General features: G+C 76.5%; 15 protein-coding genes and 1 pseudogene. 6 read left to right on the forward strand and 10 right to left on the reverse strand.

Going from position 1 to position 51,433, the window contains the following annotated elements; all coding sequences use genetic code 11:
- Positions 1–332: 332 nt before the first annotated feature.
- Positions 333–1,019 carry an alpha/beta fold hydrolase gene (locus ACFYUY_RS38190; RefSeq protein WP_387907813.1) on the reverse strand — a complete coding sequence of 229 codons (687 nt, stop codon included), beginning with the start codon at positions 1,017–1,019 and terminating at the stop codon, positions 333–335.
- A 127-nt stretch (positions 1,020–1,146) separates the two neighbouring features.
- Between ACFYUY_RS38190 and ACFYUY_RS38195 the strand changes: the two genes are divergently transcribed.
- Positions 1,147–2,091 carry a DUF5996 family protein gene (locus ACFYUY_RS38195; RefSeq protein WP_387907815.1) on the forward strand — a complete coding sequence of 315 codons (945 nt, stop codon included), beginning with the start codon at positions 1,147–1,149 and terminating at the stop codon, positions 2,089–2,091.
- 66 nt (positions 2,092–2,157) lie between these two features.
- Here the strand turns inward: ACFYUY_RS38195 and ACFYUY_RS38200 are convergent, their stop codons facing one another.
- Complete coding sequence (locus ACFYUY_RS38200; RefSeq protein WP_360217462.1) at positions 2,158–2,517, reverse strand: UBP-type zinc finger domain-containing protein; 360 nt, start codon at positions 2,515–2,517, stop codon at positions 2,158–2,160.
- Between the two features lie 198 nt (positions 2,518–2,715).
- Here ACFYUY_RS38200 and ACFYUY_RS38205 point away from each other — a divergent pair, with 198 nt between their 5' ends.
- Positions 2,716–3,639, forward strand: coding sequence for an NAD(+)/NADH kinase (locus tag ACFYUY_RS38205; protein ID WP_360217459.1), 924 nt, complete (start codon positions 2,716–2,718; stop codon positions 3,637–3,639).
- A gap of 118 nt (positions 3,640–3,757) precedes the next feature.
- On the opposite strand, the gene ACFYUY_RS38210 is transcribed toward ACFYUY_RS38205, so the two are convergent.
- The 6 genes and pseudogenes from ACFYUY_RS38210 to ACFYUY_RS38235 form a co-directional block, all read right to left on the reverse strand.
- Complete coding sequence (locus tag ACFYUY_RS38210) at positions 3,758–4,807, reverse strand: transglycosylase family protein (RefSeq protein ID WP_387907820.1); 1,050 nt, start codon at positions 4,805–4,807, stop codon at positions 3,758–3,760.
- Between the two features lie 41 nt (positions 4,808–4,848).
- Positions 4,849–6,078 carry a VCBS repeat-containing protein gene (locus ACFYUY_RS38215; RefSeq protein ID WP_387907823.1) on the reverse strand — a complete coding sequence of 410 codons (1,230 nt, stop codon included), beginning with the start codon at positions 6,076–6,078 and terminating at the stop codon, positions 4,849–4,851.
- A gap of 505 nt (positions 6,079–6,583) precedes the next feature.
- Complete coding sequence (locus tag ACFYUY_RS38220) at positions 6,584–7,093, reverse strand: dihydrofolate reductase (RefSeq protein ID WP_387907825.1); 510 nt, start codon at positions 7,091–7,093, stop codon at positions 6,584–6,586.
- Positions 7,090–7,887, reverse strand: coding sequence for a thymidylate synthase (locus ACFYUY_RS38225; RefSeq protein ID WP_360217447.1), 798 nt, complete (start codon positions 7,885–7,887; stop codon positions 7,090–7,092). Before ACFYUY_RS38225 ends, ACFYUY_RS38220 begins: the two co-directional genes overlap by 4 nt.
- A gap of 101 nt (positions 7,888–7,988) precedes the next feature.
- Positions 7,989–9,521, reverse strand: a pseudogene (locus tag ACFYUY_RS38230) (long-chain fatty acid--CoA ligase); the annotation flags it as partial.
- Between the two features lie 6 nt (positions 9,522–9,527).
- Positions 9,528–11,075, reverse strand: a complete 1,548-nt coding sequence (locus ACFYUY_RS38235) for an AMP-binding protein (protein ID WP_360217444.1) — start codon at positions 11,073–11,075, stop codon at positions 9,528–9,530.
- A 365-nt stretch (positions 11,076–11,440) separates the two neighbouring features.
- On the opposite strand from ACFYUY_RS38235, the gene hemA reads away from it, so the two are divergent.
- Positions 11,441–12,673, forward strand: coding sequence for a 5-aminolevulinate synthase (gene hemA / locus ACFYUY_RS38240; RefSeq protein WP_360217441.1), 1,233 nt, complete (start codon positions 11,441–11,443; stop codon positions 12,671–12,673).
- A 157-nt stretch (positions 12,674–12,830) separates the two neighbouring features.
- Here hemA and ACFYUY_RS38245 read toward each other — a convergent pair whose 3' ends face one another.
- Positions 12,831–13,880, reverse strand: a complete 1,050-nt coding sequence (locus ACFYUY_RS38245) for an arylcarboxylate reductase (protein WP_360217471.1) — start codon at positions 13,878–13,880, stop codon at positions 12,831–12,833.
- Positions 13,881–13,948: 68 nt separating this feature from the next.
- On the reverse strand, positions 13,949–14,917 hold the full coding sequence (locus tag ACFYUY_RS38250; protein WP_387907828.1) for an ACP S-malonyltransferase: 969 nt from the start codon (positions 14,915–14,917) through the stop codon (positions 13,949–13,951).
- Between the two features lie 645 nt (positions 14,918–15,562).
- Between ACFYUY_RS38250 and ACFYUY_RS38255 the strand changes: the two genes are divergently transcribed.
- The 3 genes from ACFYUY_RS38255 to ACFYUY_RS38265 form a co-directional block, all read left to right on the forward strand.
- On the forward strand, positions 15,563–29,623 hold the full coding sequence (locus tag ACFYUY_RS38255) for a type I polyketide synthase (protein WP_387907830.1): 14,061 nt from the start codon (positions 15,563–15,565) through the stop codon (positions 29,621–29,623).
- Between the two features lie 16 nt (positions 29,624–29,639).
- On the forward strand, positions 29,640–44,444 hold the full coding sequence (locus ACFYUY_RS38260; RefSeq protein ID WP_387907833.1) for a type I polyketide synthase: 14,805 nt from the start codon (positions 29,640–29,642) through the stop codon (positions 44,442–44,444).
- A gap of 54 nt (positions 44,445–44,498) precedes the next feature.
- The coding region (locus ACFYUY_RS38265; RefSeq protein WP_387907836.1) for an SDR family NAD(P)-dependent oxidoreductase at positions 44,499–51,433 on the forward strand (6,935 nt) is incomplete at its 3' end.

Raw genomic sequence — 51,433 nt, forward strand, 5'->3', positions numbered from 1 at the left:
TTGGGCACGTCAGGGTGCTGTTACCGGTCGTAAGGATCAAGGAATTGGGATGATTTGAAGCTAAATGCCCCATTTTTCAAGATCGAATCGGGCCGAAAAGTGGCCCCGGTCACCCCGGAGGCCGTGTGAGGCCGCGCACATCGTCGACAGCGCGTGACCACCCGCCCCACACCCGGTGCGGAAGCCGCCGCCCGCTCCCGCCGCCCGGGTGGCCCGCACCACAACCCTCACCCGGACAACGCCACTTGGTCACGCACCGTGCTGAGTTCACCCCCTGAACGCCCTGGACGCCGGGCGGCCCGAGGAGTGCGGCGGGCCGCCCGGCGGCGGCACTACCCCTCGAGGGACTTCGCCGCGTCCCGGATGACGTCGAGGACGAAGTCGGGGTGCGACAGCATCGGGACGTGGCTGCTGTCGACGGCGTAGGTCTTCGCGCCCATGCGCTCGGCCGCGGCCCGCTCCAGGTCCGGGTTCACCGTGCGGTCGTCGTTCGCGACGATGTACCAGCTCGGCTTGGACCGCCAGGCCGTCCCCGGAACCTGCTGGGTGAACAGGTCCGGGACGGGCACGGCACCCGTCGCGAGGACGAGTTGCTGCTCGGCGACGGGCAGGTCGCCGCAGAAGTCGCCGATACCCGACTCGAGGAGCCAGATCCGGCCGTCGGCGACGTCGATGTGCTTGAAGACCGGAGTGCCCGGGAACTGCTCCTGCTGGCCCTGGGAGGTCTCGTCCTCGTCCGGGGCGAGCGCGGCGATGTAGACCAGTGCACCCACGCGGTCGTGGACACCGGCCTTGGTGATCAGCGTCCCGCCGTAGGAGTGGCCGACGAGCACCACCGGGCCGGGCACGTGGTCGATGGCGCGGGTGACGCAGGCGACGTCCCCTTCGAGCGAGTCCAGGCCGTGCTGCGAACTGAGCACCTGGTGCCCTTCGGCCAGGAGCGCGGGGATGAGCTTGTTGAAGCACGAGCCGTCGGCCCAGAGCCCGTGGGCGAAGACGATGCTGGCCTTGCTGGCCATGATTTCCCCTTTCGTGGGACATCGGGAGATGGGAGTGGAACTACGCCGAGTGTGCAGGCTGTGACTTTCCGCTCCGGGCTGCGACGCGCATGATGGAACTGCCGCCGACGGACGGGAGGCAGGCGCCATGGAGCTGTTCCCACCGATGCCGCTCACCGAGTGGCAGGACACCAAGGAGACGCTGCACCGCTTCACGCAGGTGGTGGGAAAGATCCGCCTCGCGGCGAGCGTGCGGCGCAACCACTGGTGGAACGTCCCGTTCCACCTCACCGGGCGCGGCCTCACCACCCGGCCCATGGGACAGGTCGACGGCAACCCGGTCTTCACCATCGACTTCGACTTCGTCGACCACCGGCTCGTCGTCACGACGGCGGACGGCAGGACGGCGTCCTTCCCCCTGGTCGGCCGGTCCGTCGCGTCCTTCCACCGGCGGACCCTGGAGGCGCTGGCGGCCCTGGACATCCGGGTGGAGCTCGCGAACCCCCGGCCCTACCGGCTACCCGACACCGACCGGCCGTTCGCCGAGGACGTCGAACACGCGGCCTACGACCCCGTCTGGGCGAACCGCGCCTGGCAGGTCCTCAACCAGGTCGGACTGGTGCTGGAGGAGTTCGCGGCCCGGTTCTCGGGCAAGGTCAGCCCCGTCCACCTGTTCTGGCACTCGTTCGACCTCGCCCACACCAGGTTCTCCGGACAGCACCTCGACCAGCCTGCACAGGTCGACCCGGTGACCCGCGAGGCGTACTCCCGCGAGCTGGTCAGCTTCGGGTTCTGGTTCGGGGACGCCGCCCTCGGCGAAGCGGCCTTCTACTCCTACACGGCCCCCGAACCGGCACACCTCGCCGACGACCCGCTCGAACCGGCGACCGCCCGGTGGACCGAGCTCGGCGACGGCCACCTCGCGGTCCTGCGCTACGAGGCGGCCCGTGCCGAGCCGGACCCCAGGGCGGCCGTGCTCGCCTTCTACGAGAGCGCCTACCGGGCCGGGGCCGGGCGCGCGGGCTGGGACGTCGACCGTCTCGCCTGCCCGGGCGGGATCACCGACCCGCGGTGGCCGGCTCCGCCCCGCTGATCGGTCGGGACGGGGTCGGCTGGGGCGGGGGCCGGGTCGGACAGGGGCCGGGTGGCGCGGCCCTGGTCAGTGCAGGTGCGACTGCCAGTCGGCGGGGACCCTGCCCAGCGGGCCCGGGGTCGGCTGGGCCTCCGGGTGCGCGGCGGGCGCCGCCAGCTCCGGCCCCTCGTAGTACTGCTCGGTCTCGACGTTCCAGAACCACGCCTCACCGGGCTCGAAACTGGCCAGGAACGGGTGCCCGGCCTCCCGGGCGTGTCGCGTGCCGTGCTGGGAGGGCGAGGAGTCGCAGCACCCGATGTGCCCGCACTGGGCACACCGCCGCAGGTGGAACCACCACCCCGGCCCGTCCCCCGTCAGACACTCCACGCACCCGTCCCCGCTCGGCGGCACGGCGGGGTCGATCCCCCGGATCGGGCTGTCAGTCATCGGACACGCCTCCCGACGTCGGTTCGGCCGGGCGCCGGTTCAGGACGGCGGCGCCGGGGCCTTCGGACCGTCTCTCCGAATCCCAACCGGCCGGCGCGCACACAGATTCCGGGAGGGGCTGCGGGACCAGCCCCGGGCCGACGGCAGGGGCGGCGGGACCGGGCCCCGGGCGACCTGCCTTGAAGGAGACGGGCGGCTGTGCGTGACTGGAGGGAGCAGCAGTGCTCCGGCCGACGTCGAGCCGACATCGAGGTGCTCCGGATGGGATTCATCGGCACTGTGGGGCTGGTGCTCCACCCCGAGCGCACCTGTGCGCCCTCCGTGGAGACCGTGGTCGGCTGGAGCCGGGCCCGGGGCACCAAGGTCCTGGGGCTGGCCGCGGAGGTGGCGCGGATCGGTTGCGAGGCCATCCCGGTCGGGGACGAGGAGATGGCCGCCGGCGCCGACCTGCTGATCAGCCTCGGCGGGGACGGCACCATGCTGCGCACCATGCGGCTCGCCACCCGGGGCCACGCTCCGGTCCTCGGCGTCAACGTCGGGCGGCTGGGCTTCCTCGCCGAGGTCGACATCCCGGACCTGCGCGGCGCGCTGGACGCCGTCGACGCCCACCGGTTCACCGTGGAGGCCCGTTCCGGCGTCCACGCCCGGTTCGGGGACGTCCGGGAGACGGCGCTCAACGACGTGGTGCTGCTGCGCAGCCCCGGGCACAGGTCCGCGGTGGTCGCCGTACGGGTCCAGGGCGAGCCCTTCGTGTCCTACACCGCGGACGCGGTCGTCTGTGCCACGCCGACCGGCTCCACCGCGTACAGCTTCTCCGCGGGCGGCCCGATCGTCTCCCCCAACGCGGAGGGGCTGCTGGTCACCCCGGTGGCCCCGCACGCCGTGTTCAACCGCTCGGTGTTCCTCTCCAGCGGCGAGCGTCTCGACCTGGAGGTGCTGCCGCCCAGCGGCGACCTCGCCGTCGAGGCCGACGGCCTGCTGGTCGGCCACGTCTCGCCGGGCGACGGCGTCGAGGTGACCATGGTGCCCGCGGCCGCGCGCGTCGTGCGGCTCGGGCACACCACCTTCTACCAGCGGGCCCAGCGCAAGCTCCGGCTCACCGGCTCGGCGGAACACGGCTGACCGGGGCGGGCCGGCAACGTGGCTGCGCGCCCGGTGCCCCGCCGGACCGTGGTGGTCGGTGGGGCACCGGGCGCGCGGGGCGGGCCACCGGAGGTGAGCCCTGCGGTGGACTCCCCCGTTACCAGCTGCCCTTGAGGGGGATCCAGCCCGGGTTGCCCAGCTTGGCGGTCACCGCGGCGCTGCTGTCGTCGTTGCTCAGGTAGAACGTGCCGGACGCCGGGTCGTAGGCGCCGACGGTGGTGACGCCGTCGCCGTTCCAGTCGCCGACCAGCGGCGTCCAGCCCGGGTTGCCGAAGGTTGCGGTCACCGCGGCGCTGCTGTTGTCGTTGCTGAGGTAGAAGGTGCCGGTCGCCGGGTCGTAGGCGCCGATGCTGGTGACGCCGTCGCCGTTCCAGTCACCCGCCAGCGGCGTCCAGCCCGCGTTGCCGAACTTCGCCGAGCCCGCGACGGTGCTGTTGTCGTTGCTCTCGTAGAAGGTCTGGGTGCTCGGGTCGTACGCGCCGATGGTGTCCCGGCCGTCGCCGTTCCAGTCCCCCACCAGCGGGATCCAGTTCGGGTTGCCGAACTTCGCCGTCACCGCGGCCGTGCTGTTGTCGTTGCTCAGGTAGAACGTGGCCGTCGCCGGGTCGTACGCACCGACGGTGTCCACGCCGTCGCCGTTCCAGTCCCCGACCAGCGGCGTCCACCCCGGGTTGCCGAACTTCGCCGAGCCCGCGACGGTGCCGTTGTCCCTGCTCTCGTAGAAGGTCTGGGTGCCCGGGTCGTACGCGCCGATGCCGTCCGGGGAGGAGGGCTTGGCGTGGTCCGCGCCGAGGCCGGCCTTCGGCCCGCAGACCGGCCAGGCGCCCTGGCCCTGTCCGGCGAGGACCTTCTCGCCTATCTGGATCTGCTGCGCCTTGGTCGCCTGGTGCGGGTAGGCCGCGTACTGGGTGCCGCCGTACGCCTTCCAGGTGCTCAGCGAGAACTGCAGGCCGCCGTAGTAGGAGTTGCCGGTGTTGATCGCCCAGTTGCCGCCGCTCTCGCACTGGGCGACCTTGTCCCAGGTGCTCACCGAGGCGGCCTGCGCCGGGCCCTGGGCGGAGACGGACAGGAGGGCCACCCCGACGGCCACGGCGGCCGGCGTGCGGCCGCGACGGGAGGTCTGCTTGCTCTCGGTGTTCCTGCGCATGGCGGATCGACGTCCTTTCGGCACGGATCGGAGGGGGTGGACTACCAGCGGCCGGCGATCGGGACGTCACCCGGGCTTCCGTAGACGAAGCTGGTGGCGGAGCTGTTGTCGTTGCTCAGGTAGAAGGTGGCGGTCGCCGGGTCGAAGGCGCCGATGCTGGTGACGCCGTCGTTGTTCCAGTCGCCGACCACCGGCGTCCACCCCGGGTTGCCGAACTTCACCGAGCCCGCGACGGTGCTGTTGTCGTTGCTCTCGTAGAAGGTCTGGGTGCTCGGGTCGTACGCGCCGATGCTGTCCCGGCCGTCGTTGTTCCAGTCACCGACCAGCGGGATCCAGTTCGGGTTGCCGAACTTCGCCGTCACCGCGGCGCTGCCGTTGTCGTTGCTCAGGTAGAAGGTGGCGGTCGCCGGGTCGTACGCGCCGATGCTGGTGACGCCGTCGCCGTCCCAGTCGCCGACCAGCGGCGTCCACCCCGGGTTGCCGAACTTCGCCGAACCGGCGGTGGTGGAGTTGTCGTTGCTCAGGTAGAAGGTGGAGGTCTCCGGGTCGTACGCGCCGATGCTGGCCACGCCGTCCTTGTTCCAGTCGCCGACCAGCGGCGTCCAGTTCGGGTTGCCGAACTTCGCCGAGCCCAGGGTGGAGCCCGCGTTGTCGCCCTCGTAGAAGGTCTGGGTGGACGGGTGGTACACACCGACCCTGGTGGCCCGCCGCTGCGCGTCGTCGACGATGTTCTTGTACCGCAGCGCCTTGTACTCGCTGTTGGGGTGGGAGTCGAGGGTGCCGTTGATGGAGGCACCGGTGACGTGCTTCACCGGGGTGGAGCCGAAGGAGTAGTAGGAGAAGGTGGTGTGGCCCGGGTCGTCCCACTTCTCGAAGAGCAGGACGTGGTTGTAGTAGCTGTTGAGGACGTCGCCGGCCTTCAGCTCGCTGCGCGGGATCTCGTAGGTGTAGGAGTCCGCGATGCCCTGGGTGTTGGGGCTGGCGCCGAGGTGCCAGGCCATGGAGACGTAACCCGAGCAGTCGGTGCGGTAGTTGCGGCCGCTGGAGTCCGGGTAGGAGCCGCCCTGGTTGTAGGTGAGGGACTTGCCGAGCCAGTACTGCGCCCGCTGGATGACCTCGCCGCGGGTGATCCTGCCGTCCACCGCGGAGGAGGCGGTGGTCGCCGCGTGGGCGGCGGTGGCGGTGACGGCCGTCGCGGCGATCGCACCGGAGGCGGCGATCGAGGCGGCGAGGGCGACGTGGGCGAGCCTGGACAGCTTGGAAGAGCGCATGGCTGAGGAAGTCCTGACGGCGTGGAGGGTCGTGGAGTGTTCGCGCGGACACCGGTGGTCGGCGCGGAAGTCTTCGGGACGTGCACGCCCGGCGGCGGGACGGCTGCCCTGCAGGAACAGCGGTCGGTCGGCGGCGGAACGGTCGAGCGGCGGGACACCGGGCCCCGCAGCGCGGTCACCGGCGCCTTCCGGGCGGTGTGCCCGGCTGGCGAGTACTACTCTCGCCGCGGCTCAGGACCGGTGGAAGGGCCCCCGGCTGGACGGATCCGGCCCTGACCGGATGCGTCCAGCGGCGCCGAGTCGGGCTCGCAAGACCCCGGGAGGCGCCCTTCCCGCATCAAACTGGCGGTGGCGCCTCGAACCGTCAACAGCTCTTCCCTCAAGGCAGTATGACGATTCATCAGATCAATGGACCTGCTGCGCTGCTCAGCGCAGAACGGCCGCCGGCCAGGTCGGTACCCCAGGAGGGGCAGCGACCTGGCCGGCGGATCGTGTTCGGCGGACCCTAGGCCCGGCGGGTGTGGGTGCGGATGCGGTAGCGGAGGCCGGTGGTGGAGGTCTGCCAGCCGCCGTCGCGGGTGACGGTCCAGGCGGGGCCGACGGGCGGGGCGTGGGTGTCGCCGTCGACCGCGAGGTCGATCTCGGTGACCGAGAGGGTGGTGGCGTGGTCGATGGCGGTGCGGTAGAGCTGCCCGCCGCCGATGATCCAGGTCTCGGCGGGGGTTCCCGGGTCGGCTGCCGCGGCCGCGAGGCGCAGGGCCTCGGCGAGGGAGCCGGCGCGCTCGGCGCCGTCGGCGGCCCACTGCGGGTTGCGGGTGACCACGATGTTGCGGCGGCCGGGGAGCGGGCGGAAGCGCGGCGGGATCGACTCCCAGGTGCGGCGGCCCATCACCACGGGGTGGCCGAGGGTGGTCCGCTTGAAGTGTTCGAGGTCCTCGGGCAGGTGCCACGGCATCGTGTTGTCGGCGCCGATCACGCCGCCGCGGGCCTGGGCCCAGATCAGTCCGATCCTCATACCGCCACCGGGGCCTTGATCGCCGGGTGGTGCCGGTAGCCGACGACGTCCACGTCGGAGTAGGCGTAGTCGAAGAGCGAGTCGGCCTTCCGCAGGTTCAGCGTGGGGAAGTCGTACGGCGTGCGCGAGAGCTGTTCGGTGACCTGGTCCACGTGGTTGTCGTAGATGTGGCAGTCACCGCCGGTCCAGATGAAGTCCCCCGGGGCGAGGCCGACCTGCTGCGCGACCAGGTGGGTGAGCAGGGCGTAGCTCGCGATGTTGAACGGGACGCCGAGGAAGAGGTCGGCGCTGCGCTGGTAGAGCTGGCAGGAGAGCCTGCCGTCGGCGACGTGGAACTGGAAGAAGGCGTGGCAGGGGGCGAGCGCCATGGCGTCCAGTTCGGCGACGTTCCAGGCGGAGACGACCATCCGGCGGGAGTCCGGGTCGGTGCGCAGGGTGTCGAGGACCTGGCTGATCTGGTCGACGTGCCCGCCATCGGGGGTCGGCCAGCTGCGCCACTGCACGCCGTAGACGGGGCCGAGGTCGCCGTTGCCGTCGGCCCACTCGTCCCAGATGGTGACGCCGTGCTCGTTCAGCCAGCCGACGTTGGAGTCGCCGCGCAGGAACCACAGGAGCTCGTACACCACGGACTTGAGGTGCACCTTCTTGGTGGTGACCAGCGGGAAGCCCCGGGAGAGGTCGTACCGCAGCTGGTGTCCGAAGACGCTCCGGGTGCCGGTGCCCGTCCGGTCGGCCTTGGCCGTTCCGGTGGTGAGCACGTGCTTCAACAGGTCTTCGTACTGGGTGTCCGCCACGAGCGGCAAGTGTACGTGCCCGTCCGGTCCGCCCGGTTCACCCCGGTCCGTCGGGGCTGCGGTCCCCGCACGTCGGGAGGGGGGCTGGCGGCTCCCGGTCACCCGGTGAGCCGGGCCACCAGCTCCCGTTTGAGGACCTTGCCGCCTGCGCCGAGCGGGAAGGCCTCGGTGAACTCCACCCGGCGCGGGTACTTGTAGGCGGCCATCCGCTCCCGGCTCCAGGCGGTGATCCCCGCGGCGAGCTCGCGGTCCGGGCGGATCCCCGGCCGGGGCACCACCACCGCGCACACCTCCTGGCCGTGGACCTCGTCCGGCAGGCCCACCACGGCGACCTGGGCGACGGCCGGGTGGCGGGCCAGCACCTCCTCGACCTCGCGCGGGTAGACGTTGTAGCCGCCGCGCAGCACCAGGTCCTTCTTGCGGTCGACGATGGTCAGGTACCCGTCGGCGTCCAGCGTCCCGAGGTCCCCGGAGCGGAACCACCCGTCGACGACCGCCTCGGCGCTCGCGCCCGGGAGGTTCAGGTAGCCGGCCATCACGTTGTGCCCGCGGATCACCACCTCGCCGATCTCGCCGGCCGGCAGCGGCTCGATCCGGCCCTCCACCTCGGCCCTGGCGACGGCGACCTCGACGCCCCAGATGGGTCGGCCCACCGTGCCGGGCCGCAGGGGCCAGGCCCGCTGGTTGTAGGCGACGACCGGGGAGGTCTCGGTCAGGCCGTAGCCCTCGTAGACGGGGCAGCCGAAGGTCTCCCGGAAGTCCTCCAGGACCGGCACCGGCAGGGCCGCCCCGCCGCAGAACGCCCGGTCGAGCGGTGGGCGGCGCGGATCGGTGCGGGCGGCGGCGAGCAGGGCGTGGTACATGGTGGGCACGCCCATGACGAGCGTGCACCGTTCGCGGACCATCAGGTCCAGCGCCTGCGGCCCGTCGAAGCGCGGCATCAGCACCAGGGTGGCGCCGGCCCGGAAGCAGGTGGCCATGCCGCAGATCTGGCCGAAGGTGTGGAACAGCGGCAGGCAGCCCAGCAGCACGTCCTCGGGCCGGTAGTCGAACGGGGAGAGCATCGTGGTGGCGGTGTTCATCTCCAGGTTGAGGTGGGTGAGCATGGCCCCCTTGGGGCGGCCCGTGGTACCGGAGGTGTAGAGCACCACGGCGAGGTCGCCGGGTTCGCGCGGGACGGCGCCGGCGATCGGGGTGGCGGGCCCGGCCAGCGCGTCCAGGCGCGGGCGGCCCGCGTCCCGCGCCTGGTCCACCGTCAGGACGGGGGTGCCGGCGGCCTCCGCGGCCCGGGCGCCCTCGGCCAGCAGGGCTTCGGCGCAGACCAGGGCCGCGGCCCCGGCGTCGCGCAGCACGTGGGCGATCTCCTCGGCCCGCAGCAGGGCGTTCACCGGGACGGCGACGGCGCCGAGGGCGAGCACCCCGAAGTACGCGAGCGGGAAGTGGCGGCTGTTGGGGAGCAGCAGGGCGACCCGGTCGCCGGGGCCGATGCCCTGGTCGCGCAGCACCGCCGCGTAGCGCCGTGCGCCGTCCCACAGCTCGCGGTAGGTGGTGCGTTCGGTGCCGAGGACGAGGGCGGGGTGGTCGGGCCGGCGCAGCGCGGACTCGGCGAGCACCGCGGCCAGGGAGAGCGTCATCGGCGGCTACCTCCGGGTGTCCGCGACCAGCCGGGCCCGGTCCGGCTTGCCGGTGGGGGTGAGCGGCAGGTCGGGGCGGACGGCGAGCACGGCCGGGACGTGCTGCGGGGAGAGCGCGGTGGCGAGGTGCTCGCGCAGGTCCGCCTCGGTGGTGGCGGCGCCGTCGCGCAGGACCACGGCGGCGTGCAGGTGCTCGACGAGGTCGCCGTCGGGGACGCCGAAGGCGGCGGCCTGGAGCACGCCGGGGTGGGCGGTCAGGGCGTTCTCGACGGTGGTCGGGTGGATCTTGATGCCGTTGGTCTTGACCACGTCGGCCAGGCGGCCGCTGAGGTGGATGTAGCCGCGTTCGTCGAGGCGGCCGAGGTCGCCGGTGTGGACCCAGCCGTCCCGGACGGTGCGGGCGGTGAGCTCCGGGTCGCCGAGGTACTCGCGCATCGCGAACGGGGAGCGGACGCAGATCTCGCCGAGCTCGCCGGTCGGCAGGTCGCGGTGGTCGTGCGGGTCGCGGACCCGGACCTCGCCGGCGAGGACCCGCCCGACGGTGCCGCGCAGGTCGGGCTCGCGGTGCTCGGCCGGGGTGAGCATGCCGATCGCGCCGGCTTCGCTGGTGCCGTAGATCTGGATGAGGACGTCCCCGAAGCGCTCGACGGCCTCGGCGAGGCGGGCGGGCGAGGCGGGGGAACCGGTGTAGCAGAGCATCACGAGGCTGGAGAGGTCGGTGGCGGCGGACTCCGGGTGGTCCATCAGCCGGTACAGCTGCGGCGGAGTGATCAGCAGCCGGGTGACCCGGTGTTCGGCGACGGTGCGCAGCACCCGGCCGGCGTCGAAGCCCTGGTGCAGGATCACCGAGCCGCCGGAGGCGAGCGAGTCGTCGGCGGTGGCGCCGCTGGAGTGGCTCATCGGCAGGGTGGCCAGGTAGACGGCGCGCCAGGCCATCTGGAGTCCGGCGGTGATGAAGCCGTTGCGGGTGCGGAAGTCGACGGCGATCCCCTTGGGCCGGCCGGTGGTGCCGCTGGTGTAGGTGATCACGGCGGCCCGGTCGAGCGGGATCGGGGTCTCGGGCGGGTCGGTGTCGGCGCCGGTGCTCAGGTCGAGGACGTCGGGGCCGAGGTCGGCGAGGGCGGCCAGGGCGGGTGCCTTCGGCAGGCGGGCGGCCAGGTCGCGGGCGAGCGGGAGGTGCTCGGCGTCGACGGCGAGGACGGTGGCCCCGGTCTCGGTGAGGATGGCGAGTTCGGCGTCCCGGGTGAGCCGGTCGCCCGGGTCGACGGCGTTGGTGGTGTGCAGGTGGACGGCGGTGGCGCCGATCAGGTTGGCGGCGTAACGCAGGATCAGCGTCGCCGGGGAGTTGGTGGTGGTGAGGATGGCCACCACGGCGCCGGTGCCCCCGTCTGCGGCCTCGCCGCCGTGCCGGAGCAGGGTCTGCGCGGCGGTGCGCACGGCGGTGGTGAAGGCGCCGGCGGTGAGGGCCCCGTCCTGCCAGGTGAGGACGGTGCGGTCCGGGTCGGCGGCGAGCACCCGGAGGATCCGGCCGACATAGGTGTCGTTCGCTGGCATGGCGATTCCCATCGGCTGACTGCTGGATTTCGGCGAGCATAGCAGCGCTCCGCCGGAATTCGGCGGGGATTTCGCGAACATTGCCGCGTCCGGTGTTGTCGCGGATGGCGCTATCGAAATGATACGGCGCCCTGAGACGATGTCGTCACGTCGAATATCCGGGCTCGTCGACGGCCCGGAACGGGCCGGCCGTACGCCACGGACATCCGTGTTCCCGATGGATATCCGGATGACCGACGGATATCCGGGTGACCGGACGGATGCCGGCCGGCACCTCGCGGACCGCCGGGAAAGTCCGGGTGCGCCGCCGGCCCGTGGGGCCGAGGCCCCGTACCGTGACGGTCTCCTGAGAGCGAGTGGACGCCATGAGCCATTACCGCACATTCTTCCCGCCCCGGGACCGGGAATCCGCGAACACGGCGGGACATCGGGAATTCCTCGAGATCGGGCGGCGGGCCGGGAGTTTCCCGGCGGCCCGGAACTCGCGGAACGGCGTCGTCAGCGACATCCGGGTCTGGTGCAGCAACGACTACCTCGGCATGGGCCAGCACCCGCTGGTGCTGGCCGCGATGCGTGAGGCCCTGGACGACTTCGGGGCCGGGGCGGGCGGGTCGCGGAACATCGCCGGGACCAACCACTACCACGTGCTGCTGGAGCAGGAGCTGGCCGACCTGCACGGCAAGGAGGACGCGCTGCTCTTCACCTCCGGCTACACGGCGAACGACGGCGCGCTGTCCGTGCTGCCGGCCCACCTGACGGACTGCGTGGTCTTCTCGGACCGGCTGAACCACGCCTCGATCATCGACGGGCTGCGCCACAGCGGCGCGGAGAAGCGCATCTTCCGGCACAACGACACCACGCACCTGGAGGAGCTGATCGCGGCCGCCCCGGCGGCACGGCCCAAGCTGATCGTGATGGAGTCCGTGTACTCGATGGCGGGTGACCTCGCGCCGCTGGCGGAGATCGCCGACATCGCCAAGCGGTACGGGGCGATGACCTTCCTCGACGAGGTGCACGCGGTCGGGATGTACGGGCCGCAGGGTGCGGGCATCGCCGCGAGCCTCGGCCTGGCGGACGAGTTCACCGTGATCATGGGCACGCTGGCGAAGGGGTTCGGGACGATCGGCGGGTACATCGCGGGCCCGACCGCGGTGATCGACGTGGTGCGCAGGCTCTCCCGGCCCTTCATCTTCACCACCGCGCTGCCGCCGGCGGTCGCCGCGGGCGGCCTCGCCGCCGTCCGGCACCTCCGGGGCTCGGACCTGGAGCGCAACCGGCTGCGGGAGAACGCGCAGCTGATGCACGGGCTGCTGCGGGAGCGCGGGATCCCCTTCCTGTCGGACCGGTCGCACATCGTGTCCGTGCTGGTCGGCGACGAGACGGTGTGCAAGCGGATCTCCGACCTCCTGCTGGAGCGCGACGGCTGCTACGTGCAGGCGATCAACGCGCCCAGCGTCCGGGTCGGCGAGGAGATCCTGCGGGTGGCGCCGGGGGCGGTGCACGGCACCGACGAGGTGCGGGAGTTCGTCGCGGCACTGGCGCGGATCTGGGACGAGCTGGGCCTGCCGCTCGTGCCGGGCGGGGCCGCCGCGCGGTAGACCGGCCCGGGGCCCGGCCGTTCCCGGCCGGGCCCCGGCGCGTGCGCGGGTCGGTGGAAGCCCTCCGGGGCGTCGGTGACGCCGCCGCACGGGTCGGTGACGCCGTTGCGCGGGTCGGTGACGCCGTCGCGCGGGTCGGTGACGCCGTTGCGGCGCGTCAGTAGAGCCCTTCCGGGGCGGTCGCGGTCACCTGCAGGGGCCGCACGTTGGCCACCCCGTCGCTCGGCCAGAGCCCGGTGCAGTCGTACCGGATGGCCTGGTCGCGCTCCAGGACGTTGGGCAGCAGCAGGTCCTCGTGCAGCACGGTGAGCCGGACCTGGCCGGTGGCCCCGTACTCGACCGGGGTCGTCCAGTCGTCCCGGCGCACCACCGCCATCGTCACCTGCGGGTGGTTGGGCACGTACGGCAACAGGTCGGCGTCCTGACGGGCGACGAGGCCGGCGGCGTTGCCGAAGGTGTTGCCGTAGCTGAGCCCGCAGAGGCCGCCGTCCAGGGCCGCCAGGAACTCCCGGTGCGTGCCGGGGCTGATCTGGGTGCCGCTGAGGCGCACGCCGTCGAGGGCCGCGACCAGGCCGGGGTGGCTGCGGCACAGCGCCTGGAGGAGGGCGGGCGTCGTGTTCAGGTAGTCGACGGTGCCGCGGGAGAGCACGTCGGCGATCTGCTCCAGCAGGTGGTCGGTGTACTCGCGGGCGTCGGCGAGCCGGCCGGCCCGGATCAGCCGCTTCACCCAGCGCGGGTCCATGTCGACCGCGTACACCTGCCCGGCGTGCAGCTCGGACGCCTCCCAGACGCCGTTGCCGATCAGGTGCGGCCCGGTGGGGGTGGCCTGGAGCCAGGCCCGTTCGGGCCGGAAGCCCTCCTGGACGAAGGACCAGCGCCGCCACACGCCGCGGTGCAGCAGCATGGCGGGGGTGTAGAAGACCCGGCAGGGCGCGCCGGTGGTGCCGCCGGTGTCCCAGATCCGGCCGCTGAGCGGGCGCGGCACGGCCAGCGGGACCAGGTCGGCCGGGTCGCCGGTGCGCAGGTCGTCGAGCGGGAACGGGCCGAGCGCGGTCAGCTGCCCGTAGCGGGTGAGGTCGCGGGGGTCGAAGTCCAGCTCCTTGGCCCGGCGGAGCCAGTACGGGCTCCCGGTCACCGGGTCGAAGTGCCGGCGGACGACGCGCCTGGTCCAGCCGTCGAGGTCGGTGGCGAGCCAGCCCTCGGTCAGCGCGTCCCACTCGGCGGCCCGGCGCGCCCGGTCCCGGGTGACCTCCCCCGGGACCGGGCCGCCGCCGGTCACCGCTCGGCCCGCGGGTCGGCCGCGGGGACGTCGATGCCCAGCTCGTAGACGCTGGTGAGGACCTGCTCGACGTGCTCGGGCCGGTCCACGTGGACCACCGGGAACGGGAAGCGCAGGATGCCGTCCGGGATCGAGCCGCCGATGACCAGCCCGAGCCGGACGCCCTGCTCCGCCATCCCGGTGTAGACGTCCACCAGGCTGATCGGGTCGGTGGCGTTGCGGTGGAAGAGGTCGCGGACCCCGGCCCCGGTGGTCAGCGTCCGGCGGTCGAGGCAGGAGACCAGCGGGAGCCGGGGGTCGGCGAACTCCATGGCGTCCAGGTACGGGGCCAGGAAGGCGCGGAACGGGGCGCGCAGCGGCGAGTGCACGGCGATCGTCCGGTCGGGCAGCGGCACCAGCGTGCCCTGCGGCACCTCGGCGGCCAGCGCGTCGAGGGCGGACCGCTCGCCGGACAGCATCAGGATCCGGGCCGCGCCGTCGGCGGTGGGGCCGAAGTCCCCGGCCCGGTGCACGCCCGGGCGGCCGTCGCCGCCGTACGGGGCGGTGTCCAGCCCGGCCGGAACGAAGGCCAGCGCCATGCCCTCCTCCGGGTCGCCGGCGGACGGCTCGGGGGCGTGCCGGGTGTGCGCGAGCATCTCGAACAGGGCCCGCCGGTCCACCGCGCCGGCGAGGCTGCCCGCCGTCATCGCGCCGAGGCTGAGCCCGCCGAGCACCGCGGGCCGCAGGCCGTGCCCGGCCAGGATGTCGTGCACCGCGACGGCCAGGGCGGTCTCCCGGACGGTGCCCGCGCTCTGCCGCTCCTCCCGGCCCTTCGGCAGCTCCTCGTCGAGCAGCTGCCCGGGAGTGAGGCCGGTCCAGCCCGCTATCTCGGCGTACAGCTCCCGCATCGCCGGATAGGCCTGGTACAGCTCCAGGCCGTGCGGCTCGGTGCCGACACCGCCGCCGAAAAGGTAACCGAGTGCCATGGTGCTCCTCCTTCGGGAATTCCACGGAAAGGGAACGGGCGGCGCGCGCGCCGGGCTTTCGGCCGCCGTCGGCGCCGGTGCGCGTGGCATCCGGAGCGCCGCGCCGCCACCGTAGCAGGGCCCGTGCGCGGAAATGCCGGAACGGCCGAAAAGGCCGGGACCGTGCGCTGTCGCGGTTCGCGCTATCGAGACGATATCGGCGGCTGACAAGATCTGTCTGGTCGATTCCGCCCGGCCCGGCCCGCGTGAATTCCGGCGCGGTGCGGGTGCCGGCGGCGGGTGGAAGGCGGTCGGCGGCGGATCCGCGCGGCGGCACCGGAATGCCCGGTGCCGCCGGATTACGGTCGCACGGCCTTTCGCCGGGCCGTCCGGATATCAGGCCCGGGGGAAATCGGTGCCGGATATCGGGGCCGGACGTCGGGCTCGCGGAAAACCGGGCTCACGGAAAACCGGGCCCGGGGGAAATCGGCTCCCCGCGAACAGGGCACGGGAGACCGGGCCCGACGGAACGGGGCCCGCGGAAGAACAGGGCCCGGGGGAACAGGCCGACCACGGTCGGGCGCCGGACACCGGCCGAGCACCACGCCGCCGGGCGCCACGCCCGCCGGTCCGGCGCGTCGCGAAGAAGGAGTGGGGACGCACACCATGGCTCACGGATCACGCCCTGCCACGCCGTTGCTGTGGGCCCTCTCCGGCGGCACCCCGGCCGCGCTCGCGGCGGACGCGGCGCACCTGCACCGCCACCTGACGGCCCACCCCGGGACCACCCCCGAGGACGTGGCGCACGCACTCGGCGCCCGCGCCGCCGGCCCGCACCGCGCGGCCCTCGTCGGCACCGACCGGGCGGGGCTGCTGGAGCGGCTGGCCGCGCTCGCCGCGGGCCGGCCCGCGCCGGGCCTGGTGACCGGCACCGCCGCGGACGGCACCGCCGCCTTCGTCTTCCCCGGCCAGGGCTCCCAGTGGCCGGGCATGGCCGTCGAGCTGCTCGCCGCCTCCCCCGCCTTCCGCAGCCGCCTGGACGACTGCACGCAGGCCCTGGAGCCGTTCACCGGCTGGTCGGTCCCGGACGTGCTGCGCGCCGCTCCCGGCGCGCCCGCGCTGGAACGCGCCGACGTCGTGCAGCCGGTGCTGTTCGCGGTGACGCTGGCCCTGGTGGCGCTCTGGGAGTCGTACGGCGTCCGGCCGGCGGCGGTGCTCGGGCACAGCATGGGCGAGATCAGCTCCGCGGTCGTCGCCGGGGCGCTCGACCTGGACGACGCCGCCCGGGTCGCCGCGCACTGGAGCCGGCTGCAGGCGACCCTCGCCGGCCGGGGCGAGATGGTCTCCGTGATGGCCTCCGCCGAGCGGGTGCGCCCGCTCCTGGCCCGCTGGGGCGGGCGGCTCACCGTCGCCGCCGTGAACGGCCCCGGCTCGACGGTCGTGTCGGGGGACGCGGACGCCGCCGCCGAGCTGGTCGGGCACTTCGACCGGCTCGGTCTGCACGCCCGGACCGTCGCCGTCGGCCTGGCCGCCCACTCCCCGCACATCGACGCGATCCTGCCCGAGCTGCGCGACGCCCTGGCCCCGCTGCGCCCGCGGCCCGCCCGGCTGCCGTTCTACTCCGGCCTGACCGGCGGCCTGCTGGCCGACCCGGTGCTGGACGCCGACCACTGGTGCCGCAACCTGCGGGGCACCGTCCTCTTCGCCCGGGCGGCCGAGGCCCTGCTGACCGACGGCCACCGGCTGCTGCTGGAGGTCAGCCCGCACCCGGTACTCACCTCCGCGCTGCAGGAGACGGCCCGCGAGTGCGGCGCCGACGCCCGCGTCCGGGGCTCCCTCCGGCGCGAACAGGGCGGCCCGGACCGGGCCCTGACCACCCTCGGCGAGCTGTTCGTGGACGGCCACCGGCCCGACCTCACCGCGCTCGCCGCCGAGGCCGGCGGGCGCGACGTGGCCCTGCCGGACCCTGCGGAGGACCAGGCCGCCACCCCCGGGGCGGGCGAACCCCCGGCGACGGAGGGGCTGGTGGAGCAGCTCACCGGCCGGTCCGAGCGGGAGCAGCACGCCCTGCTCCTCGACCTCGTCCAGCGGACCGTGAACGACGCGCTGGCCCGCACCGGGCCCGTCCCCGCCGACCGCGCCTTCCTGGACCTCGGCCTGGACTCCGTCACCGCGCTGGAGATCCGCAACCGGCTGGGCGCCGCCGCCTCGCTGCGGCTGCCCGCCACCGCCGTCTTCGACCACCCCACCCCGCGGGCGCTGGCGGCCCACCTGCGCGCCGAGCTGCTCGGCGGACCGCCCGGTGACGGGTCCGCCAGCGCGGCCGCACCCGCGGTCCGGTCCGCCGGCGAGGACCCGGTGGTGATCGTCTCGATGGGGTGCCGCTACCCGGGCGGCGCCGACACCCCGGAACGGCTCTGGCAGCTCGTCGCCGAGGGCGCCGACGCCGTCACCCCCTTCCCGACGGACCGCGGGTGGGGCCTCCCCGCGGAGGACGGGCCGGCCGGACGCCGACCGGGCCGCTACTACCAGCGGGCGGCGGGCTTCCTGCACGGGGCCGACCGGTTCGACCCGGCGTTCTTCGACATCTCGCCGCGCGAGGCGCTCGCCATGGACCCGCAGCAGCGGCTGTTGCTGGAGATCGCCTGGGAGGCGTTCGAGCGGGCCGGGATCGACTCGACCACCCTGCGCGGAAGTCGGTCCGGGGTCTTCGTCGGCGCGATGACCATGGACTACGGCCCGGGCCTGACCGCCGCGTCCGACCTCTCCGGCCACCTGCTGACCGGGACCACCGGCAGCGTGGCCTCGGGCCGGCTGGCCTACGTGTTCGGGCTGGAGGGCCCGGCCGTCACCGTCGACACCGCCTGCTCCTCCTCCCTCGTCGCCCTCCACCTGGCGGCCCGGGCGCTGCGGGACGGCGAGTGCGACCTCGCCCTCGCCGGCGGCGTCACCGTGATGTCCACGCTCGGGATGTTCATGGAGTTCAGCCGCCAGGGCGGGCTGGCTCCGGACGGCCGGTGCAAGGCCTTCGCGGCGTCCGCGGACGGCTTCGGACTCGCCGAGGGCGCGGGCATGCTGGTGCTGGAGCGGCTGTCCGACGCCCGGCGCAACGGGCACCCGGTGCTGGCGGTGCTGCGCGGCTCCGCCGTCAACCAGGACGGCGCCAGCAACGGGCTCACCGCGCCCAACGGGCCCTCGCAGCAGCGCGTGATCCGGGCCGCGCTCGCGAACGCCGGGCTCACCGCCGCCGAGGTCGACGCCGTCGAGGCGCACGGCACCGGGACGACGCTGGGCGACCCGATCGAGGCGCAGGCGATCCTCGCCGCCTACGGGCAGGACCGGCCGGAGGGCCGGCCGCTGTGGCTCGGCTCGCTCAAGTCCAACCTCGGCCACGCGCAGGCGGCGGCCGGGGTCGGCGGGGTGATCAAGATGGTGCAGGCCATGCGCAACGGGGTCCTGCCGCAGACCCTGCACGTGGACGAGCCGTCCCCGCACATCGACTGGTCGGCGGGCGCGGTCGAACTGCTCACCGAGGCCCGGAGCTGGGACACCGACGGACGGCCGCGACGGGCGGGCGTCTCCTCCTTCGGCGTCAGCGGCACCAACGCCCACGTCGTCCTGGAGGAAGCCCCCGTGGAACGGGGCTCCGACGCGGGCGAAACCGGCGCCGGCGTGCTGCCGTGGGTGCTCTCCGCGCGCACACCGGAGGCCCTGCGTGAGCAGGCGGCTCAGCTGGCCGACGTGGAGCGTGACCCGAGCGACGTGGCCCACACCCTCGCCCGCGGCCGCAGGGCGTTCGAGCACCGTGCGGTGGTCGTCGGCGACCACGACACCCGCACCGCCGCCCTGCACGCCCTCGCCACCGGCGAACCCCACCCCGCCCTCATCCAGGCCACCACCACCGGCACCGCCGCACGGACGGTGTTCGTCTTCCCCGGCCAAGGCTCCCAATGGGCCGGCATGGCCGCCGAACTCCTCGACACCGAACCCGTCTTCGCCCAACGCATCACCGACTGCGAGACCGCCCTCACCCCCCACGTCGACTGGTCCCTCACCGAACTCCTCCGCACCCAGGCCGCGCTGGACCGGGTCGACGTCATCCAACCCGCCCTCTTCGCCGTCATGGTCTCCCTCGCCGCACTCTGGCAACACCACGGCATCCACCCCGACGCCGTCATCGGCCACTCCCAAGGCGAAATCGCCGCCGCCGTCGTCGCCGGCGCCCTCACCCTCGAAGACGGCGCCCGCATCGCCGCCCTGCGCAGCCAAGCCCTGCGCAGCCTCGAAGGCCAGGGCGGCATGACCAGCATCAACCTCCCCCAGACCGACACCGAACAACTCATCGCCCCCTGGGCACCCGACCTCACCATCGCCGCCCTCAACTCCCCCCACACCACCGTGGTCTCCGGCACCGTGCAAGCCCTCGCCGCCCTCCACACCCACTGCACCACCCACGACATCCGCCACCGCCCCATCGACGTCGACTACGCCTCCCACTCCCCCCAAGTCGACCAACTCCAGCAGCAGTTGAACCAACTCCTCACCGTCGACGCCACCACCCCCCGCATCCCCATGCTCTCCACCGTCACCGGCACCTGGCTCACCACCCCACCCGACACCGCCTACTGGTACACCAACCTCCGCCAACCCGTCCTCCTCGCACCAGCCCTGGAGAAACTCCACCAAGCCGGCCACACCACCTACATCGAAACCACCCCCCACCCCGTCCTCACCATCACCATCGAGGAAACCCTCGACACCGCCACCGCCATCCCCACCCTCCGCCGCCACGAAGGCCACCACACCCGATACCTCACCTCCCTCGCCCACGCCTGGACCCACGGACTCCCCGTCCACTGGCACCTCACCGGACACCACACCGACCTCCCCACCTACCCCTTCCAACGCGCGAGGTACTGGCTGGAGCCGGAGCCGGCCGAGGCCACCGCCCCGACCGATGACGGGCTCTGGGCGGAGCTGGCGCAGCAGGACGTGACGGAGCTGTCGGCCGCGCTGCGGGTCAGCGCCGACAGCCTCGACGAGGTGCTTCCCGCGCTGTCGCGGTGGCGCGGCGGGCGGGCCGTCGAGGCCCGGGCGGACGGCTGGCGCTACCGGATCGGCTGGCGGTCACTGGCGCTGCGGCCGGTGGCGGCGCCGGCCGGCCGGTGGCTGGCGGTGCTGCCGGAGGCGGGCGAGGGCGCCGAGCTGGTCAACGCGCTGGCCGCCGCCGGGCTGGACGTGGTGGTGGTACGGGCGGCCGGTGGGCCCGGGGAGGGGCGGAAGTCGCTGACGGCCCGGCTGCTGGAGGCGGTGGACGGCGCTCCGGTGGCCGGGGTGCTGTCGCTGCTGGCCCGGGAGGGCCGGGCGCATCCGGGGTTCGCCGAGCTGCCGGGGGCGGTGGCGCTGACCCTGGCCCTCGTCCAGGCGCTGGGCGAGGCCGGGATCGGTGCCCCGCTGTGGTGCCTGGTGACCGGGACGGCGGTGCTGGGTGGGGGCGAGCGGCCGGGCGATCCCGTCCAGGGCGCGGTGGCGGGGCTGGCCAGGACCGTGGCGTCGGAGCACCCGGAGCGCTGGGGCGGTCTGGTCGACGTTCCGGAGGTGCTGGACGGGCGGGCGGCCGGGCGGCTGTTCGCGGTGCTGGCGGCGGGCGGCGACGAGGACCAGGTGGCCGTGCGCTCGACCGGTGTGCACGGGCGGCGGCTGCTGCCCGCCCCGGTGGCGACGGGCGCAGGCGCGGCGAGCTGGCGGCCGGACGGCCCGGTACTGGTGACCGGCGGGACGGGCGCGGTGGGCGCCCGGGTGGCGCGGTGGCTGGTCGCGCAGGGCGCCGAGCGGGTGGTGCTGGTGAGCCGCCGCGGTGCGCAGGCGCCGGGTGCGGCGCAGCTGCGGGCCGAGCTGGGCCCTGCGGTGGTGGTGGCGGGTTGTGATCTGGCGGACCGGGAGGCGCTGGCGGCCGTGGTCGCGGAGCACCGGCCGCGGGCGGTGGTGCACGCGGCCGGGGTGCTGGACGACGGGATGCTGGACGCGCTGACGCCGGAGCGGATGGCGGCCTCGCTGCGGGCGAAGCTGACCGGCGCCCGGCACCTGGAGGAGGCGACGGCGGGGCTGGAGCTGTCGGCGTTCGTGGTGTTCACCTCGCTGATGGGTGTGGTCGGCAACGCGGGGCAGGGGAACTACGCGGCGGCCAACGCGGCGCTGGACGCGCTGGTGGCGCGGCGCCGGGCGGCCGGCCTGCCGGGCACCTCGATCGCCTGGGGTGCCTGGGGCGGTGCCGGGGACGACGGGGCCGGCGCCGGCATGTTGAGCGCCGAGGTCGCCGGGCGGCTGCGGGAGCGCGGGCTGCCGGCGATGGCGCCCGACGCGGCGGTCACCGCGGTGGGGCGGGCGCTGCGCGAGGGTGACGAGCTGGTGGTGGTGGCCGAGGTGGACTGGCGCCGGTTCGCCGCGGCGGGCGGGCTGCGGCCGGCCCTGCTGGAGTCGCTGCCCGCCCCGGCCGGCCGTCCGGACGCGACGCCCGGGGCTCGGGGCGCGACGGCCGGACGGCCTGCGGACGGCCCGGAGCGGGCCGGGGGCCTGGCGGGTCGGCTGGCGCAGCTGCCGGCCGGTGAGCGGCTGCACGTGCTGACCGACCTGGTGCGGTCCCACGCGGCGGCGGTGCTGCGCCACGGCGACACCGCGGCGCTGGCCCCGGGCCGGGCGTTCGCCGAGCTCGGTTTCGATTCGCTGACCGCGGTGGAGCTGCGCAACCGGATCGGCGCGGCCAGCGGGTTGCGGCTGCCCGCGACGGCGCTGTTCGACCATCCGACGCCGCTGGCGCTGGCCGGCCGGCTGCTGGCGGAGCTGGGCGATCTCGGGACACCCGACAGTTCGAGCGGCAGCGCCCGCGGTAGTGCGGACGACCGGGGCGCGACCGGGCCGGATGCCGCAGGCACCGCCCGCGAGCCGCTCGCGGTGGTCGGCATGGCCTGCCGCTTCCCCGGCGGGGTGGCCGACCCGGCCGCGTTCTGGCAGCTGCTGGCGGAGGGCCGGGACGCGGTGGGTGACTGGCCGTCGGACCGGGGCTGGGACCTGGCGGGCCTGTACGACCCGGATCCGGACCGGCCGGGCACCACGTACAGCCGTCAGGGCGGGTTCCTGCACGACGCCGCCGGGTTCGACGCCGAGTTCTTCGGGATCTCGCCGCGCGAGGCGCTCGCGATGGACCCGCAGCAGCGCCTGCTGCTGGAGTCCGCCTGGGAGGCGCTGGAGGACTCGGGGCTGGACCCGGCCGGGCTGCGGGGCAGCCGGACGGGCGTCTTCGTCGGCACCAACGGGCAGGACTACCTGTCCGTCCTGGAGGGCGCGCCGGGAGCGTCCGAGGGTCACTTCCTGACCGGGAACACCGCCAGCGTGCTGTCCGGCCGGATCTCCTACGCGCTCGGCCTGGAGGGGCCCGCGCTGACCGTGGACACCGCCTGTTCCTCCTCCCTGGTGGCGATCCACCTGGCGGCCCAGGCGCTGCGCCGCGGCGAGTGCGACCGGGCGCTGGCGGCCGGGGTGACGGTGATGAGCACGCCGAAGCTCTTCGTGGAGTTCAGCCGGCAGCGCGGGCTGGCGCCGGACGGGCGCTGCAAGGCGTTCTCGGCGGCCGCCGACGGCACCGGCTGGGGCGAGGGCGTCGGGGTGCTGGTGCTGGAACGGCTGGCGGACGCCCGCCGCGCCGGGCACCGGGTGCTCGCCGTGATCCGCGGCTCGGCCGTCAACCAGGACGGCGCCAGCAACGGGCTCACCGCCCCCAACGGGCCGTCCCAGCAGCGCGTCATCCGGGCCGCCCTCGCCGACGCCGGACTCACCGCCGCCGACGTCGACGCCGTCGAGGCGCACGGCACCGGCACCCGCCTCGGCGACCCGATCGAGGCCCAGGCCCTGCAGGCGGTGTACGGGCGGGGCCGTCCGGACGGCCGCCCGCTGCTGCTCGGGTCGGTCAAGTCCAACCTGGGGCACACCCAGGCCGCCGCCGGCGTGGCCGGGGTGATGAAGACGGTGCTGGCGCTGCGGCACGGCGTGCTGCCGCGCACCCTGCACGTGGACGCGCCGAACCCGCACGTGGACTGGTCGGCGGGCGGGGTCGAGCTGCTCACCGAGGCCCGGCCGTGGGAGACCGGCGGGCGGCCGCGGCGGGCCGGCGTCTCCTCCTTCGGGATCAGCGGCACCAACGCGCACGTGATCGTCGAGCAGGCCCCCGAGCCGGAACCGGCCCCGGCTCCGACCGCGGAGCCGGCGCCCGCCGGGCGGGCGGGCCTGCCGCTGCTGCTGTCGGCCCGCGGTGACGCCGCCCTGCGGATCCAGGCGGAGCGGCTGGCGGGCCTGCTGGCGGAGCGTCCGGAGCTGGACCCTGCGGAGCTGGGCCGGGCCCTGGCCGCCGGGCGGGCCGGGCTGGAGCGGCGCGCGGCGGTGCTCGGCACCGGCCGGGAGGAGCTCGGCGAGGGCCTGCGGGCGCTGGCCTCGGGCACCCGGTCGGCCCGGGTCGTCACCGGCGCCGTCACCGCGGCGGGCCGGACGGCCTTCCTGTTCCCCGGTCAGGGCAGCCAGCGGGCCGGTGCCGGGGCCGGGCTCTACCGCGACGAGCCGGTGTTCGCGGACGCGCTGGACGAGGTGCTGGCCGCGCTCGCACCGCACCTGGACCTGCCGCTGGCCGGGGTGATGTTCGCGGAGCCGGGCAGCGCGCGGGCGGCGCTGCTGGAGCGCACCCGCTACACCCAGCCGGCCCTGTTCGCCCTCCAGACCGCGCTGCTGGCACTGCTGCGCCACCACGGGGTGGAGCCCGACCTGCTGCTCGGGCACTCCGTCGGCGAGCTCTCCGCGGCGCACGCCGCCGGGGTGCTGGACCTCGCGGACGCCTGTGCACTGGTCGCCGCGCGCGGCCGGCTGATGGACGCGCTCCCGGGCGACGGCGCGATGGTGGCCGTGGAGGCCGAGGAGGCCGAGCTGGCGGCGGCCCTGGCCGACCCCGCGGTCTCGCTGGCGGCGGTGAACGGGCCGCGCTCCTGCGTGCTGTCCGGCGAGCGGGAGGCCGTGCTGCGGGCCTCCGAGGGGTTCCGGGCCGCCGGCCGGCGGGTGAAGCGGCTGGCCGTCAGCCACGCCTTCCACTCCGCGCTGCTGGACCCGATGCTGGCGGAGTTCCGGGCGGTGGCGGAGGGTCTGACGTACCGTCCTCCCGTCCTGTCGGTGGTCTCGAACGTGACCGGCGGGCCGGCCGGGGCGGAGCTGCTGTGCTCGCCCGGGTACTGGGTGCGGCACGTGCGCGACACGGTGCGCTTCCTGGACGGGGTGCGCGGGCTGCGCGCCGAGGGGGCCGGCACCTTCCTGGAACTGGGCACCGGCGGACTGCTCTCGGCGCTCGTCCAGGAGTGCCTCCCGGACGCGCCCGGGGGCGCCGTGCTGCCGCTGCTGCGCGAGGACCGGCCCGAGCCGGAGGCGCTGACCGGCGCGCTGGCCCGGCTGTACGTGCGGGGCGTGCCGGTGGACTGGCGGCACGGCGGACCGGGCGCGGAGCGGGTCGAGCTGCCGACGTACCCGTTCCGGCGCCGCCGGTTCTGGCCGGAGCGCCCGGCCGCGGCGGCGGACCCGGCGGCCCCGGAGCGGTACCAGGTCGGGTGGCAGCCGCTGGCCGACCCGGCGGCGGCCCGGCTGACGGGCGAGTGGCTGCTGCTGGTCCCGGAGGACGGCGACGCCGGGGACGGCTGCGCGCGGGTGCTCGCGGCGGCCGGGGCCGGGGTGCGGACGGTGCGGGTGCCCGCCGGGGCGGGGCGGGCCGAGCTGGGCGGGCTGCTGGCCGGGCCCGCCGACGAGGCCGGGAGCGAGGGGCTGCCGGCGGGCGGGGTGGTGTCGCTGCTCGGCGGCACCGGCCGGCTGCTGGAGCTGATGCAGGCACTCGGTGACGCAGGGCTGCGGGCGCCGTTGTGGTGCGTGACCCGGGGTGCGGTCACCGTGGGGCAGGACGAGGGCGCCCGGCCGGAGCAGGCCCGGCTCTGGGGCCTGGGGCGGGTCGCCGCGCTGGAGCACCCGGAGCGGTGGGGCGGGCTGGTCGACCTGCCGGCCGGGCCCGGCGAGCCGGACACCGCCGCCTGGCGCGGGCTCTGCGCGGTGCTGGCGGCCGCCGACGGCGAGGACCAGGTGGCGGTGCGCGCGGGCGGCCTGTTCGGCCGGCGGCTGCACCGGGCCCCGGCCCCCGCCCCGGCGGAGCGGGCCACCACCGGCCGGCCGTCCGGGACCTGGCTGATCACCGGGGGCACCGGAGGCCTGGGCGCGCAGCTGGCCCGGCGGCTGGCCGGCTCCGGCGTCGGGCACCTGGTGCTGGCCGGCCGGCGCGGGCCGCAGGCACCCGGGGCGGCCGAGCTCGCGGCGGAGCTGACCGCCCACGGCGTCCGGGTCACCCTGGCGGCCTGCGACGTCACGGACCGGGACTCGCTCCGGGCGGTGCTGGACGGGCTCGGCGGGGAGCGGGTGAACGCGGTGGTGCACGCCGCGGGCCTGACCTCGGGGACCCGGCTCGCGGACTGCACACCGGACGCCCTGGCCGCCGAGTCGGCGGCGAAGGTGGCGGGGGCGGACCACCTGGACGCGCTGTTCGACGGGCCGGACGGGCAGCAGCTCGATGCCTTCGTGCTGTTCTCCTCGGTGTCGGCGGCCTGGGGCAGCGGCGGACAGGGCGCCTACGCGGCGGCCAACGCCCACCTGGACGCGCTGGCCGCGGACCGCCGCGCCCGCGGGCTGGTGGCGACCTCGGTGGCCTGGGGGCCGTGGGCGGGTGACGGCATGGCGGCCGGCGCGGTCGGCGAACGGCTGCGGGCGCACGGGCTGATGCCGATGGACCCGGAGGCGGCGCTGGACGCGCTGCGGCTGGCCCTGGACCTGGACGAGACGCACGTCGTGGTGGCGGCCGTGGACTGGCCGCGGTTCGGGCGGGCCTTCGAGTCGGCCCGGCGCAGCCCGCTGCTCGCCGGACTGGTCCCCGCCGCTCCGCCGGCGCCGGAGAACGACGCCGGCGCCGAGGCCGGCGAGGAGTCCGCGGGCGTGCGGCTGAGCCGCCGGCTGGACCCGCTGACCGGGCCGGCCCGGCTGCGGATGCTGGTGGAGCTGGTCCGGGCGGAGGCTGCGGACGTCCTCGGCCACGCCGGCGCGCAGCAGCTGGAGGCCGAACGGCCCTTCCGGGAGGCCGGCTTCGACTCGCTGACGGCCGTGGAGCTGCGGAACCGGCTGGTGGCCGCCTGCGGCCGGGAGCTGGGGGTGACGGTGGTCTTCGACCACCCGACCGCGGCCGCGCTGGCCGGGCACCTGCACGCCGAGCTGTACGGCGCCACGCCGGACGGCGCCGAGCCGGCCACGGCCGGGTCGGCCGCCGCCGGGCGTCACGTCGCCGGGCTTCACGTCGCCGGGTCGGCCGGTACGGACCCGACGGCCGACGCGCCGCCGGCCGGGGAGCCGCTCGCGGTGGTCTCGATGGCCTGCCGCTTCCCGGGCGGGGTGGACTCCCCCGAGGAGCTGTGGCGGCTGGTCTCCGAGGGCCGGGACGCGGTCGGCGCCCTGCCCACCGACCGCGGTTGGCCGCTGGAGTCGCTGGTCAGCGAGGACCGGGACGCGCCCGGCACGTTCTACGCCCGGGCGGGCGGGTTCCTGACGGATCCGGGCGCCTTCGACGCCGGGTTCTTCGGGATCTCGCCGCGCGAGGCGCTGGCGATGGACCCGCAGCAGCGGCTGCTGCTGGAGACGGCCTGGGAGGCGGTGGAGCGGGCGGGCATCGACCCGGCGTCGCTGCGCGGCAGCACGGGCGGGGTGTTCCTGGGCCTGGCCTCGCAGGGCTACGGCACCGGCCCGCAGGACCCTGCGGCGGACGTCGAGGGGCACCTGCTCGCCGGGAACGTCACCAGCGTGGCGTCCGGCCGGATCGCGTACACGCTGGGCCTGCAGGGCCCGGCGGTGACGGTGGAGACGGCCTGCTCGTCCTCGCTGGTGGCGCTGCACCTGGCGGGCCAGTCGCTGCGGGCCGGGGAGTGCTCCTTCGCCCTGGTCGGCGGCGCCGCGGTGATGGCGAGCCCGGACGTGTTCGTGGAGTTCAGCCGGCAGGGCGGGCTCTCCGCAGACGGCCGCTGCCGGTCGTTCGGGGACGGCGCCGACGGCACCGGCTGGGGGGAGGGCGCCGGCGTCCTGCTGGTGGAGACGCTGGCCGAGGCGCGGCGGCTCGGGCACCCGGTGCTCGCCGTGGTCCGCGGCAGCGCCGTCAACCAGGACGGCGCCAGCAACGGGCTGACGGCGCCGAACGGGCAGGCGCAGCAGCGGGTGATCCGCCGGGCGCTGGCCAACGCGGGCCTGACGGCGGCGGAGGTGGACGCGGTCGAGGCGCACGGCACCGGCACCACCCTGGGCGACCCGATCGAGGCCGAGGCGCTGCTCGCCACCTACGGCCGGGACCGCGCCGCCGACCGGCCGCTCTGGCTGGGCTCCCTCAAGTCGAACATCGGCCACACCCAGGCCGCCGCGGGCGTCGCCGGGGTGATCAAGTCGGTGCTGGCGCTGCAGCACGGCGTGCTGCCGCGCACCCTGCACGCCGAGGAGCCCACCCGGAAGGTCGACTGGTCCGCCGGGGCGGTCCGCCTGCTGACGCAGGCGCAGGAGTGGCCGCGCACCGGGCGGCCGCGGCGGGTCGGGGTGTCCTCCTTCGGGATGAGCGGCACCAACGCGCACGCGATCGTGGAGGAGGCACCGGCGCTCACCGGGGGCGTTCCGGAAGCCACCGGGGGCACGCCGGAGGCGGCCGGGGAGGCGTCGCCCGCGGACCGGGCGCTGCCGTGGCTGCTGTCGGCCCGCAGCCCGGCGGCGCTGCGCAGCCAGGCCGGGCGGCTGCTGGCCCGGCTCGACGCCGACCCGGGGCTCGACGCCGGCGAGGTGGCCCGCACGCTGGCCGGCGGCCGGGCGGTGTTCCCCCACCGGGCGGCGCTGCTCGGCGGCGGCCGGGAGCAGCTGCGGGAGGAGCTGGCCGCGCTGGCCGACGGGCTGCCGTCGGCGGGGGTGGCGGAGGGCCGGGCCCGCGGCGGGACGGTGCTGGTGTTCCCCGGGCAGGGGGCGCAGTGGGCCGGCATGGCCGTCGAACTCCTGGACTCCAGCGAGGTGTTCGCCGCCTCGATGGCCGACTGCGAGGCCGCCCTCGCCCCGCACGTCGACTGGTCCCTCACCGACGTCCTACGCACCCACGACCCCCTCGACCGCGTCGACGTCGTCCAACCCGCCCTCTTCGCCGTCATGGTCTCCCTCGCCACCCTCTGGGGATCCTGGGGCATCACCCCCGACGCCGTCCTCGGCCACTCCCAAGGCGAGATCGCCGCCGCCGTCGTCGCCGGCGCCCTCACCCTCGAAGACGGCGCCCGCGTCGTCGCCCTGCGCAGCAAAGCCCTGCGCCGCATCGAAGGACAGGGCGGCATGGTCTCGGTGTCGGCGGGGCCGGAGCGGACCGCCGAGCTGCTGCGCGGCTACGGGGACGCGCTGTGCGTGGCCGCGGTGAACAGCCCGGAGGCGGTGGTGGTGGCCGGGGCGCCGGAGCCGCTGGCGGCGCTGCTGGCGGACTGCGAGCGGGCCGGGGTGCGGGCGCGGCTGATCCCGGTCGGGTACGCGGCGCACTCGCCGCGGGTGGCGGAGGTGCGGGAGCGGCTGCTGGCCGACCTGGCGCCGGTGCGGCCGCGGGCCGCGAGGGTGCCGCTGTACTCGACCGTGACGGGCGGGGCGCTGGACGGCGCGGAGCTGGACGCCGACTACTGGTACCGCAACCTGCGCGAGCCGGTGGCCTTCGCGGCCGCGACGCGGGCGCTGCTGGAGGCCGGGCACGGCCTGTTCGTCGAGGTGAGCCCGCACCCGGTGCTGGTCGCGGCGGTGGACAGCTCGGCGCAGGCCGCCGGGCGACCGGCGGCGGCCGTCGGCACCCTGCGGCGGGACGACGGCGGGCCGGAGCGGCTGCTGCGCGCGCTGGCCGAGGCCTGGGTCTGCGGGGCGGGCGTCGACTGGCCCGCCGGCCGGGCGGCCCGGCCGGACCTGCTGCCGACCTACCCGTTCGAGCGGGACCGCTACTGGCTGGCGACGCCGGGCCGCGGCGGCTGGGCGACCGGCCCCGACCGGGGGCCCGCCGGCGTGCCGGACCCGGCGCCGCAGGACGGCCCGCCGACCGATCCGGGGGCGGAGCTGGCGGCCCGGCTGGCGCCGCTGGACGAGGGCGACCGGCGGCGGGTGCTGCTGGAGCTGGTGTGCGCGCACGCGGCCGCCGCGCTCGGGTACGGCCGGGCGGCGGACGTGCCCCCGGAGCGGGCCTTCGCCGAGCTGGGCTTCGACTCGATGCTCGCGGTGCGGTTCCGCAACCGGCTGTGCACGGCCACCGGTCTCGCGCTGCCGCCCACGGCCGTCTTCGACCATCCGAGCCCGGCCGCGCTGGCCGCCTTCCTCCACGGGGAGCTGTGCCCGGAGCCCCGGGGGCCCGCCGAGGCCGAACTCGACCGGCTGGCCGCGGCGTTGGCCGCCCTGGACCCGGGCGATCCGGGCGCCTCGGCGGTCGACGGCCGGCTGCGGGAGCTGCTGCGCGCCTGGGGCGAGCGGGCCGGTGCCGGTCCGGACCGGGGGGCCGGGCTCGGCGCCGCGGCGGAGCTCGGCACCGCGACCGCCGACGAACTGTTCGACCTGCTCGACAACGACTTCGGAATGGCCTGAGGGAGAACTGGGACCGATGCAGGACAACGAGAAGCTCCTCGAGTACCTCAGGCGCGCCACGGCCGAACTCGGCACGGCCCGGCAGGAGTTGCGGGCCGCCGAGAACGCCCGGCACGAGCCGGTGGCGATCGTCGCGATGGGCTGCCGCTACCCGGGCGGGGCCGACACCCCGGAGCTGCTCTGGGAGCTGGTCGAGCGCGGCGGCGACGCGATCGGCGACTGGCCGGACGACCGCGGCTGGGACGTCGGCCGGCTCTACCACCCGGACCCGGAGCGCACCGGTACCTCGTACACCCGCAGCGGCGGGTTCCTGTACGCGGCGGGCGAGTTCGACGCGGGCTTCTTCGGGATCAGTCCGCGCGAGGCGCTCGCCATGGACCCGCAGCAGCGGCTGCTGCTGGAGACCTGCTGGGAGACGGTGGAACGGGCCGGGATCGACCCGACGACGCTGCGCGGCAGCCGGACCGGGGTGTTCGCCGGGGCGATCGGCAACGGCTACGGCTCCGGTCCGCGGCAGCCCGCCGAGGTGGAGGGACTGCTGGACACCGGCACGGCCGGCAGCGTGGTCTCCGGCCGGGTCTCGTACACCCTCGGGCTGGAGGGCCCGGCCGTCACCGTGGACACGGCCTGCTCCTCCTCGCTGGTGGCGCTGCACCTGGCGGTGCGCTCGCTGCGGTCCGGGGAGTGCGCGCTGGCGCTGGCCGGCGGGGTGTCGGTGATGGCGACCCCGGACGCCTTCGTCGCGTTCAGCCGGCAGCGGGCGCTGTCCGCGGACGGCCGCTGCAAGGCCTTCGCCGCGGCCGCCGACGGCACCGGCTGGGCCGAGGGCGTCGGCGTGCTCCTGCTGGAGCGGCTCTCGGACGCCCGGGCCAACGGGCACCGGGTACTGGCCGTGATCCGCGGCACCGCGGTGAACCAGGACGGCGCCAGCAACGGGCTGACCGCCCCCAACGGGCCCTCCCAGCAGCGGGTGATCGCCGAGGCGCTGGCCGACGCCCGGCTCTCCCCCGCCGAGGTGGACGCCGTCGACGCGCACGGCACCGGCACCCGGCTCGGCGACCCGATCGAGGCGCAGGCCCTGCTGGCCGCCTACGGCCGCGGCCGCCCCGCGGGCCGGCCGCTGTGGCTGGGCTCGCTGAAGTCCAACCTCGGGCACACCTCGGCGGCCGCCGGTGTCGGCGGGATCATCAAGATGGTGCAGGCGATGCGGCACGGCGTGCTGCCGCGCACCCTGCACGTGGACGAGCCGTCCCCGTTCGTGGACTGGTCGGCGGGCGCGGTCGAACTGCTCACCGAGGCCCGGCCGTGGGAGACCGACGGCCGACCGCGCCGGGCCGGGGTCTCCGGCTTCGGCGTGAGCGGCACCAACGCGCACGTGATCGTCGAACAGGCCGAGGCGGAGCAGCAGGCCGAGGAGGACCCGCAGGCCGAGGCGGACCGGCAGACCGGGGCGGACCGGCAGGAGCGCCCGGACGGTGCCGGGGACGGCCCGGACGGCCCGCTGCCGTGGGTGCTGTCGGCCCGCGACCCGCAGGCGCTGCGCGCCCAGGCCGCCGGCCTGGCCGGCTTCCTCACCTCGGAACCCGCCGGCGGCCCCGCCGTCGCCCCGGCCGCCGTCGGCCGGGCGCTGGCCACCGCCCGGTCCGCCTTCGAGCACCGCGCCGCCCTGGTCGCCGCCGACCGCGCGGGCTTCGCCGCCGGCCTGGACGCGCTGTCCCGCGGCGAGACGGCGCCCGGCCTGGTGCTCGGCACCGCGGGCCCGGCCGGCAGGACCACCTTCGTCTTCCCCGGGCAGGGCTCCCAGTGGGCCGGGATGGCCGTCGAACTCCTGGACTCCGACGAGGTGTTCGCCGCCTCCATGGCCGACTGCGAACACGCCCTCGCCCCGCACGTCGACTGGTCCCTCACCGGGGTGCTGCGCTCCGGCGAGCTCCTGGAGCGCGTGGACGTCGTCCAGCCCGCCCTGTTCGCCGTGATGGTCTCCCTCGCCGCCCTCTGGCAGCACCACGGCGTCACCCCCGACGCCGTCCTCGGCCACTCCCAGGGCGAGATCGCCGCCGCCGTCGTCGCGGGCGCCCTCACCCTGGAGGACGGCGCCCGCGTCGTCGCCCTGCGCAGCAAGGCCCTGCGCCGCATCGAAGGACAGGGCGGCATGGTCTCGGTGCCGCTGCCCGCCGAGCGGCTGGCCGGTCTGCTGGAGCGCTGCGCGGGCCGGCTGTCCGTCGCGGCGCTCAACGGGCCGTCCGCGACCGTGCTGTCCGGCGACCCGGAGGCCGTCGAGCTGGTGCTCGCCGAGCAGCCGGACGCCCGGCGGATCCCGGTCGACTACGCCTCGCACTCCGCGCAGGTCGAGCAGGTCCGCGAGGAGCTGGCCGAACAGCTGGCCGGGCTGCGCCCGGTGGCCGCCCGGGTGCCGTTCTTCTCCACCGTGGACGGCTGCCGGCTGACCGGCGAGGAGCTGGACGCCGAGTACTGGTACCGCAACCTGCGCCAGACCGTCCGCTTCGAGCCGGCCGTCCGGGCCCTGCTGGAGCAGGGTCACCGCTACTTCGTGGAGGCCAGCCCGCACCCGGTGCTGACCTTCGGGGTGCAGCAGACCGCGGAGGCCGGGGACTTCGAGGCGGCCGCGCTGTGCACGCTGCGCCGGGAGGAGGGCGGCCGGGAGCGGTTCCTGCTGGCGCTCGGCGAGGCGCACTGCGCCGGCCGCTCGCCCGACTGGCGGCAGGTGTTCGGCGCGCGGCCCGGGCCGGCCGTCGACCTGCCGACCTACGCGTTCCAGCGCCGCCGGTACTGGCTGGAGGCGGGCCGGGCGGTCGAGGAGCCGGCCGACCCGGCCGCCGAGCGGTTCTGGGCGGCCGTGCGCGACGGCGACCTGCCGGAGCTCACCGCCACCCTCGGCGTCGGCGCCGAGGACCCGCTGAGCGCGGTGCTGCCCGCGCTGGCCGACTGGGACCGGCGCCGGGGCGAGCGCGGCACCGTCGACGCCTGGCGCTACCGGGTCGAGTGGCGCCGGCTCCCCGACCCCGAGCGGGCCGGACCGGAGCGGGCCGCGCCGTCCGGGCGCTGGCTGCTGCTGGTCCCGGAGGGGCTGGCCGGGCATCCGCTGGCGGCGGCCTGCGCGGGCGCGCTGGCCGGCACCGAGCTGACGGTCCTCGAACTGGCCGCGGCCGACGCCGACCGGACGGTCCTGGCCGGCCGGCTGGACGGAGCACCGGGCGGGGCGCCGGACGGCGTGCTGTCCCTGCTGGCGCTGGACGAGCGGCCGCACCCCGACCACCCGGTGGTGCCGGTCGGGGTGGCGCTCAACCTGGCGCTGGCGCAGGCCCTCGGCGACCTCGGCTCCCGGGCTCCCCTGTGGTGGGCGAGCAGTGGCGCCGTCGCCGTCGGCCCGCAGGACCGGCCGCCGGCGCCCGCCCAGCAGCTGAGCTGGGGCCTGGGCCGGGTCGCCGCGCTGGAGTACCCGCGCGGCTGGGGCGGCCTGCTGGACCTGCCGGAGGCCCTCGACGAACGCGGTGCCGACCGGCTGGCCGCGGCCCTGGCCGGGCGCGGCGGCGAGGACCAGATCGCCCTGCGCGAGGGCGCCGGGTACGGCCGCCGGCTGGTCCGCTCGCCCGCCGCCCGGGCGGGCGCCGGGCGGCCCTGGCGGCCGCGCGGCACGGTGCTGATCACCGGCGGCACCGGCGGGGTCGGCAGCCGGATCGCCCGCTGGCTGGCCGAGGCGGGCGCGGAGCACCTGGTGCTGGCGGGCCGCTCCGGGCCGCGGGCGCCGGGGGCGGCCGTGCTGGCCGAGGAGCTGACCGCGCTGGGCTGCCGGGTCACCCTGGCCGCCTGCGACGTCGCCGACCGGGCCGCGCTGGGCGCCCTGGTGGAGGGGCTGGCCGCGGACGGCGACGCGGTCCGCTCGGTGCTGCACGCGGCCGGCGCCGGCCTGCTGGTGCCGCTGCCGGACACCGACCTGGCCGAGTTCGCCGACACGCTGTACGCGAAGGTCGGCGGCGCCGCCAACCTGGACGAGCTGTTCCGGGACACCGCGTTGGACGCCTTCGTGCTGTTCTCCTCGATCTCCTCGGTGTGGGGCAGCGCCGACCACGGCGCGTACGCCGCCTCCAACGCCTACCTGGACGCACTGGCCGAGCGGCGCCGGGCCCGCGGCCTGGCCGCGACCTCGGTGGTCTGGGGCATCTGGGACCCGGAGGGCGGCGCGGGCATGGCCGCGCACCTGGTCGAGGCGCAGCTGCGGGCCCAGGGCATCGTCTTCATGCCGCCGTCGCTCGCGGTGACGGCCCTGCAGCAGGTGCTCGACCTGGACGAGCCGGTGCCGGTGGTCGCCGACGTGGACTGGGCGCGGTTCGCGCCGGTGTTCACCTCGGCCCGGCCGAGCCCGCTGATCTCGGAACTGCCGGAGGTCCGGGCCGCGCTGGCCGGCGAACCCGCCGACGAGCGGCCCGACGGCGCCTCGGCCGAACTGCGCGGGCGGCTCCGCCCGCTGCCCGCCGCCGAACGGGAGCGGGCGCTGACCGAGCTGGTCCGGGGCCGGGCGGCGGCCGTGCTGGGGCACGACTCCCCGGCCGCGGTGGAGCCCGGCCGGGCCTTCCGCGACCTGGGCTTCGACTCCCTGACGGCCGTCGAGATGCGCAACCGGCTGAACGAGGCGACCGGGCTGCGGCTGCCGGTCACCGTCGTCTTCGACCACTCCTCGGCCACCGCGCTCGGCCGCCACCTGGCCGCCGAGCTGTTCGGCGCCGTGGCCGGCCCGTCGGCCGCGGTGGTGGCCGCGCCGGTCGCGCCGGAGGAGGACCCGGTGGTGATCGTCTCCATGGGGTGCCGCTACCCCGGCGGGATCGACTCCCCCGAGGAGCTCTGGCAGGCGCTCACCGACGGCCTGGACGCCGTCTCCGAACTGCCCGCCGACCGGGGCTGGGACCTCGCCGGGCTCTACGACGCCGACCCCGACCGGCCCGGCACCAGCTACGCCGCCGCCGGCGGGTTCGTCCACCGGGCCGGCTGGTTCGACCCGGCGTTCTTCGGGATCAGCCCGCGCGAGGCGCTCGCCATGGACCCGCAGCAGCGGCTGCTGCTGGAGACGGCCTGGGAGGCGCTGGAACGCGCCGGGATCGACCCGGCCGCCCTGCACGGGCAACCGGTCGGGGTGTTCGCCGGCGCCGCCTACCAGGGGTACGGCGGCTCGATGGACCGGGTCCCGGACGAACTGGAGGGCCTGTTCATCGCGGGCGTCTCCACCAGCGTGCTGACCGGCCGGATCGCCTACACGCTGGGGCTGCGCGGCCCCGCCGTGACCGTCGACACCGCCTGCTCCTCCTCGCTGGTCGCCGTCCACCTGGCGGCCCGGGCGCTGCGGGCCGGCGAGTGCTCGCTCGCCCTCGCCGGGGGCGCCACCGTGGTCGGCACCCCGCTGTCGCTGACCGGCTTCAGCCGCCAGCGCGGCCTGGCCGCCGACGGCCGCTGCAAGTCCTTCTCCGCCGCGGCCGACGGCTTCGGCCTGGCGGAGGGCGTGGGCCTGCTGGTGCTGGAGCGGCTCTCCGACGCCCGCCGCCACGGGCACCCGGTGCTCGCCGTCCTGCGCGGCTCCGCCGTCAACCAGGACGGCGCCAGCAACGGGCTGACCGCGCCCAACGGCCCCTCCCAGCAGCGGGTCATCCGCCAGGCGCTGGAGAGCGCGGGCCTGACGCCCGCCGAGGTGGACGCCGTCGAGGCGCACGGCACCGGCACCCGCCTCGGCGACCCGATCGAGGCGCAGGCCCTGCTCGCCACCTACGGCCAGGACCGCCCCGCCGACCGGCCGCTGCTGCTCGGCTCCCTCAAGTCGAACATCGGCCACACCCAGGCCGCCGCCGGCGTCGCCGGGATCATGAAGATGGTGCTGGCCATGCAGCACGGCGTGCTGCCCCGCACCCTGCACCTGGACGAGCCCACCCCGGACGTCGACTGGACGGCCGGCGCCGTCGAACTGCTCACCGAAGCAAGGCCGTGGGAGACCGCCGGGCACCCGCGCCGGGCCGGTGTCTCCTCCTTCGGGCTGAGCGGCACCAACGCCCACGTCATCGTCGAGCAGCCGCCCGGCGGGGAGGCCGCCGCACCGGACGCGACGGACGCAGCCGACGGGATCGACCCGGCGCCGCGTGCCGTGCCCTGGCTGCTGTCGGCCCGCAGCGCCGACGCCCTGCGGGCCCGGGCCGAGCAGCTGCGCGCCCTCGCCGACCAGGGCCACGACCCGCGCGACGTCGGCCGGGCGCTGGCCCGCACCCGGACGGCGTTCGAGCACCGGGCCGCCGTGATCGGCACCGGGCCGGACGACTTCCGGCGCGGCCTGGACGAGCTGATCGCCGGGCGCACCGCGGCCACCGTGGCCCGGGGCCTCGCCGGCCGTCCGGGGCGCACGGTGTTCGTCTTCCCCGGCCAGGGCTCCCAGTGGCCCGGGATGGCGCTCGGCCTGCTGGACACCGAACCCGTCTTCGCCGAGCGGATCGCCGCCTGCGAGCGGGCCCTCGCCCCGCACGTGGACTGGTCGCTGACCGAACTGCTGCGCTCCGGCGACCCGTTGGAGCGGGTCGACCTGGTGCAGCCGGTGCTGTTCGCGGTGATGGTGTCGCTGGCCGAACTCTGGCGCTCGTACGGGATCGAACCGGCCGCCGTGGTCGGCCACAGCCAGGGCGAGATCGCGGCGGCCTGCGTCGCCGGGGCGCTGACCCTGGAGGACGCGGCCAAGGTGGTCGCGCTGCGCAGCAGGGCGCTGCGCGCGCTGACCGGCCGCGGCGCCATGCTGTTCGTGCCGCTCGCGGTGGAGGCCGTCACCGGCCGGCTGGCCGCCTGGGGCGACCGGATCGGCGTCGCCGCCGTCAACGGCCCGACCTCGGTGGCGCTGTCCGGCGACCCGCAGGCCCTCGCCGAGCTGGCCGAGGAGCTGTCCGCGGACGGCGTGCTGAACTGGCCCATCCCCGGCGTGGACTTCGCCGGGCACTCCGCGCAGGTCGAGGAGATCGAGGCCGAGCTGCGCACCCTGCTCGCCGACGTCCGGCCGCGCAGCACCGGGACGGCCTTCTACTCCACCGTCACCGGCGGCGCCCTGGACACCGCCCGGCTGGACGCCGGGTACTGGTACCGCAACCTGCGCCGCCCGGTGGAGTTCGGGCGGGCCGCCCGGGCCCTGCTGGCCGACGGCTACGACGTGTTCGTGGAGACCAGCACCCACCCGGCGCTCACCGTCTGGCTGCAGGAGGCCGTCGAGGCGGCCGGGGGCGACGGCGCGGTGGTCGGCACGCTGCGCCGCGACGAGGGCGGCCGCGAGCGCTTCCTGACCGCGCTGTCCGAACTGCACGTACTGGGCGTGCCGGTGGACTGGGCCACCGTGTTCCCCGACGGCGGCCGCCCGGTCGGCCTGCCGACGTACCCGTTCCAGCGACAGCACTACTGGCTGGTCCCGGCGGAGCCGCAGAGCGGCGGAGCGGGGGCGGCGGCGCCCGCGGACGAACGGTTCTGGGACGCCGTCGGGCGCGGGGACTCCGCCGCGCTGGCCGACGCGCTGCGGATCGAGGACGAGGCCACCCGCGGCTCGCTGGCCGCCGTGCTCCCGCCGCTGGCCTCCTGGCTGCGGCACAGCCGGGGCCTGGCCACCGTCGACGGCTGGCGCTACCGCGTCGCGTGGCGGCCCCTGCCGACCGCCGGGACGGGCCGCCCCCGGGGCCACTGGCTGGTGGCCGTCCCGGCGGGCGCCGCCGGCGACCCGGTCACGGCCGACTGCCTGCGGGCGCTCACCGAGCACGGCGCCGGGGCCACCGTCTGGGAGGCCCCGGACACCGGCCGGGCCGAACTGGCCGCCCGGCTCGCGGAGCTGCGCCCGGACGGCGTGCTCTCCCTGCTCGCCCTGGACGAGCGCCCGCAGGCCGCCGGGTCGGCGCTGCCGGCCGGGCTGGCCGCCACGGTGACCCTGCTCCAGGCGCTCGGGGACTGCGGATCGGCGGCACCGCTGTGGTGCGCGACCCGGGGTGCGGTCGCGGTGGGCCGCTCCGACCGGCTCGCCGCTCCGCTGCAGGCGCTGGCCTGGGGCCTCGGCGGGGTGGCCGCGGTGGAGTACCCGCAGCGCTGGGGCGGGCTGGTCGACCTGCCGGAGCTGCTGGACGCCCGGGCCCGCGCCCGGCTGGCCGGCCTGCTGGCCGACGCCGACGGCGAGGACCAGGTGGCGCTGCGCCCGTCCGGTCTGTACGGCCGCCGGCTGGAGCGCGCGGCGGCCGGGGGCGGCGGGGCGGCCTGGGTACCGGACCCGGACGGCACGGTGCTGATCACCGGCGGGGCGGGGGCGCTCGGGGCGCACGTCGCCCGCTGGCTGGCCCGCTCCGGTGCCCGGCACCTGCTGCTGACCGGCCGTCAGGGTCCGGCGGCGCCCGGCGCCGCCGAGCTGGTCGCCGAACTGGCGGGGCTGGGGGCGAGCGCCACGGTGGCGGCCTGCGACGTCGCGGACCGCCCGGCACTGGCACGGCTGCTGGCCGCCGTCCCGGCCGACCGGCCGCTGCGGGCCGTGGTGCACGCCGCCGGCGTCCTGGACGACGGCGTGCTGGACTCGCTGACCCCGGAGCGGGCCGCGGGGGTGCTGCGGCCCAAGGTGGACGCGGCGCTGCACCTGGACGAGCTGACCCGGGATCTGGACCTGCAGGCCTTCGTGCTGTTCTCCTCGCTGGCCGGGACCCTCGGCGGCACCGGGCAGGGCGGCTACGCGGCGGCCAACGCCTTCCTGGACGCCCTGGCGCAGCAGCGCCGGGCCGCCGGCCGCGCCGCCACCTCGGTGGCGTGGGGCCTGTGGGGCGGGGAGTCGCTGGCCGGCGGCGCGGTCGGCGAGCGGCTGGTGCGCGACGGCCTGCCCGCGATGGCGCCGCAGGCGGCGCTCGCCGCACTGCAGCAGGCCCTGGACCACGACGACACCCGGGTGGTCGTCGCCGACTTCGCCTGGGAGCGGTTCGTCCGGGCGTACACCGCCCTGCGGCCGAGCGCCCTGCTGCGCGACCTGCCCGAGGCGGCCCGGGTGACGCCGCAGGACGCGGGCGGGGACTCCTTCGCGGCCCGGCTGGCCGGGCTGGACCGGGCCGCGCGGCTGACCGCGGTGGCGGAGCTGGTGCGCACCGAGGTGGCCGCGGTGCTCGGCCACCCGGACCCGTCGGCGATCGAACCGGAGCGGGTGTTCAAGGACATCGGCTTCGACTCGCTGACCGCCGTCGAACTGCGCAACCGGCTCTCCGCGGCCACCGGACTGCGGCTGTCCGTCACCCTGGTGTTCGACTACCCGACGACGGCCGCGCTGGCCGGGCACCTGCTGCCCCAGCTGCCGGGCGCGGACGAGGCGCCCGCGGCGGCGCCGCCCGCCGCCGGACCGGCCGCCGCCGAGGACGACCCGATCGCGATCGTCGCGATGGGCTGCCGCTTCCCCGGCGGGGTGCGCACCCCGGAGGACCTGTGGCGGCTGGCGGTGGAGGGCACCGACGCGATCGGCGGCTTCCCCACCGACCGCGGCTGGGACCTGGAGGGCCTGTACGACCCGGATCCGGAGCAGGTCGGCACCACCTACGCCCGCGAGGGCGGCTTCCTCTACGACGTGGGCGACTTCGACCCGGCGTTCTTCGGGATCTCGCCGCGCGAGGCGGTCTCCGTCGACCCGCAGCAGCGGCTGCTGCTGGAGGTCGCCTGGGAGGCGTTCGAGCGCGCCGGGATCGACCCGCACACCCTCAAGGGCGACCGCGGTGGCGTGTTCGTCGGCTCCAGCTACCGCGACTACGGCTCGCGGGTGACCCGGCCGTCCGAGGAGTTCGAGGGCTACCTCGGCATCGGCAGTGCCGGCAGCGTGGCCTCCGGGCGGATCGCCTACACCTTCGGCCTGGAGGGCCCGGCGGTGACCGTGGACACCGCCTGCTCCTCGGCGCTGGTCGCGGTGCACCTGGCCACCCGGGCGCTGCGGGCCGGCGAGTGCACGCTGGCGCTGGCCGGCGGGGTGACGGTGATGGCCGGGCCGGGCGCGTTCGTGGAGTTCAGCCGGCAGCGCGGCCTGGCCGCCGACGGCCGGTGCAAGCCGTTCGCGGCCGCCGCCGACGGCACCGCCTGGGCGGAGGGCGCCGGTCTGCTGCTGCTGGAACGGCTCTCCGACGCCCGCCGCCACGGGCACCCCGTGCTGGCGCTGATCCGCGGCTCGGCCGTCAACCAGGACGGCGCCAGCAACGGGCTGACCGCGCCCAACGGCCCCTCCCAGCAGCGGGTCATCCGCCAGGCGCTGGAGAGCGCGGGCCTGACGCCCGCCGAGGTGGACGCCGTCGAGGCGCACGGCACCGGCACCCGCCTCGGCGACCCGATCGAGGCGCAGGCCCTGCTCGCCACCTACGGCCAGGACCGCCCCGCCGACCGGCCGCTGCTGCTCGGCTCCCTCAAGTCGAACATCGGCCACACCCAGGCCGCCGCCGGCGTCGCCGGGATCATGAAGATGGTGCTGGCCATGCAGCACGGCGTGCTGCCCCGCACCCTGCACGTCGACCGGCCGTCCCCGGAGATCGACTGGACGGCCGGCGCGGTCGAACTGCTCACCGAGAACACCCCCTGGCCGAGCACCGGGCACCCGCGGCGCGCCGCCGTCTCCTCCTTCGGGGTCAGCGGCACCAACGCGCACACCGTGCTGGAGCACGTCCCGGCCCCCGCCCCGGCCGCCGAGCCGGGCACCGACACGGCCGGCGGCCCGGGCGCGGCGGGCCGGGGCGGCGAGCCCGGCCCGTGGCTGCTGTCGGCCCGCACCCCCGAGGCGCTGCGCGCCCAGGGCGCCCGGCTGCTGGAGCACCTGGCCGCGCACCCGGACACCGACCCGGGCCCGGCCCTGGCCGGCTCCCGCGCCTCCTTCGAGCACCGGGCCGCCCTGGTCGGCGAGGACCGCACCGGCGCCCTGCGGGCCCTGGCGGACGGCGCCGGCCACCCCGGCCTGCTGCTCGGCCCGGCGGGCCGGGGCGGACGCACCGCCTTCCTGTTCTCCGGGCAGGGCAGCCAGCGCGCCGGGATGGGCGCCCAGCTGTACGCCGCGCACGCCGTGTTCGCGGACGCCTTCGACCGGGTCTGCGCCGAACTCGACCCGCTGCTGGAGCGGCCGCTGCAGGAGGCGATCGCCGACGCCGCGCTGCTCGACCGCACCGAGTACACCCAGCCCGCCCTGTTCGCGCTCGGTACCGCGCTGTTCCACCTCGCCGAGCACTGGGGGGTGCGCCCCGACTACCTGCTCGGCCACTCGATCGGTGAGCTGACCGCCGCCCACGTCGCCGGGGTGCTCACCCTGCCGGACGCGGCGGCGCTGGTCGCCGCGCGGGGCCGGCTGATGCAGGCGATGCCCGCCGGCGGTGCGATGGCCGCCCTGGCCGTCACCCCCGAGGAGCTGGCCCCGCTGCTCGCCGGGCGCTCCGGCGAGGTCGCCCTCGCCGCGGTCAACGGCCCCGCCGCCACCGTCGTCTCCGGCGACGCCGACGCGGTGCTGGAGATCGCCGCCCACTGGTCGGCGCTCGGCCGGCGCACCCGACGGCTGCGGGTCGGCCACGCCTTCCACTCCCCGCACCTGGACGGGATGCTGGAGGACTTCCGCCGGGTCGCCGAGCAGGTGGCGTTCCACCCGCCGCGGATCCCGGTGGTCTCCAACGTGACCGGCGCCGTCGCCACCGCCGAGCAACTCGCCTCCCCCCGGCACTGGGTGGACCAGCTGCGCGGCACCGTCCGCTTCCACGAGGGCATCGCCCAGCTGGAGCGGGCCGGCGTCACCGGCTACGTCGAACTCGGCCCCGACGGCACCCTCGCCGGCCTCGGCCGGGACTGCCTGGGCGACGACTCCGACGACGCCCTGCTGGTGCCGCTGCTGCGCCGGGACCGCCCCGAACCCGCCGCGCTCACCGCGGCCCTCGCCGCCCTGCACGTCCACGGCCGACCGGTGGACTGGAGCCGCCGCTTCGGCGCCGCCGTGCCCGCCGAGGCCGCCGCCCTGCCGACCTACGCCTTCCAGCGCCGCCGCTACTGGCTGGAGGCCACCCCGGCCGAGGCCGACCTGCCGTCGGCCGGACTGCTCGCCGTCGACCACCCCCTGCTCGGCGCGGCCGTCGAACTCGCCGACGCCGAGGGGTACCTGTTCACCAGTCGGCTCTCCCTGCGGGCCCAGCCCTGGCTGGCCGACCACCGGGTGTTCGACGGGGTGCTGTTCCCGGCGACGGGCTTCCTGGAGCTGGCCGTCCGGGCCGCCGACCAGGTCGGCTGCGGGCAGGTCGAGGAACTGACCCTGGAGGCGCCGCTGGTGCTGCCGCCGTCCGGCGACACCGTCCTGCAGCTGGTGGTGGGCGCGCCGGATCCCTCCGGGGCCCGGCCGGTCGCCTTCCACGCCCGGCCGGAGGACGGCGGCCAGCCCTGGACCAGGCACGCCACCGGCCTGCTGGCCCCGGTCGCGCCCGGGGCCCGGCCCACCGCGGACGACCCGGAGCCCTGGCCGCCGGCCGGCGCCGAACCGCTGCCGGTGGACGGCCTCTACGAGCGCTTCGCCGCCGGCGGGTTCGGCTACGGCCCGGCGTTCCAGGGCCTGACCGCCGCCTGGCGGCTCGGTGACGAGGTGTTCGCCGAGGCCCGGCTGCCCGAGGGCCCGAGGGCCGACGCCGCCCGCTACGGACTGCACCCGGCCCTGCTGGACAGCGCCCTGCACGCACTGGTCTTCGACGTGCTGCCCGGCACCGGGCCGGAGGGGGACAGCCAGGGCTGGCTGCCGTTCTCCTGGAACGGCGTCGAGCTGCACGCCCAGGGCGCGGGCGGAGTCCGGCTCCGGCTGACCCCGACCGGGCGGGACTCCGTCGCGGTGCTGGTCTCCGACCCCGCCGGGCGCCCCGTCGCCTCGGCCCGCTCGCTGGTGCTGCGCCCGGTCTCCGCCGACCAGGTGCGCTCCGCCCGGACCGGGCACCACGAGGAACTCTTCCGCACCGAGTGGACGGCGCTGCCGCAGCCCGCGGCGGGCGCCGCGGGCGCGAGCTGGACGGAGCTGCCCCCGGGCGCCCGGCCCGCCGACCTGCCGGCCGAGGGCACGCCGGTGCCCGCCCTGGTGCTGGCCGGCTGCGCCCAGGAGCGGCCCGCGGACTGCGCGGACTCCGTCCGGGAGGCGACCGGGCAGGCCCTGGCGCTGGTCCGCGACTGGCTGGCCGAGGAGCGGCTGGCCGGCTCGACCCTGGCGCTGCTGACCTCCGGCGCGGTGCCCGTCCACCCCGGCGACGACGTGCCGGACCTCGCCCAGGCCGCCGTCTGGGGCCTGCTGCGCTCCGCGCAGACCGAGAACCCGGGCCGGTTCGTGCTGGTGGACGTGGACGACCTGGCCTCCTCCCGGGCCGCGCTGGGCGCGGCGCTGGCCTCCGGCGAGCCGCAGGTCGCCCTGCGCGACGGCCGCGCCTACGTGCCCCGCCTGGCCCGGGTGCCGCGGGCGGCCGAGACGGACGCCCCGCACTGGGACCCGGAGGGCACCGTCCTGATCACCGGCGGCACCGGCGCGATCGGCGCGCTGGTGGCCCGGCACCTGGTCGCCGAGCACGGCGTCCGCCACCTGGTGCTGACCAGCCGCAGCGGGCCCGCCGCCGAGGGCGCGGCCGAACTGCGCGCCGAGCTCGCCGCGTTCGGCGCCGAGGTCGAGCTGGCGGCCTGCGACGCGGCCGACCGCACCGCCCTGGCCGAGCTGCTGGACGGCCTGCCGGCGGCGCACCCGCTGACGGCCGTGGTGCACGCGGCCGGCGTGCTGGCGGACGGGCTGGTCGCGTCGATGACGCCGGACCAGCTGGCCACCGCGCTGCGGCCGAAGGTGGACGCCGCGGTGAACCTGCACGAGCTCACCGAGGGCGGCAAACTCTCCGCGTTCATCCTGTTCTCCTCCCTCGCCGGGGTCTTCGGCGGCATGGGGCAGGGCAACTACGCGGCGGGCAACGCCTTCCTGGACGCCCTCGCGCACCGGCGCCGGGCCCGCGGCCTGGTCGGCAGCTCGCTGGCCTGGGGCCTGTGGGCGAACGGCGGCGGCATGTCCGGCGGCCTGGACGAGGCCGACCTGCGGCGGATCGCCCGCGGCGGCATCGTGGCCTTCGCCCCGGCCGAGGGCCTGGCCCTGTTCGACGCCGCGCACGCGCTGGACGAGGCGACGGTGCTGCCGGTGCGGCTGGACACCCGGGCGATCGCCGCCCAGGCCGGCACCGGCGGCGTCCCCGCCCTGCTGCGCGACCTGGTCGCGCCGCCCGCCCGGCGCGCCGCCGGCGCGGGGCAGGCCGGGCCCGAGGAGCCCGAGGCGCTGAAGCGCCGGCTGGCCGCCCTGGCCGGGCCGCAGCGCGCCCGCGTCCTGCTGGACCTCGTCCGCTCGCACGCCGGTCTGGTCCTCGGCTTCGCCGCCCAGGACACCGTGCCGGCCGACCGCGGCCTGCTGGAGCTCGGGTTCGACTCGCTGACCGCCGTCGAACTGCGCAACCGGCTGCGGGCCGCCACCGGCCTGCGGCTGCCCGCCACCCTGCTGTTCGACCACCCGACCGCCGCGGCGATCGCCGCACACCTCGCCGAGCACCTCGACCCCGGGCCGGCCGTGCCCGCGCCCGCCGGGCTCACCGAGCTCGACCGGCTCGAACAGGCCCTCGCCGAGGGCGAGCCGCACCCCGAGCTGGCCGCCCGGCTGCAGTCCCTGCTGGCCCGGCTGCGCCCCGGCGCCCCCGCGGGCGGCCCGGACGAGGAGCTGACGGACCGGATGGGCGCCACCGACGACGACCTCTTCGACTTCATCGACAACGAACTCGGCATGCCGTGACGCATGCACCGCTCCCCCGGCCCCTGCCGACGACGACGAAGGTGACCTGCACCGGTGAATGACGACAAGCTGCGCGACTACCTCAAGCGGGTGGCGGCCGACCTGCACCACACCCGCCGACGGCTGGCCGAGGTCGAGGCGGGCGGCCACGAGCCGATCGCGATCGTCTCGATGAGCTGCCGCTACCCCGGCGGGGTCACCTCCCCCGAGGAGCTGTGGGAGCTGGTCGCCGCCGGCACCGACGCCGTGGCGCCCTTCCCCGCCGACCGCGGCTGGGACCTCGCCGCGCTGGTCGACGAGAGCCGGGAGCGGCCCGGGACCAGCTACGCGGGCGAGGGCGGCTTCCTGGAGGGCGTCGGCGCCTTCGATCCGGGCTTCTTCGGGATCTCCCCGCGCGAGGCGCTGGCGATGGACCCGCAGCAGCGGCTGCTGCTGGAGACCGGCTGGGAGGCATTCGAGCGGGCCGGGATCGACCCGGCCACCCTGCGCGGCAGCCGCACCGGCGTCTTCGCCGGCGTGATGTACCAGGACTACGCCGTACGGCTCCGGCAGGTTCCGGACGACGTGGCCGGCTACCTCGGCAGCGGCAGCTCCGACAGCGTCGCCTCCGGCCGGGTCGCCTACACCTTCGGGCTGGAGGGGCCCGCGCTCAGCGTCGACACCGCCTGCTCCTCCTCGCTGGTGGCGATCCACCTGGCCTGCCAGGCACTGCGCCAGCAGGAGTGCACGCTGGCGCTGGCCGGCGGCGCGATGGTGATGTCCACGCCGGTGCCGTTCGTGGAGATGAGCCGTCAGGGCGGGCTGGCCGCCGACGGCCGCTGCAAGTCCTTCTCGGCCGAGGCCGACGGGACGGGCTGGGGCGAGGGCGTCGGCCTGCTGCTGCTGGAGCGGCTCTCCGACGCCCGCCGCCACGGGCACCCCGTCCTGGCGCTGGTCCGCGGCACCGCCGTCAACCAGGACGGCGCCAGCAGCCGGCTGACCGCTCCCAACGGGCCCGCCCAGCAGCGGGTCATCCGGCAGGCGCTGGCCGCCGCCCGGCTGACCACCGCCGACGTCGACGTGGTCGAGGCGCACGGCACCGGCACCCCGCTCGGCGACCCGATCGAGGCGCAGGCCCTGCTCGCCACCTACGGGCAGGACCGGCCCGAGGACCGGCCGCTGCTGCTCGGCTCGCTCAAGTCCAACCTCGGCCACACCCAGGCCGCCGCCGGCGTCGGCGGGGTGATCAAGATGGTGCAGGCCATGCGGCACGGCGTCGTCCCGCCCACCCTGCACGCCGAACGGCCGACCCCCCAGGTGGACTGGACGGACGGGGCCGTCCGGCTGGTGACCTCGCCCACCCCGTGGCCGGAGACCGGCCGCCCCCGGCGGGCGGCGGTGTCCTCCTTCGGGGTCAGCGGCACCAACGGGCACGTGGTGCTCGAACAGGCCGCACCCGCCGGGGACGGACCCGCCGAGGCCGCTCCCGCCGGGGGCGGCGAGTTCACCCGGGCCACCGGGCCGGCCGACCCGCCGGCCACCCTGCCGTGGGTGCTGTCCGGCCACACCGCCGACGCCCTGCGCGCCCAGGCCGCGCGGCTGCACGCCCACCTGACCGAGCGTCCGGACGCGACCCCGGCCGAGGTCGGGCACGCGCTGGCCACCGGCCGGGCCGCGCTGGAGCACCGCGCCGTCCTGGTCGGCGCCGGCCGGGACGCCCTCCTCGACGCCCTCGCCGCGCTCGCCGACGGCCGCGAGGCACCCGGCGTGCTGCGCGGCCGGGCCGGCTCCGGCGGCGCCGTCGCCCTGGTCTTCCCCGGCCAGGGCTCCCAGTGGACCGGCATGGCCCTCGAACTGCTCGACACCGCACCGGTGTTCGCCGAGCGGATGCGCGAGTGCGCCGCAGCGCTCGCCCCCTGGCTGGACCGCTCCCCGCTGGAGGTGCTGCGCTCCGGCGAGGACACCGAGCGGGTCGACGAGGTGCAGCCGCTGCTGTTCGCCGTCATGGTGTCACTGGCCGCGCTCTGGGCCTCCTACGGCGTGGTGCCGGCCGCCGTCGCCGGGCACAGCCAGGGGGAGATCGCCGCCGCCGTCGTCGCCGGCGCCCTCACCCTCGAGGACGGCGCCCGTGTCGTCGCCCTGCGCAGCCGGGCCCTGCGCGCGCTCGCCGGGCACGGCGGAATGCTGTCCGTCTCGCTGCCCGCCGACCTGGTCCGGGCCCGGATCGCCCCGTACGGGGAGCGGCTGGCGCTCGCCGCCGTGAACGGCCCCTCCTCGGTGGTGGTCTCCGGAGAGCCCGCGGCCCTCGCGGACCTGCTGGAACGGGTCACCGCCGAGGGCGGCCGGGCCCGGATGGTGCCGGTCGACTACGCCTCGCACGGCCCGCAGGTCGCCGCGATCGAGGCGGAACTGCTCCACGAGCTCGCCGGGATCGCCCCGCGCCCCTGCGCGCTGCCGTTCTACTCCGCCGTCACCGGCGGCCTGCTGGGCGGCGAGGAGCTGGACGCCGGGTACTGGTACCGCAACCTGCGGCACACGGTGGAGTTCGAACAGGCCACCCGGGCCCTGCTCGCCGACGGCCACCAGGTGTTCGTCGAGGCCAGCCCGCACCCCGTGCTCGTCCCCGCCGTCCAGGAGACCGCCGACACCGCCGGCGCGGACGCCCTGGCCGTCGGCACCCTGCGCCGCGGCGAGGGCGGCCCGGCCCGGCTGCTCGCCTCGCTCGGCGAACTGCACCTGCGCGGCGCCGCGATCGACTGGGACGCCGTCTTCGGCGGCCGCCCGGCCCGCACCGACCTGCCCACCTACGCCTTCCAGCGCGAGGACTACTGGCTGGACGACACCTCGGCCGCCCCCGGCGACCTCACCGCCGCCGGGCTGGAGGCCGCCGACCACCCGCTGCTCGCCGCCATGGTCACCCTCGCCGACCAGGACGGGGTCGTGTTCACCGGCCGGCTCTCGGCCCGCACCCACCCCTGGCTGGCCGACCACGCCGTGCGCGGGCGGATCCTGCTGCCGGGAACGGCCTTCCTGGAACTGGCCGTCCGGGCCGGCGACCAGGTCGGCCTCCCCGGCGTCCGGGAGTTCACCCTCGGGGCGCCGCTGGTGCTGCCCGAGCAGGGCGGGGTGCTGCTGCGCCTGGCCGTCGGCGCCCCGGACGGGCACGGCGACCGGCCGATCAGCCTGCACTCGCGCACCGACGGCGAGCCGGACGGCACCTGGGTGCGGCACGCCGAAGGACTGCTCACCGCCGCCACCGCGCCCGAACCGGCCGCCACGGACGGCACCTGGCCGCCGCCCGGCGCCGTCCCCTTCGACCTGGACGGCCTGTACGGGCGCTTCGCCGAGGCCGGCTTCGCCTACGGGCCCGCCTTCCAGGGCCTGACCGCGGCCTGGCAGGCCGGCGGGGAGATCTGCGCCGAGGCCGTGCTGCCGCCGGACCAGCACGCGCAGGCGGCCGGGTTCGGGCTACATCCGGCGCTGCTGGACGCCGCGCTCCACGCCACCGGGCTCGGCCCGGACGCCACCGCCCGGATGCCGTTCAGCTGGTCCGGGGTCACCCTGCACGCCTCCGGGGCCACCGCCGTGCGGCTGCGGATCACCCCGACCGGGCCCGACACGCTCGCCCTCGCACTCGCCGACCCGGCCGGAGCCCCGGTGGCCACCGTGGCGTCCCTGGCGCTGCGCCCGGCCCCCGACGCCGCCGCGCCGCCCGCCTTCGACCCCACGCTCCACCGGGTGGAGTGGAGCCCCGTCCCACCGGCCCGCGAGGCCGCCGGACACCTCCTCGTCGCCGATCCGGCCGAGCTCGGCGAGGCGGTGCCCCCGGTGGTCCTGGTCCCGGCGGCCGGCGCGCCGACCGCCCGCGAGGCCGTGCACCGGGCGCTCACCCTCGTGCAGCGCTGGCTCGCCGACGACCGGTACACCGGCTCCCGGCTGGTGTTCGTGACGGACGGCGCGGTCGCCACCGGCCCCGCGGAGGACGTGCCGGACCTCGCCCACAGCGGCGTCTGGGGCCTGGTCCGCTCGGCCCTGGCCGAACACCCCGGCCGGTTCGGGCTGCTGGACCTGCCCGCGGACCAGGCCGACCTGCTCCCCGCCGCGGCCGCCGCCCTCGCCGACGAGGACCAGCTGGCCGTCCGCGGCGGCACCCTGCTCGCCCCCCGGCTGGTACGCGCCACGGCCGCCGAGGGGCACCCGACCGCCTTCGACCCGGACGGCACCGTCCTGGTCACCGGCGGCACCGGCACCCTCGGCGCGCTGGTGGCCCGGCACCTCGTCACCCGCCACGGCGTCCGGCACCTGCTGCTGACCGGCCGCCGCGGACCGGAGGCACCCGGCGCCGCCGACCTCGCCCACGAACTCGCCGCGCTCGGCGCCACGGTGACCGTCACGGCCTGCGACCTCACCGACCGGGCCGCGGTGGCCGCACTGCTCGCCGGCGTCCCCGCGGAGCGTCCGCTCACCGCCGTCGTGCACGCCGCCGGCGCGCTCGACGACGGCGTCGTCACCGCGCTCACCCCCGAACGGGTGAACGCCGTGCTCGCCCCCAAGGCCGAAGCCGCCCAGCACCTGCACGAACTGACCCGGGAGCTGCCGCTCGCCGCGTTCGTCCTGTTCTCCTCGGCGGCCGGCGTCTTCGGCGGCCCCGGCCAGGCCAACTACGCGGCCGCCAACGCCCAGCTGGACGCCCTCGCCCAGCACCGGCGCGCCCACGGCCTCGCCGGGCAGTCGCTGGCATGGACGCTGTGGGAGCAGCGCAGCGCCCTCACCAGCGGGGTGGACGCCGCCGACGAACGGCGGCTGGCCCGCTCCGGCCTGCCCGCCCTGACCACAGCGCAGGGCCTGGCCCTGCTGGACGCCGCGCTCACCAGCGACCTGCCGGCGCTCGTCCCGATCCGGATCGACAGCGCCGCCCTGCGCGCCCGGGCCGCGACCGGTCCCGTCCCCGCCCTGCTGCGCGGACTGGCCGGCGGACCGGCCCGCCGGGTCGCCGCGCGGGCCACCGCCGCCGACGGCTCGCTCGCCGGCCTGCTGGCCGCCCTCCCGGCCGCCGAACAGTCGGCCCGGCTGCTCGCCCTGATCCGCACCCACGTCGCCGCGGTCCTCGGCCACACCTCCCCGGAGGCCGTCGAGACCGGGCGGGCGTTCCGCGACCTCGGCTTCGACTCCCTCGCCGCGGTGGACCTGCGCAACCGGCTGAGCACCGCGACCGGGCTGCGGCTGCCCGCCACCCTGGTCTTCGACCACCCCTCCCCGGCCGTGCTCGCCACCTTCCTGCGCACCGAGCTGACCGGCGACCGCGCCGCAGCCGCCGCAGCAGCCCGACCGGTGGCCCGGGCCGCCGGAGAGGACCCGGTGGCCGTCGTCGCGATGGGCTGCCGCTACCCCGGCGGCGTCCGCTCCCCGCAGGACCTGTGGCGCCTGGTCGCCGACGGCGCCGACGGCATCTCCCCGTTCCCCACGGACCGCGGCTGGGACCTGGACGAGCTCTACCACCCCGACCCCGACCACCGCGGCACCTCCTACGCCAGGGAAGGCGGATTCCTCGACGCCGCGGGCGACTTCGACGCCGAGTTCTTCGGCATCTCGCCGCGCGAGGCGATCGCCATGGACCCGCAGCAGCGGCTGCTGCTGGAGATCGCCTGGGAGGCGTTCGAGCGGGCCGGGATCGACCCGACCGGACTGCACGGCACGGCAGCCGGTGTGTTCGTCGGGCTGATGCAGCAGGACTACGCCGCCCGGCTGCTGCCGCACATCCCCGAGGAGGTCGAGGGCTTCCTCGGCACCGGCAACTCCGGCAGCATCGTCTCCGGCCGGCTGGCCTACGTGTTCGGGCTGGAGGGCCCGGCCGTCACCGTCGACACCGCCTGCTCCTCCTCCCTCGTCGCCCTCCACCTGGCCGCCCGGGCACTGCGGCACGGCGAGTGCGACCTCGCCCTCGCCGGCGGCGTCACCGTGATGTCCAGCCCCGAACTGTTCGTGGAGTTCAGCCGACAGGGCGGACTGGCACCCGACGGCCGCTGCAAGCCGTACGCCGCGGCGGCCGACGGGACGGGCTTCGGCGAGGGCGCGGGCATCCTGCTCCTGGAGCGGCTCTCCGACGCCCGGCGCAACGGGCACCCGGTGCTCGCGGTGCTGCGCGGCACCGCGATCAACCAGGACGGCGCCAGCAACGGGCTCACCGCCCCCAACGGCCCCTCGCAGCAGCGCGTGATCCGGGCCGCGCTGGCCGACGCCGGACTCACCGCCGCCGAGGTCGACGTGGTCGAGGGCCACGGCACCGGCACCCGGCTCGGCGACCCGATCGAGGCGCAGGCCGTCCTCGCCGCCTACGGGCAGGACCGACCGGAGGGCCGGCCGCTGTGGCTCGGCTCGCTCAAGTCCAACCTCGGCCACACCTCAGCGGCGGCCGGCGTCGGCGGGGTGATCAAGATGGTGCAGGCGATGCGGCACGGCGTCCTGCCGAAGACCCTGCACGTGGACGGCCCGACGCCCCAGGTGGACTGGTCGGCGGGCGCGGTCGAACTGCTCACCGAGGCCCGGAGCTGGGACACCGACGGACGGCCGCGACGGGCGGGCGTCTCCTCCTTCGGCGTCAGCGGCACCAACGCCCACGTCGTCCTGGAGGAAGCCCCCGTCGAGGGTGACTCCGGCGAGCCCGGCGACGGCGTGCTGCCGTGGGTGCTGTCGGCACGCTCACCGGAGGCCCTGCGCGACGCCGCCCGTCAACTCGCCGCGGTGGAAGCCGATCCGGCGGACGCGGCCGCCACCCTGGCGACCCGCCGGGCCGCCTTCGAGCACCGTGCGGTGGTCGTCGGCGACCACGACACCCGCACCGCCGCCCTGCACGCCCTCACCACCGGCGAACCCCACCCCGCCCTCATCCAGGCCACCACCACCGGCACCGCCGGACGGACGGTGTTCGTCTTCCCCGGCCAGGGCTCCCAATGGGCCGGCATGGCCGCCGAACTCCTCGACACCGAACCCGTCTTCGCCCAACGCATCAC

The sequence above is a fragment of the Kitasatospora sp. NPDC004745 genome (genome assembly GCF_042873275.1).
Taxonomy (GTDB): Bacteria; Actinomycetota; Actinomycetes; order Streptomycetales; family Streptomycetaceae; genus Kitasatospora.

Bases quoted from the DNA above. Each gene is read 5' to 3' on its own strand.
- ACFYUY_RS38190 (WP_387907813.1), bottom strand. From the start codon at position 1,019: ATGGCCAGCAAGGCCAGCATCGTCTTCGCCCACGGGCTCTGGGCCGAC.
- ACFYUY_RS38195 (WP_387907815.1), top strand. From the start codon at position 1,147: ATGGAGCTGTTCCCACCGATGCCGCTCACCGAGTGGCAGGACACCAAG.
- ACFYUY_RS38200 (WP_360217462.1), bottom strand. From the start codon at position 2,517: ATGACTGACAGCCCGATCCGGGGGATCGACCCCGCCGTGCCGCCGAGC.
- ACFYUY_RS38210 (WP_387907820.1), bottom strand. From the start codon at position 4,807: ATGCGCAGGAACACCGAGAGCAAGCAGACCTCCCGTCGCGGCCGCACG.
- ACFYUY_RS38215 (WP_387907823.1), bottom strand. From the start codon at position 6,078: ATGCGCTCTTCCAAGCTGTCCAGGCTCGCCCACGTCGCCCTCGCCGCC.
- ACFYUY_RS38220 (WP_387907825.1), bottom strand. From the start codon at position 7,093: ATGAGGATCGGACTGATCTGGGCCCAGGCCCGCGGCGGCGTGATCGGC.
- ACFYUY_RS38235 (WP_360217444.1), bottom strand. From the start codon at position 11,075: ATGCCAGCGAACGACACCTATGTCGGCCGGATCCTCCGGGTGCTCGCC.
- hemA (WP_360217441.1), top strand. From the start codon at position 11,441: ATGAGCCATTACCGCACATTCTTCCCGCCCCGGGACCGGGAATCCGCG.
- ACFYUY_RS38250 (WP_387907828.1), bottom strand. From the start codon at position 14,917: ATGGCACTCGGTTACCTTTTCGGCGGCGGTGTCGGCACCGAGCCGCAC.
- ACFYUY_RS38255 (WP_387907830.1), top strand. From the start codon at position 15,563: ATGGCTCACGGATCACGCCCTGCCACGCCGTTGCTGTGGGCCCTCTCC.
- ACFYUY_RS38260 (WP_387907833.1), top strand. From the start codon at position 29,640: ATGCAGGACAACGAGAAGCTCCTCGAGTACCTCAGGCGCGCCACGGCC.